This is a genomic window from Arthrobacter sp. MYb224, assembly GCF_002975455.1.
In the GTDB taxonomy this organism is placed as follows: domain Bacteria; phylum Actinomycetota; class Actinomycetes; order Actinomycetales; family Micrococcaceae; genus Glutamicibacter.
Window position 1 is genome coordinate 228959 of the sequence record NZ_PCPU01000006.1, and the last position, 57269, is coordinate 286227.

At 63.6% G+C, this 57269-nt stretch carries 50 protein-coding genes and 1 riboswitch (1 of these 51 cut by a window edge); of the genes, 23 read left to right on the plus strand and 27 right to left on the minus strand.

The features are described 5' to 3' along the window. The 3 genes from CQ017_RS13200 to CQ017_RS13210 all read left to right on the plus strand — a co-directional run. A protein-coding gene (locus CQ017_RS13200) for a carbohydrate ABC transporter permease (RefSeq protein ID WP_096282944.1) crosses the window boundary here: on the plus strand, nucleotides 1–398 show its final stretch. The gene continues 577 nt to the left of window position 1, outside the view; 398 of the gene's 975 nt are visible here — the last part of the coding sequence; the start codon falls outside the window, past its left edge; the stop codon is at nucleotides 396–398. A gap of 72 nt (nucleotides 399–470) precedes the next feature. Then, the gene (locus CQ017_RS13205; RefSeq protein WP_105554077.1) at nucleotides 471–1826 is read left to right on the plus strand and encodes a Gfo/Idh/MocA family protein; all 1356 of its coding nucleotides are present in this window, start codon (nucleotides 471–473) and stop codon (nucleotides 1824–1826) included. Nucleotides 1827–1834: 8 nt separating this feature from the next. Then, nucleotides 1835–2743 (plus strand): NAD(P)-dependent oxidoreductase, encoded by a 909-nt coding sequence (locus tag CQ017_RS13210; protein ID WP_096282946.1) that lies wholly within the window; start codon nucleotides 1835–1837, stop codon nucleotides 2741–2743. Between the two features lie 36 nt (nucleotides 2744–2779). On the opposite strand, the gene CQ017_RS13215 is transcribed toward CQ017_RS13210, so the two are convergent. From CQ017_RS13215 to CQ017_RS13235, 5 genes are read right to left on the minus strand one after another with little or no spacing between them, the layout of a single operon-like run. Next, entirely contained in the window at nucleotides 2780–3874 is a 1095-nt protein-coding gene (locus CQ017_RS13215; protein WP_105554078.1) for a Xaa-Pro peptidase family protein, read from the minus strand. A 28-nt stretch (nucleotides 3875–3902) separates the two neighbouring features. Beyond that, nucleotides 3903–6008: a DUF6807 family protein gene (locus CQ017_RS13220; protein ID WP_105554079.1), complete on the minus strand. Its 2106-nt coding sequence runs from the start codon at nucleotides 6006–6008 to the stop codon at nucleotides 3903–3905. A gap of 47 nt (nucleotides 6009–6055) precedes the next feature. After that, entirely contained in the window at nucleotides 6056–6964 is a 909-nt protein-coding gene (locus CQ017_RS13225) for a sugar phosphate isomerase/epimerase (RefSeq protein ID WP_105554080.1), read from the minus strand. Further along, nucleotides 6961–8217: a dihydrodipicolinate synthase family protein gene (locus CQ017_RS13230; protein WP_374954786.1), complete on the minus strand. Its 1257-nt coding sequence runs from the start codon at nucleotides 8215–8217 to the stop codon at nucleotides 6961–6963. The genes CQ017_RS13225 and CQ017_RS13230 overlap by 4 nt, the downstream gene beginning before the upstream one ends. Next, the gene (locus CQ017_RS13235; protein ID WP_105554081.1) at nucleotides 8214–9380 is read right to left on the minus strand and encodes a Gfo/Idh/MocA family protein; all 1167 of its coding nucleotides are present in this window, start codon (nucleotides 9378–9380) and stop codon (nucleotides 8214–8216) included. The genes CQ017_RS13230 and CQ017_RS13235 overlap by 4 nt, the downstream gene beginning before the upstream one ends. Before the next feature lie 164 nt (nucleotides 9381–9544). Here CQ017_RS13235 and CQ017_RS13240 point away from each other — a divergent pair, with 164 nt between their 5' ends. Next, the gene (locus tag CQ017_RS13240) at nucleotides 9545–10534 is read left to right on the plus strand and encodes a LacI family DNA-binding transcriptional regulator (protein ID WP_219843941.1); all 990 of its coding nucleotides are present in this window, start codon (nucleotides 9545–9547) and stop codon (nucleotides 10532–10534) included. Between the two features lie 185 nt (nucleotides 10535–10719). Next, complete coding sequence (locus CQ017_RS13245; protein ID WP_258133635.1) at nucleotides 10720–12036, plus strand: ABC transporter substrate-binding protein; 1317 nt, start codon at nucleotides 10720–10722, stop codon at nucleotides 12034–12036. Nucleotides 12037–12099: 63 nt separating this feature from the next. On the opposite strand, the gene CQ017_RS13250 is transcribed toward CQ017_RS13245, so the two are convergent. Continuing rightward, nucleotides 12100–13077 carry a hypothetical protein gene (locus tag CQ017_RS13250; protein ID WP_105554083.1) on the minus strand — a complete coding sequence of 326 codons (978 nt, stop codon included), beginning with the start codon at nucleotides 13075–13077 and terminating at the stop codon, nucleotides 12100–12102. 91 nt (nucleotides 13078–13168) lie between these two features. On the opposite strand from CQ017_RS13250, the gene CQ017_RS13255 reads away from it, so the two are divergent. After that, nucleotides 13169–16348: an HAD-IA family hydrolase gene (locus CQ017_RS13255; protein ID WP_105554084.1), complete on the plus strand. Its 3180-nt coding sequence runs from the start codon at nucleotides 13169–13171 to the stop codon at nucleotides 16346–16348. A gap of 71 nt (nucleotides 16349–16419) precedes the next feature. Here the strand turns inward: CQ017_RS13255 and CQ017_RS13260 are convergent, their stop codons facing one another. The 7 genes from CQ017_RS13260 to CQ017_RS13290 all read right to left on the minus strand — a co-directional run bounded on the left by CQ017_RS13260 (nucleotide 16420) and on the right by CQ017_RS13290 (nucleotide 24269). Next, nucleotides 16420–17826, minus strand: coding sequence for a sugar porter family MFS transporter (locus CQ017_RS13260; protein WP_105554085.1), 1407 nt, complete (start codon nucleotides 17824–17826; stop codon nucleotides 16420–16422). Between the two features lie 267 nt (nucleotides 17827–18093). Beyond that, a complete protein-coding gene (locus CQ017_RS13265) occupies nucleotides 18094–19365 on the minus strand; it encodes a uracil-xanthine permease family protein (RefSeq protein ID WP_105554086.1) in 1272 nt (423 codons plus the stop codon). Nucleotides 19366–19394: 29 nt separating this feature from the next. After that, complete coding sequence (gene thiD, locus CQ017_RS13270) at nucleotides 19395–20831, minus strand: bifunctional hydroxymethylpyrimidine kinase/phosphomethylpyrimidine kinase (RefSeq protein WP_105554087.1); 1437 nt, start codon at nucleotides 20829–20831, stop codon at nucleotides 19395–19397. Beyond that, complete coding sequence (gene thiE, locus CQ017_RS13275) at nucleotides 20828–21469, minus strand: thiamine phosphate synthase (protein ID WP_105554088.1); 642 nt, start codon at nucleotides 21467–21469, stop codon at nucleotides 20828–20830. Before thiE ends, thiD begins: the two co-directional genes overlap by 4 nt. Then, nucleotides 21462–22256 (minus strand): hydroxyethylthiazole kinase, encoded by a 795-nt coding sequence (gene thiM, locus CQ017_RS13280; protein WP_105554089.1) that lies wholly within the window; start codon nucleotides 22254–22256, stop codon nucleotides 21462–21464. Before thiM ends, thiE begins: the two co-directional genes overlap by 8 nt. After that, nucleotides 22246–22340: riboswitch (TPP riboswitch) on the minus strand. It overlaps the preceding gene by 11 nt. Before the next feature lie 34 nt (nucleotides 22341–22374). Further along, nucleotides 22375–22743, minus strand: a complete 369-nt coding sequence (locus tag CQ017_RS13285; protein WP_105554090.1) for a GntR family transcriptional regulator — start codon at nucleotides 22741–22743, stop codon at nucleotides 22375–22377. Then, complete coding sequence (locus CQ017_RS13290; protein ID WP_105554091.1) at nucleotides 22740–24269, minus strand: hypothetical protein; 1530 nt, start codon at nucleotides 24267–24269, stop codon at nucleotides 22740–22742. Before CQ017_RS13290 ends, CQ017_RS13285 begins: the two co-directional genes overlap by 4 nt. A gap of 87 nt (nucleotides 24270–24356) precedes the next feature. Between CQ017_RS13290 and CQ017_RS13295 the strand changes: the two genes are divergently transcribed. Both CQ017_RS13295 and CQ017_RS13300 read left to right on the plus strand, forming a co-directional pair. Continuing rightward, nucleotides 24357–25790 carry an aldehyde dehydrogenase family protein gene (locus tag CQ017_RS13295; protein ID WP_105554092.1) on the plus strand — a complete coding sequence of 478 codons (1434 nt, stop codon included), beginning with the start codon at nucleotides 24357–24359 and terminating at the stop codon, nucleotides 25788–25790. A 76-nt stretch (nucleotides 25791–25866) separates the two neighbouring features. Next, a complete protein-coding gene (locus tag CQ017_RS13300) occupies nucleotides 25867–27309 on the plus strand; it encodes an amino acid permease (RefSeq protein WP_105554093.1) in 1443 nt (480 codons plus the stop codon). On the opposite strand, the gene pgm is transcribed toward CQ017_RS13300, so the two are convergent. Next, on the minus strand, nucleotides 27306–28904 hold the full coding sequence (pgm, locus tag CQ017_RS13305; protein ID WP_105554133.1) for a phosphoglucomutase (alpha-D-glucose-1,6-bisphosphate-dependent): 1599 nt from the start codon (nucleotides 28902–28904) through the stop codon (nucleotides 27306–27308). The two genes, CQ017_RS13300 and pgm, sit on opposite strands and share 4 nt — an antisense overlap. A 55-nt stretch (nucleotides 28905–28959) precedes the next feature. Between pgm and CQ017_RS13310 the strand changes: the two genes are divergently transcribed. The 3 genes from CQ017_RS13310 to CQ017_RS13320 all read left to right on the plus strand — a co-directional run bounded on the left by CQ017_RS13310 (nucleotide 28960) and on the right by CQ017_RS13320 (nucleotide 30314). After that, nucleotides 28960–29283 (plus strand): DUF4190 domain-containing protein, encoded by a 324-nt coding sequence (locus CQ017_RS13310; RefSeq protein WP_105554094.1) that lies wholly within the window; start codon nucleotides 28960–28962, stop codon nucleotides 29281–29283. A 73-nt stretch (nucleotides 29284–29356) separates the two neighbouring features. After that, nucleotides 29357–30106 (plus strand): hypothetical protein, encoded by a 750-nt coding sequence (locus CQ017_RS13315; RefSeq protein ID WP_096282963.1) that lies wholly within the window; start codon nucleotides 29357–29359, stop codon nucleotides 30104–30106. Then, entirely contained in the window at nucleotides 30093–30314 is a 222-nt protein-coding gene (locus tag CQ017_RS13320; RefSeq protein ID WP_096282964.1) for a helix-turn-helix transcriptional regulator, read from the plus strand. The genes CQ017_RS13315 and CQ017_RS13320 overlap by 14 nt, the downstream gene beginning before the upstream one ends. Before the next feature lie 51 nt (nucleotides 30315–30365). Here CQ017_RS13320 and CQ017_RS13325 read toward each other — a convergent pair whose 3' ends face one another. Then, nucleotides 30366–31823 (minus strand): peptide MFS transporter, encoded by a 1458-nt coding sequence (locus tag CQ017_RS13325; protein WP_096282965.1) that lies wholly within the window; start codon nucleotides 31821–31823, stop codon nucleotides 30366–30368. Between the two features lie 94 nt (nucleotides 31824–31917). Then, nucleotides 31918–33264, minus strand: coding sequence for an amidase (locus CQ017_RS13330; protein ID WP_096282966.1), 1347 nt, complete (start codon nucleotides 33262–33264; stop codon nucleotides 31918–31920). A 67-nt stretch (nucleotides 33265–33331) separates the two neighbouring features. On the opposite strand from CQ017_RS13330, the gene CQ017_RS13335 reads away from it, so the two are divergent. Further along, nucleotides 33332–33658: a rhodanese-like domain-containing protein gene (locus CQ017_RS13335; protein ID WP_096282967.1), complete on the plus strand. Its 327-nt coding sequence runs from the start codon at nucleotides 33332–33334 to the stop codon at nucleotides 33656–33658. Then, nucleotides 33655–34578: a prephenate dehydratase gene (pheA, locus tag CQ017_RS13340; RefSeq protein WP_105554095.1), complete on the plus strand. Its 924-nt coding sequence runs from the start codon at nucleotides 33655–33657 to the stop codon at nucleotides 34576–34578. Before CQ017_RS13335 ends, pheA begins: the two co-directional genes overlap by 4 nt. Here the strand turns inward: pheA and CQ017_RS13345 are convergent. Beyond that, a complete protein-coding gene (locus CQ017_RS13345) occupies nucleotides 34575–35606 on the minus strand; it encodes a diacylglycerol kinase family protein (RefSeq protein ID WP_258133638.1) in 1032 nt (343 codons plus the stop codon). The genes pheA and CQ017_RS13345 overlap by 4 nt on opposite strands. 53 nt (nucleotides 35607–35659) lie before the next feature. Here CQ017_RS13345 and serS point away from each other — a divergent pair, with 53 nt between their 5' ends. Both serS and CQ017_RS13355 read left to right on the plus strand, forming a co-directional pair. Beyond that, entirely contained in the window at nucleotides 35660–36937 is a 1278-nt protein-coding gene (gene serS, locus CQ017_RS13350) for a serine--tRNA ligase (protein WP_105554097.1), read from the plus strand. Between the two features lie 111 nt (nucleotides 36938–37048). Then, nucleotides 37049–37879 (plus strand): HAD family hydrolase, encoded by an 831-nt coding sequence (locus CQ017_RS13355; RefSeq protein ID WP_105554098.1) that lies wholly within the window; start codon nucleotides 37049–37051, stop codon nucleotides 37877–37879. A 31-nt stretch (nucleotides 37880–37910) separates the two neighbouring features. Here CQ017_RS13355 and CQ017_RS13360 read toward each other — a convergent pair whose 3' ends face one another. Together CQ017_RS13360 and CQ017_RS13365 are read right to left on the minus strand one after the other, a co-directional pair. Beyond that, nucleotides 37911–39362 carry an HNH endonuclease gene (locus CQ017_RS13360; RefSeq protein ID WP_105554099.1) on the minus strand — a complete coding sequence of 484 codons (1452 nt, stop codon included), beginning with the start codon at nucleotides 39360–39362 and terminating at the stop codon, nucleotides 37911–37913. A gap of 49 nt (nucleotides 39363–39411) precedes the next feature. Further along, nucleotides 39412–40014: a hypothetical protein gene (locus tag CQ017_RS13365; protein ID WP_096282973.1), complete on the minus strand. Its 603-nt coding sequence runs from the start codon at nucleotides 40012–40014 to the stop codon at nucleotides 39412–39414. 247 nt (nucleotides 40015–40261) lie between these two features. Between CQ017_RS13365 and CQ017_RS13370 the strand changes: the two genes are divergently transcribed. After that, nucleotides 40262–41479 carry an amidohydrolase gene (locus tag CQ017_RS13370; RefSeq protein ID WP_105554100.1) on the plus strand — a complete coding sequence of 406 codons (1218 nt, stop codon included), beginning with the start codon at nucleotides 40262–40264 and terminating at the stop codon, nucleotides 41477–41479. On the opposite strand, the gene CQ017_RS13375 is transcribed toward CQ017_RS13370, so the two are convergent. From CQ017_RS13375 to CQ017_RS13390, 5 genes are all read right to left on the minus strand, one after another. Then, complete coding sequence (locus tag CQ017_RS13375) at nucleotides 41453–42097, minus strand: YitT family protein (protein WP_105554101.1); 645 nt, start codon at nucleotides 42095–42097, stop codon at nucleotides 41453–41455. The genes CQ017_RS13370 and CQ017_RS13375 overlap by 27 nt on opposite strands. Nucleotides 42098–42123: 26 nt before the next feature. Next, nucleotides 42124–42714: a pyroglutamyl-peptidase I gene (locus CQ017_RS13380; protein ID WP_181148306.1), complete on the minus strand. Its 591-nt coding sequence runs from the start codon at nucleotides 42712–42714 to the stop codon at nucleotides 42124–42126. A gap of 10 nt (nucleotides 42715–42724) precedes the next feature. Beyond that, nucleotides 42725–42880 carry a hypothetical protein gene (locus tag CQ017_RS18160; RefSeq protein WP_181148305.1) on the minus strand — a complete coding sequence of 52 codons (156 nt, stop codon included), beginning with the start codon at nucleotides 42878–42880 and terminating at the stop codon, nucleotides 42725–42727. 61 nt (nucleotides 42881–42941) lie between these two features. Further along, a complete protein-coding gene (locus tag CQ017_RS13385; RefSeq protein WP_105554103.1) occupies nucleotides 42942–44138 on the minus strand; it encodes a heparan-alpha-glucosaminide N-acetyltransferase domain-containing protein in 1197 nt (398 codons plus the stop codon). 35 nt (nucleotides 44139–44173) lie between these two features. Next, nucleotides 44174–48145 (minus strand): Pls/PosA family non-ribosomal peptide synthetase, encoded by a 3972-nt coding sequence (locus tag CQ017_RS13390; RefSeq protein ID WP_105554104.1) that lies wholly within the window; start codon nucleotides 48143–48145, stop codon nucleotides 44174–44176. Nucleotides 48146–48154: 9 nt separating this feature from the next. Between CQ017_RS13390 and CQ017_RS13395 the strand changes: the two genes are divergently transcribed. From CQ017_RS13395 to rmuC, 3 genes are all read left to right on the plus strand, one after another. Further along, nucleotides 48155–48418 (plus strand): hypothetical protein, encoded by a 264-nt coding sequence (locus tag CQ017_RS13395; RefSeq protein ID WP_105554105.1) that lies wholly within the window; start codon nucleotides 48155–48157, stop codon nucleotides 48416–48418. A gap of 108 nt (nucleotides 48419–48526) precedes the next feature. Continuing rightward, the gene (locus tag CQ017_RS13400) at nucleotides 48527–49258 is read left to right on the plus strand and encodes a hypothetical protein (RefSeq protein WP_146112485.1); all 732 of its coding nucleotides are present in this window, start codon (nucleotides 48527–48529) and stop codon (nucleotides 49256–49258) included. Between the two features lie 48 nt (nucleotides 49259–49306). After that, nucleotides 49307–50536: a DNA recombination protein RmuC gene (gene rmuC, locus CQ017_RS13405; protein ID WP_105554107.1), complete on the plus strand. Its 1230-nt coding sequence runs from the start codon at nucleotides 49307–49309 to the stop codon at nucleotides 50534–50536. On the opposite strand, the gene CQ017_RS13410 is transcribed toward rmuC, so the two are convergent. Together CQ017_RS13410 and CQ017_RS13415 are read right to left on the minus strand one after the other, a co-directional pair. Continuing rightward, nucleotides 50533–51027, minus strand: a complete 495-nt coding sequence (locus CQ017_RS13410; protein WP_105554108.1) for a GNAT family N-acetyltransferase — start codon at nucleotides 51025–51027, stop codon at nucleotides 50533–50535. The genes rmuC and CQ017_RS13410 overlap by 4 nt on opposite strands. 98 nt (nucleotides 51028–51125) lie before the next feature. After that, nucleotides 51126–51809 (minus strand): YitT family protein, encoded by a 684-nt coding sequence (locus tag CQ017_RS13415; RefSeq protein ID WP_105554109.1) that lies wholly within the window; start codon nucleotides 51807–51809, stop codon nucleotides 51126–51128. A gap of 60 nt (nucleotides 51810–51869) precedes the next feature. Here CQ017_RS13415 and CQ017_RS13420 point away from each other — a divergent pair, with 60 nt between their 5' ends. Further along, a complete protein-coding gene (locus CQ017_RS13420; RefSeq protein ID WP_105554110.1) occupies nucleotides 51870–53282 on the plus strand; it encodes a PLP-dependent aminotransferase family protein in 1413 nt (470 codons plus the stop codon). 122 nt (nucleotides 53283–53404) lie between these two features. On the opposite strand, the gene CQ017_RS13425 is transcribed toward CQ017_RS13420, so the two are convergent. After that, entirely contained in the window at nucleotides 53405–53884 is a 480-nt protein-coding gene (locus tag CQ017_RS13425; RefSeq protein WP_096282979.1) for an inorganic diphosphatase, read from the minus strand. A 98-nt stretch (nucleotides 53885–53982) separates the two neighbouring features. On the opposite strand from CQ017_RS13425, the gene CQ017_RS13430 reads away from it, so the two are divergent. From CQ017_RS13430 to tilS, 3 genes are read left to right on the plus strand one after another with little or no spacing between them, the layout of a single operon-like run. Further along, entirely contained in the window at nucleotides 53983–55344 is a 1362-nt protein-coding gene (locus CQ017_RS13430; protein WP_105554111.1) for a D-alanyl-D-alanine carboxypeptidase/D-alanyl-D-alanine-endopeptidase, read from the plus strand. Between the two features lie 9 nt (nucleotides 55345–55353). After that, nucleotides 55354–56277 carry a zinc-dependent metalloprotease gene (locus tag CQ017_RS13435; protein WP_105554112.1) on the plus strand — a complete coding sequence of 308 codons (924 nt, stop codon included), beginning with the start codon at nucleotides 55354–55356 and terminating at the stop codon, nucleotides 56275–56277. Then, entirely contained in the window at nucleotides 56274–57230 is a 957-nt protein-coding gene (gene tilS, locus CQ017_RS13440; protein WP_105554113.1) for a tRNA lysidine(34) synthetase TilS, read from the plus strand. Before CQ017_RS13435 ends, tilS begins: the two co-directional genes overlap by 4 nt. Nucleotides 57231–57269 lie beyond the last annotated feature (39 nt).

Below are 57269 nucleotides of genomic sequence, written 5' to 3' on the forward strand. Positions count from 1 at the left end.
AACTACTAGCCACGGACGCATTTTTCATCTTCTTGATGATTCAGTTCATCCGTGGCATTCCCAAGGACATGGATGAAGCCGCGCGCATCGATGGCGCGGGCCACCCACGCATCTTCTTGCAGGTCATCTTGCCATTGATGGTGCCGGCACTGGCTACCACCGCGATCTTCACCTTCATCTGGACCTGGAGCGACTTCTTCACCTCGCTGATCTACCTGACAAATCCAAGTAACTACACGGTTCAGGTGGCGTTGAATGCCTTCATCGACTCGACCGGCGAATCGAACTGGGGAGCGTTGTTCGCAATGTCGATCATTACTCTCGTGCCCGTTTTCTTGGCCTTCCTCTTCGGCCAGAAGTTCCTGATCAAGGGCATCGCCACTACCGGCATCAAATAACCACAAGGGGTGGGCTCGGCTGAAACGTTCGAGCCCATCCGCTGGTCAACGATTTCTTAAGGACCCACCCAGATGACTGCACCTACCCGTACCCGGTACGTACTAATCGGCACCGGAAACCGTTGCGAAATGTACCTCACCGCGATCCTGGGCGAGCACAGCGACGTCGCCGAGCTCGTGGCACTATCCGATCCAAACCCCGGGCGGATCGAGTACTACCAAGACGTTGTGGAACAGACGTTCGGGCAGCGCCTGGATGCCTTTGATCCGGCGCAACTGGCCGACTATGTTGCCGAGCACGAGATTAACCGGGTGATCATCACCAGTCCGGACTACACCCACGCAGACCTCGTTTGCGCCGCGCTCCGTGCCGGTGCTGATGTGATTGTTGAAAAGCCGCTGACCATCGACGCTGCAAGCACCACGCGTATCGCGGCGGCGGTTGCGGAAACCGGCCGAGAAGTCATCGTCACCTTCAACTACCGCTACTCACCGCGCAATACCGCGTTGAAGAAGGCCATCGATGACGGATTAATCGGCGAGGTAACCTCCATCGACTTCAGTTGGGTGCTCGACACCGTGCATGGTGCGGACTATTTCCGCCGCTGGCACCGGATCAAGGAGAACTCCGGCGGTCTGCTGGTGCATAAATCAAGTCACCATTTCGACCTTGTGAACTGGTGGCTGTCCGATACCCCGCAACGGGTCTTTGCGGCCGGAGGGTTGAAATTCTACGGCCCGGATAATGCCGCACGGCGCGGGCAGCAGGCCAGTGAACGTGGAACCCACGAACACAGCGAGGCAGATCCCTTCGACCTGGATCTACGCAGCGACCGTCGCCTGGAGAAGCTGTACTTGGATAGCGAACATCATGACGGATACCGCCGCGACCAAGGAGTATTCGCAGGCGAGATCGGGATTGAGGATAATCTGGCGTTGACGGTGGAGTACGAAGGCGGCCCGGTGCTGTCCTACTCTCTGAATGCGCACAGCCCCTGGGAGGGGTACCGGGTGGCAGTCAACGGCACCGCAGGACGCCTGGAATTGGATGTGGTCGAGCGAGCAGCGGTGCTTCCTGCCGCAGGGGGAAATCCCGTGGATCCGTCCTTCTCGGACGACGGACAGAATACCGCGGTGCGCTCCAAGGGGGAGAAGCTTGTCCTCCAGCGCCACTGGGGGCCGGCCGAGGAACTGGAAATCATCAACGGGGAAGGTTCGCACGGCGGCGGGGATGCACTGCTGCTGGAGGAACTCTTCCGCGGCACCACAGTCGACAGGTATTCACGGCAGGCCGGATTCCTCGATGGAGCGCGAGCTATCGCCGTGGGAATCTGCGGCAACCAATCCCTGGAATCTGGTCAAGCGGTAGCCGTAGAACAAGCCGGACTTGGTGTAAATTTAGCCCTCGTGGAACGGGTTCAGGTGTAATCGGAAAAATGAGCGAGAAAGTTATTATCACTGGCGGATCAGGCCGTCTAGGTCGTGCTGTCGTAGCCGGATTTGCCCACGCGGGGCACCATGTTGTGTCCTTGGACCGAACCCTTCCCGAGGATCCTCTGGACGGTGTCGACTACCGAAGCGTGGACCTCTTGGATGCCGCAGCCACTTGTGCATTGTTCAAGGAAGCCACCCCGCAGGCGGTAGTCTCCCTAGCGGCCATGGCGGTGCCCTTTATGGCGCCGGAGGAAGTGCTGCTGCGCACCAACGCAACGATCGCTCACAACGTCACCTCAGCCGCCGTGGAATCCGGGGCAACCCGCGTGGTCCTGGCTTCCAGCCCATCGATCATGGGCTACGGATCCCCGGGCGGCTGGAAGCCTGGCAAGCTGCCGCTGGACGAGACCGAAACCCCGCGCCCGTGGCACGCGTACGGCCTTTCCAAATACGTTGCCGAACAGATCGGGGCAATGTTCGCCGCAAAGATGGGCCCAGCAAGCACGGTCAAGTTCGCCTCCTTCCGGCCTTGCTATGTCATTGCCGAAGAGGAATGGGCTGGTGCCATAACGCAGCAGGGGCACACCGTGGCCGAACGCTTGGCCGATCCTAAACTTTCGGCTCCGGCGTTGTTCAACTACGTGGACGCCCGGGATGTCACGGATTTTCTGCTCTTGCTGCTGGAACGCTTTGACCGAGTGGAGAATGGTTCGGTCTTCTTTGTGGGGGCCAAAGACGCCATGGCTACCTCCCCATTGTCGGAGCTCATCCCGGAAATCTATCCAGAGCTGGCGGAGCTGGCGGCCAACCTGACCGGGGATTCTCCGGCTTTCAGTATCGAGAAGGCTCGAAGCGTCATCGGCTGGGAGCCAAAGCGCAGCTGGAGAACCGAATTGAAACAACTGGTCTAACCGGTCCTGCGGGAGCCCACCTCTCGCTCTGCGGTTTCAGCGCGCCAACACTGCGGGGCGATCCAAATTGCCTACCCGAATCACCGGCCACCGGGGATCGACGCTGAGTACTTCCACGGTTGGCTTACCGCCATGCTCGATGAGCAGGACGGTATCCTCAACTTTAAAGGTCATGGCGTCCTGTACCGCACTGGGATTCCACGCGAAAGCCTGATTCGGGCGGATGAGGTCGGTAGCATCTGGGGTCAGGCGAGGATCTCTGCCGTTGTAACCGGCAATCCCACCTTGATGATGGTTCTGCCATTCTTGGGGATCGAACCCATGCAGAGGATACGCGGCCTGAACGACGGGGAGCATCGATCTTAGTTCGGTGCCCGGTTGCAAGGATCTGAAAATCTCGTGCTCCACCTGAAGAATCGCGTGCTCTGCTTCCAGCTCTCCGGGCAACGGGTCGCCAAAACGGACCCACCGGGTGACATTGGCGATCAATCCACCGCGGCGAACGCAGAGTACCGCCATGGCTTTGCGCCCAAGCAGGGCCTTTGTGGGCAGGGGGTGGCGGAATGCCGAGCGAGAATCCCCGCAGACCAATGCCACGAGCACTTCGCCGCCGAGGCTGATTGCTGCGGCACTGAGCCTGGCAGCAATATCCCGTTCGGAGTCTTCGGGGCTCGCCTCACCGAGCACTTGCGTGAAAATCCCGGCGACAGCCACACAGAGACCTCGGTACCTGCTGACCTCGGCGTCGCTTAGAACGGTACGCAAGCCTCGCAGCTGCACCTCCACTCGGGCCTCGGACAAGACCTCCAGTCCACGCACCTCTGGGCACCATGCCGCATAGTCGTCGAGGGACTCGTGCCAGTCCAGAATGTGCAACCGGGCCTCGGGGACTTTGCGCAGTTCTTCGGCAAGCAAGCGGTCCGCTTCGCTCAGCGGCGTGGCGATCTCACAACCTTCGCGGTGCACCAACACACGCAGTGCCGGAGGACCCGCCAGCGAAACATGGGTTCGAGCGCCGGCTAGGTACCACGACAGGGTCCCCGCGGTGGACAGCAAGATAGCGTCCGCGCCCAGCTCGTCGAGCAGATCCACCAGCTGGGCATGCTTGAGGTTATATTCATTGAGGGGCATACTTCTCCTGCCGAGATGGAATAGGAAGTTATTCTTGATTGAACATTTCGGCCAGCTGGGCACTTTGCTGCTTGGAGAGTGCTCCGTCAACGACCAGAATCCGAACCTTGCGGCTGGCCAAGGCGCTTGGCTCCAGAATCACCGGGCTATCCCACGCCAGCGATGCGCCGATGCCGGGATATCCCGAGTACCGAACAAACCATGGGTCATGCGCTGTGGAACAGAAGATGAGCGTTGCGGCCCCATGGCCCAGGTCGCGGGAATCCAATCTCACCGAATCGGCGGAAAAAACTGCGCTAAATGCCAGCCAATCACTGGTGGAGCCATGCACGGCCGATTCACCGGAGGCATTTGCCGTATAGATTTCGCCCCGATGCACGGCCGGCAGGCGCCAGAAGAATCCGCCATAGCCGCCCTGGTCCCGCCCGTTGGAACCAGGAGACCCCAGCGATACCTGCTGGTCGCGCGCCTGCAGGGCAAACTCAAAGTCCAATGACCAGCCTCGGATTTGCAACCGTTCAAAAGCCTCCGCTCGAACGGTACGGTGTTCATCAAGGAGCACTTGTCCATGGTGGTCAACCCATTCAAGATGCGAAGTGACAGCGGAATTGGATTCGTTGAATTCCTCGCAGACGGCGCGAATGTGCCCATGGTCAGCTTTCCAGAGATAACGCCCAGCTGAGCGCGTGTAGGTACGTCCGCCCCAGAAATTGGTTCCATTTACATCCTGCAGCGCGACTCCCAGACCGAGATGCCAGGTGTGGTCCAGGGGTTGCTGGTCACTGACGGTGACACCGTCGAGCGTGCGCAGCTGATCAAGGAATGGGCGTGGTGAGTTTGTCGGGGCAATGTCCGTTCCGGTGCGTAGCCGCGCAACCTCCACGGGATCGCCACTGATCGGATGGGCGATCTGGAGAGTTCCGCTAGTGGGTGCCGGCTTGGCCCACGGGGCTCCTAGGGAAGAGAACGCAGTTTGCGCGGCCACCGCGCGGTCAATGAACCTTTCGATGTCTGGAACCACCGGATGATATTCTCCATCTTCGCCTACGCCATAAACCTCGCTGCGGCAGATCGCTTGCGGATCGGGTGAGGTCCGCACCTGTTCGAGGACTTTCATGAACGCTCCGGCATTTTCCAAGGGGCACAGCAGTTTTGGCGCTGCGCCGCTTCGCACATCCACAAGATTTTCGAGCAGGTTAACTCGACCGAAGCTGCGGATATATTCTTCACCGCCGAGATCCGGGTTGGGGCGAACCACCAGCTCGTCTCGTGTGTAGTACAGGGTTGCTTGACCTTCGGTCCCGTAGACGGTGACCCACGGGTCGCGTTGCTCGGCCGCGCACACGGTTAACGCGGCAGTCACCGGGATCCCCTTCACCGTGCGCAGGCAGAGCACCGAGGTGTCATCGGCTTCGATATCATGGGCGTGGTAAAGCTCGGTGGAAAGTGCGGCGACATCCTCGGCTCGGCGTGCCCCGGCAATGTGCAGGGCACTCATCACCGCGTGGGCCAGCGGATTGGTGATGACCCCGTCGGCAATGTGGATGCCATCCAGGACTCGGTGGCCGGCCCAAGGCGCCCGATCATAATACCCCTGAGTGCGCAGCCAGGTACCGGAGGCACCGACGGCGCGCAACTCGCCGATGGGTGAATCACGCGCATCATCAACAAAAAACTCCTCGAGAGCCGCTAAAGCCAAGGAGCCAACTGCCTGAAAACCGACCTGCACCCGGCCTCCGGCCTCCCGGGCAGCAGAAAGCAGTTCCTGGTATTGCGCGAAGGTAGCCGTAGGAGGCTTCTCCAGGTACAGATCGGCGCCGGTCATAAGTGCCTTGAGCGCCAGTTCGTGGTGGGTGTTGATTGGCGTCGAAACAATGATGATATCCGGGCTGATATCGGAGTCGATCAACGCATCAAGGGAGGCGAATATGGGGGTGTCTTCACCGCGGATGTCCGGCCCCGGATCGTCGGGGCCGGCACCGGCCACAAAATTGGCTTTACCCAGCGCAACGAGGCGGTGGATGTTCAGCAGGTGCTGGCGTCCGAACCCGTTCAGCCCTACTAGCGCGATCCCCGGTACTCTGTGATCCGGCGCATCCGTTGTCGTGGCACCTTGCTGCGATAAGTCGGTCATACCCGTCCTTGGTTAACGTCGTTGACTAAGTGAAATAAGGATACGAGCTAGTTGGCGGTGCTCGCCTCCAGCACCCCTGAAGCTTCATTGAGGTGCGGGAGCACTAGCTGCTCGTAACGCTCTTTCATGGTGCGAATGGTCAGCTCCGCGGCTTGATTATTAACTTCTTCGTTGAAGATCTCCACCTCAACGGGACCGCGGTATCCGGCTTGGGCGACCCAGCGGGAAATGGAAGCGAACTCAATGTATCCATCGCCCATCATGCCCCGTGACTGCAGGGCATCGCGGGCGATCGGGAGGTTGAAGTCGCAGATCTGGTAGCTTGCCAGTCGACCCTCGTGACCGGCCCGCTGAATTTGAGCTTGAAGCTGGGGATCCCAGAATACGTGGAAGGTATCCACCACGACACCCACGGCCGAAGTCGGGTAGGGAGTGGCCAAGTCCAGGGCCTGGCCCAAGGTGGAGAGCACCGCGCGGTCGGCCACGTACATGGGGTGCAGGGCCTCGAGAACCAGCCGCACGCCATGTTCGGCGGCGTAGGGAACCAATTCCCCCAGGGCCTTGGCGACGCGGTCGCGGGCCGCAACAATGTTTTTGTCGGCCCCGTCCCCCTGGCCACCGAGGATATGCGCGGCGGCGGGAAGCCCGCCCACAACCATGATCAGCTCGTTGGCGCCGATGATGGCAGCCTCGCGGATCGCTTCGCGGTTCGATTCCAACGCTTCGCTTCGCCCCGCAGCCGAATTGCTGGTCAGGAAACCGCCGCGGCACAGCGTGCTTGCCTTCAACCCGGCGCCGGCGATGATCTTCGCCGCCGGTCCTGCCCCGCCCACGTCGCTAATGAGGTGGCGCCAGGGACCAATATGGCTCAGGCCCGCCTCGGCCGCTGCCTGCACTGCTTCGCGCAGATTCAGCCGAGGTGTAGTGCCGGTGTTCAGTGCCAGTTCGAAGCTCATGCGACTCCAGTCAGAGTTGGGACGGGGGAGAACACGCCATTAATTTCCAATAGCTGTTTCAGGCGTTCAGCGGCTAGCTCGGGATTCAGCAACAGACCGGCCTGATCGGCCAGGACAAACGTGCGCACCAGATGCAGAATTGAGCGGCCGGCATGCAGTCCGCCGACCATTTGGAAACCGGCTTGGTGCCCGTTGAGCCAGGAAAGGAAGGCGATTCCGGTCTTGTAGTAGAACGTCGGTGCGGAGAAAATATGCAGTCCCAGATCCCGAGTGGAATCCAGGATGGTGCGTGCCCGCTGTCCATCTCCCGCGTCGAAGGCCTGAAGCGCGGTCGAGGCCGCCGGATAGATTGCAGCGAAGATGCCTAGCAGGGCATCGGAGTGCCTGGTGCCGTCGCCTTGGATAAGTTCCGGGTAGTTGAAGTCGTCACCGGTGTAGAGCCGGACACCCTGTGGCAGCCGTGCGCGCAAATACTTTTCATGCTCGGCATCCAAAAGTGAAACCTTGACGCCATCGATCTTGGCCGCATGGTTCTCCACCAGGCTGGCGAAGGTGGCGGTTGCCGTCTCGATATCGGTGTCCCCCCAGTAGCCAGCCAGCGCGGGATCAAACATTTCCCCGAGCCAATGCAGAATCACCGGTTTGGTGGCGGCTTCCAGCAGGGTGCCGTAGACGTTCAGGTAGTCTTCGGACGATTCGGCGGCGCGGACCAGCGCCCGCGAACACATCAAAATGACCTTCGCCCCGGACTCTTCGACGAGTCCCAGCATCTCCAAATAGGAGTCTGTGACCCGGGCCAAGTCGCCGGCCTGCACGCTGAGCGGATCCAGCTGGTCGGTGCCGACTCCGCAGGCCAGCAGGTCTCGCACGCTACGCCCGGTCAGCGCCGGATAGCTATTGCTGGCAACTACCCTTGCCGCTTCGGCGGCGGAACGTTGAATGAGTTCCCTGGTCGCCGCGTAGTCCAGGCCCATGCCACGTTGAGCGGTGTCCATGGCATCGGCGACGCCTAAACCGTAGGACCACAGTTCGTGGCGGTAATCCAAGGTTGCTTCCCAGTCCAAGGCGGCCGGTGCCCCCGGGGTGTTATCGGCGGTCATCAGCGGAATTACGTGGGCCGCAGCGTAGACCTTGCGTGTGCTGATCGGTGCGGTGGGGCGGCGAAAATCTCCGGGGCCGGAGAGCGTGTAGCTGTAGGGTTCCCCGTGCTCGTTGGGCAGGATGATTGTCGGTTGTGCTTGTTGCTGGCTCACAGGGTGATCTCCGGGATGTCGATGGTGCGCCGTTCGGCGCTGGACTGCAGGCCCAGCTCGGCAAGCTGCACGCCACGAGCGGCCGACAGCAAGCCGTAGCGGTGTTCGCGCCCGGCCACGACATCGGCCAGGAATTCTTCCCACTGCAATTTGAACCCGTTGTCCAGATCCGCGTTGGCCGGCACTTCCAGCCACTGATCGCGGAAGGATTCGGTGACCGGAAGGTCCGGGTTCCAGACCGGCTTGGGTGTGTTGGCTCGCTGTTGGGCGACGCATTTGTTCAGACCTGCCACCGCGGATCCGTGAGTTCCGTCGATCTGGAACTCAACGAGCTCGTCGCGATAGACACGCACTGCCCAGGAGGAGTTGATCTGGGCAACAACTTGATCTCCGGCAGGAGTTTCAAGTTCAAAGATTCCGTAGGCTGCGTCGTCCGCGGTTGCCTCGTAGGGCGCACCCTTTTCATCCCACCGGGTGGGGATGTGAGTTGCGGTTTTGGAGGTAACTGATTTGACCTTGCCGATGATGCCTTCGAGGACGTAGTTCCAGTGGCAGTACATGTCGGTGGTCATCGATCCGCCATCGGCCAGCCGGTAGTTCCATGACGGACGTTGGGCTTCCTGGATTTCGCCTTCGAAGACCCAGTAACCGAATTCTCCGCGCAGGGACAGGATCCGGCCAAAGAAGCCCTCGTCGACAAGCCGGCGCAGTTTGACCAAGCCTGGCAGGTACAACTTGTCGTGCACTACGCCGGCGGTAATGCCCTTGCTCTTGGCTTGGCGCGCCAGGTCTACCGCTTCGGTAAGGGTTTCGGCGGTCGGTTTTTCGGTGAAGATGTGCTTACCGGCTGTGATGGCCTTGGACAGGGTGTCGTAGCGCAGCGACGTCATCGAGGCGTCAAAGACGATGTCGACGGAGTCGTCGTTGATTAGCGAGTCGAGGTCGGTGGAGTAGTGCTCAACGTTGTGGAGCTGGGCCAGTTCCTTGAGTTTCGCCTCGTTGCGGCCAACGAGAATTGGCTCGACGGTCACCTTGGAACCGTCGGGCAAGGTAATTCCTCCCTGATCACGGATCGGCAGGATGGAGCGGAGCAGGTGCTGCCGATAGCCCATGCGGCCGGTGATGCCACTCATGGCGATGCGAAGTACTCGTGGTTCTGTCATGGGGGTGCTCCTCGTGCAAGGGATTGTTAAGAAAGGAATTGGGAATGCGCTTTCCACGATAGTGTTGCCCAATTAGTGTGTCAACCATCTCCGTTCAGGGAGATAAGCTTGTTCAAAATTGCAATGGGTGATAAGGATTTCATGTGGCTATTCGACTAACTGACGTGGCTAATGAAGCCGGAGTTTCATTGGCAACCGCATCGCGCGTACTGAACGGGTCGGCGCGCAAGCCTGCCGAGGAAATCTCCCTCCGAGTTCGTGCGGCGGCAGAGAAATTGGGATATTTCCCCAACGCTCAGGCGCAAGCGCTTGCCCGATCCTCGACTAAGCTGGTGGGCCTCGTGGTGCACGACATTGCCGACCCGTATTTCTCGTCCATTGCCCGCGGGGTGCAGCGCGGGCTGGACGCCAGTGGCATCCAACTGCTGCTGACTAGTACTGGCGCGGAACATGACCGGGAAATAGCTGCCGTTCGCGCCTTCATGTCGCACCGGACCGACGCTATTATCATTTCTGGAACCCGGCGCTTGAGCGGCGATCAGGAGCTCATGGAATTGCTGGAAAGCTACCAGGGCAACGGTGGCCAAGTGGCGATGATTGGGCAAACCTTTCCCGCAACGGGCGGAATTCAGGTCGATAACGCCGGGACCGCTAGCGACCTGGCCGGGGAACTACTCAAAGCCGGTCATCGCCGTTTTGTCGTTTTGGCCGGCAACCCGAACTTGGTGACCGCGAAACATCGTGCCGACGGGTTTGTGTCCAAGCTTGAGCGCTCCGGCGTGCCGGTTGAGGAAGTGCTCCACGGAGCTTTCTCGCGCGAGGGGGGTTATTTGGTCATGAGCGACTACTTGCGAGGGTATCAATCCACCGAAAACACCGGTCCGGTCTGCGTCTTCTGCGTATCTGACGTCATGGCGCTGGGGGCGATTCGCGCAATTCGCGAGCACGGCTTGCGGATTCCCGACGATATTGCGATTGCCGGCTTCGACGACATCCCAACGCTGATTGATGTCACCCCGTCGGTGTCTACCGCCCGCCTTCCGCTCGAAGAAATGGGCCGCATGGCCGGCGAGATGGTTCTCGCGCATAGTGATTCGAAGCTGCTGGTTGTTTCGGGAACCCCGGTTTTGCGGGAAAGCACCGAGAGCCGTTGATCCGTCGATACCTTTTTGGAATCATTCGATTCAAAGGTGTCATCGACATATTCCCACTTCGATCTTGACTCGTGAGCTGAATCACATCTAGATTACTTGGGAAGCGCTTTCCATTCGCGTCGGCGCACAGGTGTCTCGACACTGAGTAAACCCTCGCGAGTTCTCGCCCATCCAAGGAGGAGTCCATGAACAATCAACAACGGTCCGAAGGCATGCGTCGCATTGCCGGTCAGCGACTAACCAAGTCCCTTGCCATAGCCGCAGTCGCAGCGCTGGCATTGACGGGGTGCGGCGGAGGCGGGAACGCGGCTGACAGCGCCGATGGAAAGGTGAGTTTGCGATTCGCCTGGTGGGGTTCGGACTCAAGGGCGCAGGCTACCAACGAGATCATCGAGGCCTTCGAGGCAGAGAATCCAAATATCGACGTTCAGGGCGAGTATTCGGACTGGAGCGGATATTGGGACAAGCTCGCTACCCAAGTCGCCTCGAATGATGCCCCGGATATTATCCAGATGGACGACAAGTACCTTCGCGAATACGCCGACCGTGGCGCGCTTCTCGATCTTGACGGTGTTGACGTCTCCAACTTTGAAGAGGTTTCCGTTTCCAACGGCACCACCGAAGATGGATTGGTTGGCATTACGACGGGAATTAACTCGTTTACATTGACCGCAAACCCCAAGGTTTTGAAGGAAGCTGGGCTGGATATCCCGGACGACAAGACTTGGACATGGGACGATTATCGCGAAATCACCAAAACCGTTAGCGAAAAAGCCGAAGGGAAATACGGTTCCGAGGCGCCGAATGAACCCGCTGGATTGCAGTCCTGGCTGAGGCAATCGGATAAGCACTTAACCACTGAATCCGGAGAGCTTGGATTGACCGTTGAGGATCTGGCCGGCTATTTCCAGCACCACCAGGACTTGCTGGATAACGGATCCTATCCAGTGGCCTCGGTTCTAGCCGAGAATCAGAATGCCGGGCCTGATCGTTCCATGACCGGTACCGGCACTTCGGCCTTTGGCATGTGGTGGAGCAACCAGCTCGGTTCACTTTCCGCAGCGGCAGGCGTTGATCTGGTGCCCCTGCGCCTGCCTAGCTCCACGGGCGAAGCCGAAGACAACGGGCTTTGGTACAAGTCATCGATGATGATGTCCGGGTACAGCAAGTCCAAGCATCCCGAAGAGGTCAAGAAGTTCATTGACTTCATGGTGAATTCCGAAGAAGCTGGCGAGCTGAACAAAATGGACCGCGGGCTGCCGGCCAACACTGAGATTCGCGACTTGGTAGTGTCCGACCTTGAGCCAATCGAGGCCGCTTCAGCGGAGTTCGTCACCGGAATTGAAACTGAGCTGGCAGGGTCTGAACCAATTCCACCCATGGGATTCAGCAAGATCCAAGACATTTTGTACCGCTACGAGATGGAAATCTTCTTCAAGCGGCAGTCGCCGCAAGATGCGGCAACCAACGCGTTGAACGAGATGCGCTCTGCCGTTGAATAGCAAACACACGGTTTGATCTGAATATAAGACTGGCGGGGAATGTTTAATTCCCCGCCAGGCTTTTTAGTTTATAAACAGTGTGTCCAAGACAGATGCGGCGTTTTCCTGCAGATGCTCATCGTCCGCGTCAAGCAGCAGCCGCAACCAAGTCTCATGCTGGGATAGCGGAGCCACTAGGCATGCGGGGGCGACTAAGTCATAGAGCTCGTCGGCGCTGCCGTATGCGGCGAACTCACCTAGGTAGGCGCCCAGGGCACGCATAACACGCTCGTCGTCGGTCCGGCATTTCCACGACTGGGTCATTGCCGCCAGTGGGGCCGCCAGCGAAGAAAACGGATGAGCCCAGTGGGCCGTCGCAAAGTTCGTGATCCGCGCATGCTGGCCCTTTTCCGAGGGCACCACCGTCTGCGCCAAATCGAAGGCGCCATGTTCCAGGCTCAGCGGGATGGGACCGCGATGCAAGGCTTCGCAGGCGTCGGAAAGGGTCTTTAGTTGGCCATGCAAAGCGTCGGCCTGTTGCGGGTCCAAATGCAACGGATGGTTTGCCTCGAGAGAAACATGCATGGTCAATGCCTGCTCAAACTGTTCTGGGAGGAACTGCGGATCCACCACCGGCATGCCAACGTCGAAGAAGGCCTCTTCGTTGCCCATCAAAGCCACCTGGAAGGAGCCGAGCGAGGCAAGCGCCAGCTGCCAGTTCTCGGCGCTGTCGCCCAAATCCGCCAGGGTGTGACCAAAATCGGGGGAGAGCATATAGCCGGCCATGCGGTCGATTGCCAGCGGCATCACCACACGTTCGGGCTGCAGTCCGCCGGCGGTAATCGTCACCGCTGCCTCAGCTGCCAATCCCGGCGCATTCGCCTTAAACACCAGATCGGCTGCGTCGGTCCCAACCAGCGCCGAAACCTGGTCCAAGGAGGCCGGCCAAAAATCCGGTCCCGCGACACGCTCGATGCCGTAGGCCGCGCAGGCCTCATCGATCCAATAGGCGGCAGACTCACGCCATTGGTCGCTATTCCATTCATCTATCCACTGAGCCACAATCCCAATCGTAGTATGTCGATGCAAGCGGGATCACTTGCTACCGTTGGGTCTACGGCCAACAATTGCTCCTCGACGAAGGATTTCGATCGTGAACGCTACACGCCCGACGTACCGCCACCGTGATTTCAAGGCCGTCCTTTTTGATTTGGATGGTGTTCTCACACCTACCGCGCTATTGCACCGTGCGGCTTGGAAAGAATTATTTACCGGATTCTTCGCCCAAGAACACCCGGGCGTGCCGCCCTATACAGATCCGGACTATTTCGAGCTACTCGACGGCAGGCCACGCTATGAGGGCGTCGGCGCCGTACTCGAGTCCCGGGGAATAGCGCTGCCCTGGGGAGACCCGAAGGACCCTGCGGGATACACCTCGGTGTGCGCGCTGGGAAATCTGAAGAATTCGGTTTTCACCACGGTGCTGGAGCGTGATGGGATTGCGCCCTATTCCGGGTCCAGCAACTACCTGCAACAGGTCCTGGAGGCAGGGCTGGATGTAGCCGTGGTCTCCTCATCACGCAATGCCCGCTCGGTACTGGAAGCCGCGGGGCTGGAAAGGTTCTTCACCACCATCATGGGCGGGCACGAGGCAGCGGCACGCGAGCTGCCTGGCAAGCCATCGCCCGCCACGTTCTTGGCGACCGCCAAGGACCTCGGTTGGCGCCCCGAAGAGTGCGTGGTCATCGAGGATGCCACCAGCGGCGTGCAAGCCGCCCAGGAAGGCGGCTTCATGGTCGTCGGGGTGGCACGTGAAGACAATGAGCAGCAGCTATTGGATGCCGGTGCGCTCTTTGTGGTCCAGGACCTCAGCGAGTTGGTTTCAGCCTCCGCGGTTAAGGCCTGGAACTTTGACCCCTGGTCCATCACTCGGGAAGCCGAACGCGATGAGACGGGCGCCCAAGACACGGTCTTCGCCCTGGGCAACGGCTTCCTTGGCGCTCGTTCGGCCCAGGTGGGCCTGGGCGAGCAAGTCGCCGGGACTTTCCTCAACGGGCTGCACGAAACCTGGCAGATCCGCCACGCAGAAAGCGCGTTCGGGCTTGCCGAAACCGGGCAGACGATGATCAGCGCCCCAGATTTCCGGACCCTGCGTGTGTTCATCAACGACGAGGCGCTGGAGGTGGGGCGAACCGAAATGCTCCGCGATGACTTGCGCTTGGACTTCCGCGAGGGGACATTGATTTCACAGACCCTGTGGCGCACCGCAGAAGGCCATCGGGTGGCGGTCACGGCACGGACCATGATTTCCTTCAGCGACCGGCATCTGGCGCTCCAAGATCTGCATGTGCGCCTGCTCGACGGACCGGCGCATGTGCTGGTCCAGTCCTCGGTGATCGGCTATCGCTCCGAACCGGAGGTGTCTTCTCCGGCCGATCTCGACGCGGGCCAGGACCCGCGCAAGTCCGACGAGTCCTCGGATAATCCTTTGCACCCGGCCGGCCAGATAGCGGAAGGAACCCGTCTTGGGCTTTCCTACACCGTGGCGGGATCCAATATGTCCGTGTCGGCAGTCGTGGAACACCTGGTGAATACCACCGGTGGTGCCAGCGCCCAGATTCAAACGGAGCGTTCGGCGAAGCCCGATCGTGCCGACGAGGTTTCAAGCGCGAACCTCGAAGCGGGACAGGGGCTGCGCGTGGCCAAGTTCGCGGCCTACCACTCCTCGCGCCGGCACCCGGCCAAAGAAATGCTGCAGCGTTCGAGCCGCGCGCTGAATCATCTGGTGCCCCGGGGGATCGACGAGCACTTCCGGGAGCAGCGCGCATTTATGAAGGATTACTGGCAGCGCAGCGACGTCTTGGTGGACAGCGACGATCCGAGCCTGCAGCGCAAGATCCGCTGGAACCTCTTCCAGCTCGCCCAGGCCTCGGCCCGCGCCGACGGTTTGGGGATCAGCGCCAAGGGAGTCAGCGGCAACGGATATTCCGGACACTACTTCTGGGATACCGAAATCTATGTGATGCCGTTTTTGACCTACACGAACCAGCAGTGGGCCAGAAATACGCTCCGCGCGCGGATCTCGACGATCCCGGCGGCGACGCGCCGGGCACGCATCATGAACGAGGAGGGGCTGCTTTTCCCTTGGCGCACCATTAACGGCGAGGAAGCCAGCGCGTACTACCCGGCGGGTACCGCGCAATATCACATCAACGCCGACGTGGTGTATTCGCTCAACCGCTACCTCGATGCCGCCTGCGATGACGAGTTCCTCGAGGCGGGCGCCGCAGAAATTCTTGTCGGAACCGCCCGGATGTGGGCCTCTTTGGGCTTCTGGCGCGGTTCCGGGGATCAGCGGAGCTTCCACATCCACGGGGTAACCGGGCCGGATGAGTACACCGCGGTGGTCAACGACAATACCTACACCAATGTGATGGCGCGCTTCAACCTGCGTCGTTCGGCGCAGCTGATCCGCGAGCTGGCCGCCCGGCGCCCGCAGTTCTATGCCGAGCTGGCCGAGCGGATGGGGATAGATTCAGCGGAGATCTCCACCTGGCAGCTGGCGGCCGAACGAATCCATATCCCGTATTCGAAGGCCGTGGGAATCCACCCGCAGGACGAGCATTTCCTGAATCGCGAGGTCTGGGATCTCGAGGCCAGCGGCCCGGATAAACGTCCGCTGCTGCTGCATTACCACCCGTTGGTGATTTACCGCTTCCAGGTCATCAAGCAGGCCGATACGGTGCTGGCGCTATGGCTGCGTTCCAGCGATTTCACCGCCGAGCAGAAACTCGCCGATTTCAACTACTATGACCCATTGACCACCGGGGACTCGACCCTGTCGGCCACCGTGCAGTCGATCCTTGCGGCCGAGGTCGGCTACCGGGACCTGGCCTTCGACTACTTCGAACATGCGTTGAATGTCGACCTTGAAAACCTCCATGGAAATACCGCCGACGGGGTGCATGTGGCGTCCACCGGTGGGGTGTGGGCCGCGCTGGTCAACGGCTTCGCGGGGCTGCGCGACGATGACCAGCGGTTGCATTTCGACCCGCGGCTGCCCGAGCGCTTCAGATCCCTGCGATTCCAGCTGGCCTATAACGGTGCGGTGATCAAGGTGCTGCTCGACGCCAGCGGAATCGAATTCTCGCTCACCGGCCAGGGGCCGCAAAGTCTCTGGGTGCGCGGGGAGGAGATCGTGCTGCAGACCGGCCAGCGCCACCGGGTGGCCCTGCGCGATCAGGGGCCGCAGCTCTCCGGGCGTCCGAGCCTAGAACATGTGCTCTCGCTGCAACGAGAGGCCGGTGCCGAGGTGCCTAACAAGCCCTGGTAGCCAAGACACGTCGGGCGGGCACCCACTGGGTGCCCGCCCGACGTCCTTAGCGGCGGAAGGTTTCCTGCGTCCTAGAGGCTCATCTCCTCGAGCTGGCGTCCCTTGGTTTCGCGCACCATGAAGATCACGAAGATCAGCGAAAGCAGCGCGAAGAACGCGTAGATGCCGTAGGCCAGCGCCAGGCCTGCCTCGGCGAGGGTCGGGAAGGTGGTGGAGACGGCGAAGTTGGCGATCCACTGGGCGGAGGCGGCAACGCCGAGCGCCAGCGCGCGGATGGAGTTCGGGAAGATTTCGCCGAGCAGCACCCAGACGGCTGGACCCCAGGTCGCGCCGAAGCCAACCACAAACAGGTTCGCGGAGACCAGCGCCACGATGCCCCAACTGCCGGGCAGTGAAACTGCGCCGTCGATGGTGACCGACTGGGCGAAGGCGATGGCCATCATGCCCAATGACACGGTCATGATGGACGAGCCGATCAACAGCAGCAGCTTGCGGCCGAGCACGTCGATCAGCAGCACCGCAACGATCGTGGCCACCACGTTGGTGATCGAGGTGATCAGCGAGATGGTGAAGGAATCGGATTCGGCAAAGCCGACAGACTTCCACAGCGTCGTGGAGTAGTAGAAGATTACGTTGATGCCCACGAACTGCTGGAAGACCGAGAGCAGGATGCCCACCCACACCAGCGGGTGGAAGCCGAAGCGCCCGAGCAGGTCCTTGAACACCTGGCGGCGCTCGACGTGGACCGTGTTGCGGATTTCCTCGATCTTGGCTTCGGTTTCGGCCCCCGGGACCATGCCCATATCGCGGGTCAGTACGGTTGCCGCCTCGACGTAGCGGCCCCGCTCGACCAGATAGCGCGGGGATTCCGGCAGGCGCATAGCCAGCACGCCATAGAGGATCGCCGGGATGGCCAGCGAGAGGTACATCCAGCGCCAGGCCGAAAGGCCGAACCAGCCGATGGCGTCGGCCGAACCCATCACGAAGACCAGCAGCGCGCTGACCAGGAAGGCGACGAAGATACCGAGCACGATGGCCATCTGCTGCATGGAGCCCAGGCGTCCGCGGTGCTTGGCGGGGGATACCTCGGCGATGTAGGCCGGGGCGATCACCGAGGCGAAGCCGACGCCGATGCCGCCGACGATGCGCCAGATGATGAGGTCGAACGCGCCGAAGCACAATCCGCAGCCCAGCGCGGAGATCAGCAGCATCGCGGAGGCGATCACCATGGTGCGCACGCGGCCTATGCGTTCGGAGACCATTCCGGCGATCCAGGCGCCGAGCGCAGCGCCAAGCAGGGCGCAGGAAACGGTGAAACCGATGGTTAGCGCGTTGAGCCCGAACTCGTGCTCGACAGCGTCCACGGTGCCGTTAACGATTGATGAGTCATATCCAAAAACGAACCCACCCAGGGCAGCCCCGAGGGCGATCAGGATGAGTCGAGCGGATATCTTTCCGTCAGATGTAGTCGCAGTCACAAGGAGCCATGCTATCGGATTGGGCTGGGGCGCAAAACATTTCCAGCGGGTTTTATGCCCGCGCGGGCCGCCGGCTTATGCGACCTTGGCCATAATTTGGAAAGAATCCTTACAATAGGTGTTCGGGCGGTTCGGGGATCCGCGCAACCCAGCCCCGAAATCCCGCGCAAATCGGGTAAGGTGCCGAGGCCGGGCCTCTCCAGGAGGGCAAAAGAAAACCGGCATCGTGAGCTTCGTCACAATGCCGGCTGGTTCTTCGGTCTTGGCTTAGCGCTCAACCGGTTCAAGGGTGCTATTGCGCAGCTTGGCCACGGTATTCATCAGGTGGTAAACCACAAGGGTCGCAATGGTGCCCAGCGCGATGCCGCCCACCTGGAACTGGCCGAAGGTCAGATCGGTGGTGACCGCAATCGCGATAATCAGTCCGGTTCCGGCGGTCATCAGGTTCACCGGGTTCTGGAAATCCACCTTCGCCTCGATCCACAACCGGGCACCGATAATGCCGATCATTCCGTACAGCACGATCCCCAGCCCGCCGATCACCCCGGCCGGAATGGTATTGATCAAGGCCCCGAATTTCGGCAGGAAGGCCAGCGCTATCGCGGCAATCGCCGCGACCCAATAGGCCGCGGTGGAGTAGACGCGCGAGGCGGCCATCACGCCGATATTCTCCGCATAGGTGGTCGTCGCCGAGCCGCCGCCCATGCCGGCCACCAGGGTTCCGACGCCATCGGCCATCAGCGCCCGCCCATTGAATTCGGAGAGGTCCTTGCCGGTCATGATGCCCACGGTGCGCACATGGCCGATATTCTCCGCGATCAGCACGAATACCGCCGGCAGGAACATCAACGCCACGTTGAAGTCAAAGCTGGGGGCATGGAACTGGGGCAGCCCAATCCAGCCCGCCTGACCCACGGCGGCAAAGTCCACCTGGCCCTGGAGGAGCGCAATCGCGTAGCCGATCACCAGGCCCACCAGGATCGACAGGCGCCCGAGCAGCCCCTTGAACGCGACGGTGGACAGCACCACGGCGAGCACCGTGAGGAAGGTCGTCGCCGGGAAATCGCGCATCGGAGCCAGCGTGGCGCTGGCGAGGTTCAAGCCGATCAGCGCGACGATGGTGCCCATAACCACCGGCGGCATCAACGCGTGGATCCACCGGGTGCCGGTCTTTGCCACGATCGCGCCGACGATGAACAGCGCGGCACCGGTCATCGCGATGCCGCCCAGCGCCGCGGAGAAGTCGTCGCCGACCTTCGAGGCCATCACCGGGGCGATCAGCGCGAAGGAGGACCCCAGGTAGCTGGGCACCTTGTTCTTCGTGATCAGCAAGAAGATGATCGTCGCGACGCCGGTGAACAGCAGCGTGGTGGTCACCGGGAAACCGGTCAGCGTCGGGACCAGGATGCTGGCGCCGAACATCGCCAGAATATGCTGGGCTCCGATGGAAATGGTCTGCGGCCAATGCAGCCGCTCATCCGGGGCAACGACCTCACCTTCGGTGATGGTCTTCCCGTTGCCGTGAATGCTCCACTTCATGCGTTCCTCCAGAATTCCTGGCCCCGCGTTTAGGCCGTAGAGAAGTCTACGCCCTTCGCGTGCGCTTGGGCGAAGAAAGACAGCTCGTGCTCGGCCGAACGCCGGAATGCATCCCACATCCGCTCGCGCAGCGCCGGATCCGCGAGCCGCCAGGCGGCGGCGACCAGCTCGATGGCCGCCGCGGTGGCCTCGTCGAACTCCGCCGAACTGTAGGTGGCCAGCCAGCTCTCATACCGGTGCCCGGCATGATTCGCGGCGCTCAGCCGATTGCCGATGTCCTGATAGATCCAATAGCAGGGCAGGATCGCGGCGATCAGCTCCGGATAGCTGGATGCGCAGGAGCTGAGGTGGTTGACGTAGTTCAACGTGGTGGCGCTCGGCTCGGGGGCCAGGTCCAGTAGCTCGCTGCGGTGCAGCTTCAGCTCACCCTCCAGGATTCCTTCCGCGCCCTTGGCCCAGAAGCGTTGCGCCTCGAGCTGCGGGGCCAGCGCGCTGGCCCGCGCGAGCACCTGCGCATAGCGCTGCAGATACAGGGCGTCCTGGGCCAGGTAGTACTCGAAACGTTCGCGCTCCAGCGTGCCCGCGGAGAGCTCGAGGATGAACTGAAGCTCATCGATTCCACCGCGCAACTCGGCGATCCGCTCCCACCAATCGGCCATCGGATCCGCGCTGTGCCCCGCGAAGAGCCCGGCAAAGTGGTTCACCGGTCCGTGCCCGCTGCCCACCTGCAATTCATCGGCCGCGGCAATCGCCGCGAAGAGGTACTCCTTCGCCGCGCCCAGGGCGGTCGCCCAATCCCCGCCGCGGGCATAGTGCGTGGCCAGCGCGCTGGATAGCGTGCAACCGGTGCCGTGGGTGTTGGCGGTGGCGTGGCGTGGGCCGTCATAGCAGGCGATCACCCCGGCCGGGCCCACCAGCGCGTCGGGGCAGCGTTCGGTGGGCAGGTGGCCGCCCTTAGCGATCACCAGCACCTCGTATTTGGCCGCCAGGCGTTGGGCCTGTTCGAGCAGTTCCTCCCAGCCACGCACCGGTTGCTCGCCGAGCAGGGCCGCAAGCTCTGCGGTATTCGGGGTGAGCACATCCGCCCGGGAAAGCAGTGCGTCCAACGCCGAACCATCGGCCAGCAGCCGGTCCCCGCTGGTCGAGATCATCACCGGGTCCAGCACCACCGGAGCGTGCACCGTTTCCAGCCACCGGGACACCGCGGTGATGATCTGTGAATTGGCCAGCATGCCGATCTTGATCGCGTCGATGCGCACATCTGCGGACACCGATTCCAGCTGCTTGGCCACGAACCCCGCGTCGACGGCCTGCACCGCATCCACGCCGAGGGTATTCTGCGCGGTGAGCGCGGTAATCACGGCCATGCCGTAGCCGCCGTTGGCGCCGATGGCCTTCAGGTCTGCCTGGATTCCCGCACCTCCCGAGGGGTCGGAGCCGGCGATCGAAAGAATGTTGGGACTCATTTGGCGCCTTCCCAGAGATTGCGCAGTTCGGCGCTCGCCGCCTGTGGATCCTCCGCGGCGCAGATCGCGCGGACCACCGCCATGCCGGCGGCCCCGCCGCCGCGCAGCGCCGCGGCGTCCGCGGCGGTCAGCGAGCCGATGGCCACGCAGGGCAGCTCGGTGAGCCGATTGGCCCGCAGGAATCCATCGATGCCCAGCGGGGTGGGATGGTCCTTCTTCGTGGGCGTCGCGCGGATCGCCCCGACCCCCAGGTAATCGAGGTATTTCGCGTCGGCGTTGGCCCCGGCCAGCTGTTCATCGGTGGACGCGCTGAGCCCGATAATCCCCTCGCCGATGATTTCGCGGGCGTAGCGCACCGCAATATCCTTCTGCCCGATATGGATGCCGGTGACCGCGGCCCCCGCGGCGCGTGCGGCGAGGAATACGTCGATGCGGTCGTTGACCAACAGCTCGGCCTTGCCGGCGGTGAGTTCCGCCGCCGCGCAGGTCAGTTCGAAGAATTCGCGGGCCGTCTCGTTCTTGGCCCGCAGCTGCACCCACTGCACTCCCGCGGCCACCGCGCCTTCGATGACTTCCAGGGTGCTGCGCGGCTGGCAGCTTTCGGTGTTGGCTACCAGGTAGATTCCCAGATCACGCATTATTTGCCTCCTCAAGGCGCAGGTTGTGCAATTCGTCGGGGTCCAGCAGCGAGAGTTCGTCGAGGAAGGCCGCGGCGAAACTACCCGGGCCGCGGCCGATGGCCAGGGCCTTTTCGGCGGCCAGTCCGTACAGGCCGTGGGCTGCGATGGCCGCGTCGAACGGGTCTTCGCTCACCGCGAGCATCCCGGCGCAGATTGCACCCAGGGCGCAGCCGCCGCCGGTAATCCCGGTCAAGCCGATCCCGTTGCTGTGCACCAGCGTGGTGCGCTTGGCATCGATGATCGCATCGGCCGCTCCGGAGATCGCGACCACCGAACCATATTCGATGGCCAACTCGCGTCCAGCCTCGATGGCCGCGTGCACGGTGTCCTGCGCGTCCACTCCGCGCCCGGTCGAGCTGCGCCCGGCCAGCGCCAGAATCTCCGAGGCATTGCCGCGGATCAGGGTGGGGCGCTGGGCCACGATTTTTCGCGCGAAGTCAGTGCGTACCGGCAATGCGCCCACGGCCACCGGGTCCAGCACCCAGGGGGTGCCGGCCTGGTTCGCCCCATGGACCGCTTCGTCCATGGCGCGCAGCTGTTCGGTGCTCGGAGTGCCCAGGTTCACCAGGACCGCGGAGGCCACCGCGGCAAATGGCCCGGCTTCGCCGGGCAGGTTGGTCATCGCCGGAGCCGCCCCGGAGGCCAGCAGTGCATTCGCGGTGAAGTTGGCGACCACGGTATTGGTCAGGCAAAACACCAAAGGGGATTGTTGCCGATAATTCCGGGCAACGGAAGTCAGGGTCATGCGACATCCCTCCGCTAGTTTGAACTAGTTCAGGTTCGACGGGTCTCATCTCAGTCGGTGAATCCGACACCCCGTGTCACTGGCTAGAGCGTACTCACCAAAGCCGCGGAAGAACAAATTATTGCCGTGCGCGGCGTTGCACCAGCGCCCTGACGGTGGCCTCGTCGATTCCCTGAGCTCGGGCTAATTCCCATACCCGATCCACCGCTTGAACCAGATCACCGGAGGATTTCTCCATATCCGCTCCGGCGTTCACCAGCGTTCCGGCACGCCGTCGGGAGGAAACCAGGCCGGTGGCCTCGAGTTCCTTATAGGCGCGGGCCACCGTCCCGGAAGCGACCCCCAAATCGGTGGCCAGTGCCCGCACCGTAGGCAGCTTGCTTCCCGCCGGCAGCTCGCCCAAGGAAATCAGCGAAGAGATTTGTGTGCGGATCTGTTCATAGGGCGGAACCGCCGCGTCCAGGTCCACGAAAATATGGTGGCTCATACGCGCTGCGGCACCCTAGCTTCTGGGCGGGCCAAAATGATCACTGCCGGGCAGCAGAAGACGATGATCCCCACGGCCGAAACGTAGGGACCTGCCTCGTAACCCCAGGCCAGCATGGTGACGGCCGCCGCGGTGACTACGCGGAGGGCGCGTAGTTCGTGGACTTGGCGGTACCAAATTTCTTGCTCCACGGTGACATCCCAAGGCAAGGCCGCACGCCGAACCCACCAGATGTGGCAGGCGGTAGCGGCAAGCAACGCGAGGAGCGCACCCAGCGCGAAGACCGGTTTGACCGGAACTAGACCCCAAAAATATTCGAATGGTGGATTGATCAGCAGGTATGTGGCGCCGATGAGCAAGAGCCCGGCGAGCACATAGACATAGCGCGGCAGGTCTGCGCTGTGCCGAGCCAGTGAATGGGTTCCCTTGGACTTCAGGTGCAGGTAGCCCAGGAACCCGGCATTGAGCACCAAGAACAAGAGGGCTACCACCAGGAGCGACACAATTGCCTGCGGGGCGTTCTCACCGGGGCGCGCATTGTCCGCGTACTCGGTCTGCACAAGCGAGGAGGAGCAGGCCAGTGCGATGAGTGTGAGTGCGGTGGTGAGGAATCCAATGGCAAGCAAATTTTCGCGCATCCGCAAAAAGGAGGAGGCTGGCTTTGGGCTAGTGGTTCTGGCAAAATTTTCCGGTGGCTTCCACAATGCCATGGCGATGAAGGTGATGAGCATGGCCACGTTAGCGGTGTTTTGCCAGGGTTGATATATGGTGCGATCCAGCGACATAAGCCACGAGGCCTTGTAATGCAGCGCCGAGGCTCCAACGGAGGCAAAGGCCAGGGTCGAGGTGCGCAGCAGCCGGTTGAGCCAGACTTCGCGCAATACCTGGTTATCGTGGGGGCTGAGCGAACCAAGCGGTTTGCGCAGCAAAATGAAGAGCATCGCGATGAGCAGGGCCAGCGCCAGGGAGGCCAGGTTGATGGCAAACAGGGCCAGCATCTGGTCCGCCGCACGCAGCCCGTCGGTCGCGGACTGCGAAACCCAGGTGCTTCCGTAGGCGTCCGAGGAGGCAACCGCATATTGCGGGGGGACCCCGGTGACGTCGCGGATCATCCACAGGGTAAGACCGGCGCCGAGGAGTACCAGCGCGGCCACGGCACTCAAGGCCTTAGGCAACGGCGTCATCACCGAGCGAGGTTCCAGGGAGGCCGCGCGCACATTCGCCACCGACGACGGCCAGGAGTAGAGGCCGATCAGATAGATCGACAGCAGCCAGAGTGCCGGACCGGTGGCGGCGAGCAGGTCGCTGGCCCACAGGGATTCGCCGGCGTCGGCGTTGGCCGCTTGCTGGTTGCTCACCCCGCCGGAACTGCTTACGAAGAAGGCAATCAACGCGCACCAGAAGGAGTGGGATCTCGCCCGCAGCAGTGCGGGCCTGTTGTCTTGACGGGCAACCGTGCGCAGCCACGCGTAGATCAGGGCTGCGCCGATCGCCATGCTGAACGCGGCGGTGGAGAGCTGATCCATAATTACCTCCGTAAGTTGAAAAACTAATGTATCAAACACCTGATACAAATGGAATATCCCGGGGAATCAATGAAGTAGCATCGAGCCATGGGTCTCTTTACCTCAAATCCGCTTCCAGATCCCGTCGGCGACGCCGCACCGCCGGTAGACGAGCACCCCTCGCGCATCACCGAGGTCCTCGGGCACCTGCGCCGCTCCGCCGACACCCGCATTACGCACCCGCGGCGCTTTCGCGCCCAGCAGCTGCGTGCCCTGGAAAAGATGTTGGCCGAACGCACGGGAGAATTCCTCGACGCGCTCGCCGAGGACCTTGGCAAGAGCGCCACCGAGGCGAAATTCAGCGAAATCGACGTGGTCCGTTCCGAAATCGACCATGCCCAACGGCATCTCTCGGAGTGGATGGATTCAACCGCCGTCAAGGTTCCCCTCGCGCTGCAGCCGGCCATGGCCAAGGTCGAACCCCGGCCGCTGGGGGTCGTGCTGATCATCGGGCCGTGGAACTATCCCTTGCAGTTGATGCTGGCTCCACTGGTCGCCGCGATCGCCGCCGGAAACGCCGCGGTGCTCAAGCCTTCGGAGCTCGCACCGGCCACCTCGGGGGTGCTGGCGAAACTGCTCCCGATGTACCTGGACGCCCGGGTCTACGCGGTCCTCGAGGGCGGCGTCGACACCGCCACCGAGCTGCTCGCCGCACGCTGGGACCACATCTTCTTCACCGGTGGACAGCAGGTCGCGCGGGTGGTCGCCGAAGCGGCCGCCAAGCAGCTGACGCCCACCACCCTGGAACTCGGCGGCAAAAGCCCGGCGGTGGTAGACAACAACTCGTTGCCCACCGCCAAGCGCCTGGCCTATGCGAAGTTCATGAATACCGGACAGACCTGCGTGGCCCCGGACTATGTGCTCTCTTTCGGGGACACCGACGCGCTAATTTCACGGCTTGGCCAGGCAATTGCCGGCTTCTACGGCAAAGACCCGATCAACCACCCGGATTATGGCCGAATCGTCAGCCGGAAGCATTTCGACCGGCTGGTGGGCATGCTCGATTCGGGTGAGGTGGTCCATGGCGGCGACTACGACGCGGACACCTTGCGCATCGCCCCGACCATCATGCGCCATGTCGACCTCGGCTCGAGGCTGATGCAGGAAGAAATCTTCGGTCCGATCCTTCCGGTCATCGAGGTGGCCTCCTTCGACGAGGCGCTTGAATTCATCGCCTCGCGCCCCTCCCCGTTGGCCGCCTACCTGATGAGCGAGTCCCCGCGGCTGCAGTCGATCTTCTCGGATCGAGTGCGCGCCGGCGCGATTGTGCACAATGCGCCCATGGCCCAGGCGGTAGTCCCGTCCCTGCCCTTCGGCGGGGTGGGGGCCAGCGGAATGGGGTCCTATCACGGCAAGTATGGCTTCGATCGGCTTTCACAAATCCGCTCAGAACTCAGCAAAACGACGGTCATTGACACCTTGAGCGCAATATATCCTCCATATACATGGGCTAAGCGAAAGATTATTGATCGCTTACTGTAGCGCGGTTCATAGCTGCTGAAGCTTTCCAAGTGGAATGATTGTTAAGGCCCAAAAACCTTACTTCAGGAGCATTTGCATGACCGAGCCCGCACCGTCCACCGATGGTTTGAAGCGTGGCCTCAAAGCGCGCCATATGCAGATGATCGCCATCGGCGGGTCGATTGGCACCGGACTCTTTGTCGCCTCCGGCGGCACGATCGCCCAGGCAGGCCCGGGCGGTTCGCTGCTCGCCTACGCGCTGATCGGCCTGATGGTCTTGCTCCTGATGCAGTCCTTGGGCGAAATGAGCGCACGTTTGCCGGTGGCAGGATCCTTCCAGACCTATGCTTCGGTCTTCGTCAACCGCCACTTCGGCTTCGCCATCGGCTGGAACTACTGGTTCAACTGGGCCATTACCGTAGCCGCGGAACTGGTTGCCGCGGGCATCGTGATGTCCTACTGGTTGCCGGACGTCCCCGGTTGGATCTGGGCCGGGATCTTCCTGCTCTTGCTCACCGCCCTGAACGCGCTGTCCACCAAGGCCTTCGGCGAAAGCGAATATTGGCTGGCGATGATCAAGGTCATCACGGTGATCGTGTTCCTCATCTGCGGCGTAGCCATGGTGCTGGGCATTATGGGCGGCAACTCCCCGGGCTTCAGCAACTGGTCAACCGGAGACGCGCCGTTCGTCGGCGGGTGGCTCTCGGTGGTCTCGGTGTTCATGATCGCCGGCTTCTCCTTCCAGGGCACCGAGCTGGTGGGTGTGGCCGCCGGCGAAGCGGAGAATCCGCAGCGCGATATCCCCAAGGCGATCAAGGCGATCTTCTGGCGCATCATGCTCTTCTACGTGGGCGCAATCTTCATCATCGGCACCCTGCTGCCATATACCGACCCAACCCTGCTCGCCAGCGGTGAGTCGGATATCGCCAATTCGCCATTCACCATGGTCTTCGAGCGCGCCGGCATCGCCTTCGCCGCGGCACTGATGAATGCGGTGATCCTCTCCGCGATCCTTTCGGCGGGCAACTCCGGACTGTATGCCTCTGCGCGCATGCTTTATTCGATGGCCCGCGACGGCAAGGCGCCGAAGATCTTCGGTCGCCTCAACCGCCGCGGAGTGCCCGTGCCGGCCATGCTTTTAACCGCTTCGGTGGGCCTCTTCGGCTTCCTCACCGCCCTCATCGGGCAAGGCTCGGCCTACACCTGGCTGCTGAACGTCTCGGGCCTGTCCGGATTTATCGCCTGGGTGGGCATCGCGGTCAGCCACTACAAGTTCCGCAAGGCATACATCGCCAGCGGGCAGGACCTGGCCAAGCTTCCCTACCGGGCGCCGCTTTTCCCGCTGGGCCCGATCCTCGCCTTCGTGATCTTGATCGTGGTGATCGCCGGGCAGAACTACGAGGCGGTGATCCAGGGCCGGGTGCTGGAGGTGCTCTCCAGCTATATCGGGCTGCCGCTCTTCCTGCTGCTCTGGGCGGGCCACTGGTGGAAGACGCGCAAGCAGCCGGAGGTCAAAATCGACCCCTGGAACCTGCGCTAGGCGGCCAGTGCGGCATTAACTATGAGCTGGGCCTCGCGCAATACCTGCGCGAGGTGCTCGGCCGAGCGGGTGGATTCGGCGTAGATCTTGTAGATGTCCTCGGTCCCCGAGGGGCGTGCGGCAAACCACGCGTGTTCGCTGGAGACCTTCAGCCCGCCAATGGCGAATCCCGAGGCCTCGGTGAGCTTCGCGGTGATCGGATCCGCGGCGAGCTCGGTCGCGGTGACCGCCTGCGGGTCCAGCTTGCCCAGCACGACCTTCTGCGCCCGGGTTGCCGGGGCATCGAAGCGGTCATAGAAACTCTGCCCGTGCGTGGCGACCAGCTCCGCATGCCGCTGGCTCGGGCTCTTGCCGGTCACCGCGCGGATTTCACTGGCAAGCAGCGCGAGCATCAGCCCGTCCTTGTCGGTGCTGAACGCCCGTCCGTTGAAGTCCAGGAAGCTCGCTCCGGCCGATTCTTCACCGCAGAAGGCCACCTTGCCGGAGGCCAGCGGTTCGACGAAGTATTTGAAGCCCACCGGCACCTCGCGTAGTTCGCGCCCATGCGCCGCGACCACCTTGTCGATCAGCACCGAAGAGACCAGCGTCTTGCCGATCTGCGCGTCGGCGGGCCACTGCGGGCGGTGCGTGAGCAGATAGTCGATGGCCACGGCCAGAAAATGGTTCGGGTTCATCAAGCCGCCATCCGGGGTGACGATTCCGTGCCGGTCGGCGTCCGCATCGTTGCCCGTGGCGATATCGTATTTATCCCGGTTCGCGACCAGCGAGGCCATCGCATGCGGCGAGGAGCAGTCCATGCGGATCTTGCCATCCTTATCCAGCGTCATGAAGCCAAAGCGCGGATCCACCTCTTCGTTCACCACGCTCAGGTTCAGCCCGTAGCGCCGTGAGATCTCACCCCAGTAGTGCACCGAGGCGCCGCCGAGCGGATCCGCGCCGATCGAGATCCCCGAGGCGGCGATCGCCTCGAAGTCGATCACCTGGGCCAAATCCGCAATGTACAGCTCACGGAAGTCGAAGTCCTCCGGGTTCGCGACCCCGCGCAGGATCTCCCCGCTGCCCATCAGTTCATTGGCCCGAGCCGCGATCGGTCCGGTGATTTCGGATTCCGCCGGCCCGCCGTGCGGCGGGTTGTACTTGATGCCGCCCTCGGCCGGTGGATTATGCGAAGGGGTGATGATCAGTCCGTCGGCAAGCTCGCCGGCCGCGGCATTGTGGACCAGGATCGCGTGGCTGACCGCCGGGGTGGGGGTCAGGCCGGCATCGGCGAGAACCCGCACGCCATTGCCCGCCAAGACCTCCAGAGCGGTGTAATAGGCGGGTTCGGAGAGCGCGTGGCTGTCCTTGCCCACATACATCGGCCCGGTGATTCCCACGGACTTGCGGTAATCCACGACCGCCTGGGTGATGGCCGCGATGTGGAGCTCGTTGAACGTTCCGTTCAGCGAGCTTCCCCGGTGCCCGGAGGTGCCGAAGATGACCGCCTGGTCCGGGTTCTCCGGCGAGGGGAGGATCGAGGCGTACGCGTCGAGTACCGCGTCCAGGTCGATGAGATCTGCCTCGCGCGCAGGCGCTCCGGCTCGTTCGTGTGCCATGTGGTCCCTCTTGTCTTCGTGCATTTTGGCCGGGTTCATAGAATAATCGAAATCGATGACTTACTATCCGAATAATCCGTATCAGCAACCGCGAGAGCCCGCAGGGCTTTCGACGGCTTCGCTCGTGCTGGGCATCCTCTCGATGCTCGGCTTCTGCATAATCATCCTAGTTCCCTTGGCCGGGGTAATCACCGGCCATCTGGCCCAGCGCCGTGAACCGTCAAGCCGCGGGCTGAGTTTGGCCGGCTTGATTACCTCGTGGGTCGGCCTGGTGATCGCGGTATTGCTTTATGCGTTCATCATCTGGTTGGTTGTTTTCTCCGTCGGGGTGATCGAGAACTACGAAGTCGACTATTCGGGCCTGAGCGAGTTCGCCTAGGCCGCTGGCATTCATCAAGCTTCCGAGTTAGCATAACGATATTCGTTGTTAACGACTATCGATAGGATCGGCCATGTCGGGCTTAGCCTTCGGACTCGCAGCAGTCCTCGCCATTGGGGCTCTCGCCCTGCTGCTCATCGCGGTTTTCGGCTCGAAGCGTGGGCCCTCGATTGTTGCTTTCACCCGCATCGTAGCGATCATCGGACTTGTCGGAGTCGGGGTAACCACGATCGCGTCAGCTGCCGTCTTGATCTTCGGCGGCCCGGTTGAAGTCTTGGTTCCGGTGGTGCCATATTGGCCGGAATACCCAAACGTCACGGACGTGACTCCGGAACACGGCGAAGCTGTCGCCGCGGAAATCAACGAAGTGCTGGTGACCGCGAGCAACCTGAGCCTGGGTGTCCGCCTGCTGCTCGCCTCCGGGGCCATCTTCGAGGGGCTGGCCGGCTGCGCGGTGATTCTCGCGGTGATCCTGTTATGCAACCGGCTTCGCGCCGGGGTGGCGTTTACCCCGCGGTTGCGCCGCGCCGGCTGGCTAGTAGCGGCGATCCTTGCCCTGGGTAATACCCTCGGGCAATTCTTGAATGGCTTTGGCAGTAGCCTTGCCGGTGAAGAAACCCTGCGGATCGACGGATTCACCAGCGCGGCTCAAGAATTTACCGCCGCCACCCCCTGGCCCGAACCGACCTTCGCGATCTACTTCGAATTCGGTGCGCTGTTCTTGGCTCTGGGCATTCTGGTGGTCGCCGAGCTCGTCACCGTTGGCCTGACGCTGACTACGCAGAACCAGCGTCTCCAAGCAGATACAGATGGGCTGGTGTAGGCCCATGGGCAGCGTGCATTGCAGGCTTGGTGACTTGCTCGCGGAGCGTGGGATGACCCTCGCACGGCTCAGTGAGCTCGTCGATGTCTCGGTGGTGAATCTATCGATTCTCAAGAATGACCGAGCGAAGGCGATCCGCTACTCCACTCTCGTCGCGATCTGCCAAGCGCTCGACTGCGAGATCGGCGAACTGCTGGTCTTGGCTTAAAACGAAGGCAGGCCCCCGCATGGATGCGGAGGCCTGCCAAAAATTCGGAGCTTAGAGCACCGAGCCCATGAGCTTCTTCAGCGCCGGGGTGGCCGCGATCATTGCCACGCCCAGCACGATGGCGGTGCCGCCCATCGCGAGGAAGTACGGGATTTCGTTGCCCGCAACATAGTAGCCTGCCAGCACGCCCGAAAGCGTGGTGCCCAGGGATACCGAGAGGAAGAACAGCGCGATCATCTGCGTCCCGAACGCCGCCGGAGCCAGCTTGGTGGCAACCGCCTGCCCGATCGGGGAGAGCAGCAGCTCGGCAATGGTGCACAGCAACAGGATGCCGACCATCGCAAGCAGCGGAGTCATCTCCAGGGATTCGAGCGGGATGAAGCACAAGAACGCGGCACCCACGACGACCAGAGCCAGGCCGAATTTCACCGAAGTGCGCGGCTGGCGCTTGCCCAGCTTGGTCCACATGGCGGCGAACACGCTGGCTAGCAAGATGATGAATACCGGGTTGATCGACTGCACCCAGCTCGCCGGCATCTCCCAGCCGCCCAGGGTGCGATCCAAGCGGCTATCGGAGTAGGCCGCGATGAAGGTGAACTGCTGCTGGAACAGCGCCCAGAAGGCCGCCGAGCCGATGTAGAACGGGATGAACGCCCAGACGTGCTTGCGTTCGACGGCGCTGACCTTCTTGCTGCGCAGGATCAATACGAAGTACACCACGCTGGCGGCGATCACCACGTAGGCGATGGTGCTTGCAAGGTTTGCCGGGGTGACGATCTTCAGCGCGAAGACGAGCACGATCACCGCCAAGATCCCCGCGAAGATGCCCGCGTAGCGCTTGCGCTCGTTGGCCGGCAGCGGGTTGGCCACCTGCCCCGCGGTGTCCGGGAGGTTCTTGCGCCCCTTGGTGTAGATGATCAGTCCGAGGGCCATGCCGACGGCCGCGGCGCCAAAACCGTAATGGAAGCCGAGCTTCTGGTGCAGCAGGCCGGTCAGCAGCGGGCCGAGCAGACCGCCGATGTTCACGCCCATGTAGAACAGCGAGAAGCCCGCGTCGATGCGCGAGTCTTCCTTGGAGTACAGCGAACCGACCAAGGCCACCGCGTTGGCCTTCAATCCGCCGGAGCCGACGGCCACCAGGATCAGGCCCAAGGTCAGTCCAAGGTAGCCCGGCAGCAGCGCCAGGGCGACGTGGCCGGCCATAATGCCGATCGCCGAGAAGAACAGCACCCGTTCGGAGCCGAAGAGGCGGTCCGAGAGCCAGGCGCCAAGAATTGTGGACAGGTAGACGGCGCCGCCGTAGGCGCCGACGAGCGACAGCGCCAAGCTTTGATCCATGCCCAGGCCACCATCGGTGACCGAGTAGTACATGTAGTAGGCCAGCAGAGCCTGCATGCCGTAGAAGGAGAAGCGCTCCCACATTTCGACACTAAAGAGGTTTGCGAGCGCACGCGGATGGCCAAAGAAAGTTTTATTGGTACCCGGGGTGCTCGAAGTAACAGTAGACATGCGTAACATTTTTCGCTTTTCCTTGGGCAAGTGCCCACTTTTGCGATCTATTTCACATGTTACCCATACTGCTGGTAACGGTAAATTTCCCGGCTCACTTGCCCAATTGTTTGGCCAACGCCAAAAGCAGTCCCTCATCGGCGCGCGGCGAGATCAGCTGGACGCTCATCGGCATTCCGGAGCTCGAATTCGTGATCGGAACCGTGATTGCGGCGACCGAGGAGACGTTCACCATCGAGGTATAGGGGGTGTACTGGCACTGCAGCATATAGTCGGTATCCGCATCCTTGCGGGTGAAATAGCCAATCTCCGGCGGAGTCGAAGCCATCGCCGGGGTGAGGATCACGTCATGGGCGGACCATTGTCGCACAAAATCCGCAGCGATCTGCTTCAGCCGGGATGCCGCCTGCAGGCTCACCTCGAGGCTGCGCGCGGTGGAGCGCCGGCGGAAGTCTCTGGCCAACTCGCCGAGCAGGCTCTCATCGTCGACCGGAATATTGCGCAATCCATTGGTCCACACCCGGGCGAAGGTTTCCGGGTAGTCGCCCGCGTAGTGAAGATCCGCCGGTTCCACCCGGTGCCTGGCCTCCAGCAGCCGCTTGGCGCGTTCGAAGGCCTCGCGCGCGGGCGCCTGCAGGGTGATCGGGTAGGCGCTTTCGAAGGGGGAGAGGGTGCTGTAGCCGATGCGCAACCCCTTGAGCCTTTCGGGGTAGCTGCCGCGCAGTAGCGGCAGAAAGTGGTCGCTGCCGCGCATCGCATCGAGCAGCATCGCCGCATCCAAGGCATCGTGGGCCAACGGGCCGGAAACCGTCATCTTCGGTGCGCCGAACGCGTCCAGGTAGCCGTCGACCACGTCGCTGGGCACCCGGCCCAGCGAGGGCTTGAGCCCCACCAGGCCGCAGGCTGCGGCGGGGATCCGCACCGACCCGCCGCCATCGGAGCCCGGGCCTACGGGAATCATCCCGGCGGCGATCGCCGCGGCCTGGCCGCCGGAGGAACCCCCTGAGGTCAGCCGCGGATCCAGGGGATTGCGCGAGGGCGGAGCGACGAGATTTTCCGAGTAGCTGCTCAGTCCGAATTCCGGAACCTGCGTCTTGCCGGTGATCACCACGCCCTCGGAACGCAACCGCGCGACCAGCGGGTGATCCGCCGTCGCGAGCTGGTGCTCCATGGCGGCGGATCCGTAGGTGGTGGGCATGCCGGCCACCTCGTTCAGGTCCTTGAATGCCGAAGGCAGCCCGTGCAACCGGCCGATCTGCCCGCGCACCTGCTTCTCATCGGCCGCCGCCGCCGCATCCATCGCGTCGGGAGACACGTACACAAATGCGCCAAGCGAGTCGAGCTCATCGATGCGACGCAGATAGTGTTCGGTCACCTCGCGGCTGGAACGCTCTCCACTGGCCAGCTCATCACGCAATTTCAGGGCGGATCTCGTCTTCATATCTGCTTTCGAGGCGGGGAATGACTAGTCTTATAAGCAAACACCCAACCAGAGAGGAATGCCAACCATGAGCGACTTTGAGACTGTTCAGGTCACCGACGTACCTAAGGACGCGTTGATTCTCGACGTGCGCGAGGACTTCGAGTGGGAGGCCGGCCGCGCCGTTGGAGCCAAGCACATCGTGCTCGGCGAGCTGCCGACCCGCGTGGAAGAGCTGGACCCGGATGTTGACACCTACGTCATCTGCCGCACCGGTGGACGCTCGGCGCAGGCGGCGGCCTGGCTGACCGGCCTGGGCTACACGGCGTTCAACATCGCCGGTGGCTCGGACGCGTGGCTCGAAGCCAAGCTCCCGATGGAAGCGGATAACGGTCAGGAACCCACCGTTCGATGAAATACGCCTATTTAGGCCCTGCCGGAACTTTCACCGAGGCGGCACTTTTGCAGGTTCCCGGGGCGCTCGATTCCGAGCGCATTCCGGCCAGCAGCGTTAATAGCGCATTGGCGATGGTCCGCGAGGGCAGTGCCGACGCCGCGATGGTGCCGATCGAGAACTCGGTGGAGGGCGGCGTGTCGGCCACCCTGGACGCCATCGCCGCCGGAGAATCCCTGCAGATCGTCGCCGAAGTGCTGGTGCCGATCAGCTTCGTGCTGGCGGTCCGGGCGAATATCGGCGCGCTGGAGCAGATCCGCGAAATTTCCACGCACGGGCACGCTTGGGCGCAATGCCGGTTGTGGGCCGAAGCGAATATCCCGGCCGCGGTTTTCACCCCGGCTGCTTCCACGGCCGCCGGCGCGCTGGGACTGCTGGACCCGGAGCAGCACCACGACGCGGCGATCTGCTCACCGCTGGTTGCCGAGGCGCGCGGCCTGAAGGTGCTGGTGCGTGGCGTGGAAGACAACGCCGGGGCGGTCACCCGATTTATCCTGGTCACCTCGCCGGGGGCGATCCCGGCGCCGACGGGTGTGGATAAGTCGACGCTGATTCTGCCGCTTTCCGAGGACCGGCCAGGCGCGTTGATGGGAATTCTGGAGCAATTCACCGCGCGCGGGGTCAACCTCTCGCGCATCGAATCCCGCCCCACCGGCGCGGGCCTGGGGCGCTACTTCTTCTCCGTCGACGTCGAGGGGCACATCGCCGAAGAGCGCGTCTCCGCGGCCCTTGCCGGGTTGCACCGGCTCTGCCCGGAGCTGCGCTTCTTGGGGTCCTACCCGGCGGCGCAGGGCACCCGCCCGTTCATCGACACGCACAATTCAGACGGTGCGTTCAGCGATGCCCGGGACTGGGTGCTCAAGCTGAAGGCCCGCCTCTAGGGCGTGCGAATGCGCAGCGAGGACGGGTTGACCGAGACCTGCAGCTCGTTGACCTGGCCGGTTGGATCCCCGTCGATCTGCGTGTTCATCGGTTCCACGCAGCGCAATGAGATGTCGGTGCTCTGGTAGAAGCTCATCACCGGGATCTTGTTGCGCGAGCGGAATGCGGTCTTCAACAGGATCCAGCCCCACCCGGCGGCCGAACGCGGCGAGAGCACCACCGCGTCGAGCACCCCGTCGTCGATCTTCGCATCCGGGACAAAGTCCACGCCCTGCAGCTTGCCGCAGTTGGCGAAGAGCACCGAGCGGACCTTACGGGTCTGCCAGGCGTCGTCGTTGGAGAGCTTGATCTCGACCTTTTTGCGCCGCCCGGGCAGCTGGCGCAGCCCGGCCTCCGAGTAGGCAAGCCAGCCGACCTTGGATTTCAGCTCCTCGTCGGTGTCGTCGAACAGGTCCGCGTCGGTACCCACCCCGGCGATCACCAAGAACGCGTGGTCCGCGCTGCTGCCATCCAGCAGTTTCAGCTTCATATGGCCCACGTCGATGCGTCGCACCATGCCGCGCACGGCGACCAGCGCCGCGGTGTGCAGGTCGTCGAGCGGCACCTCGACGTTTCGGGCCAGCAGGTTGCCGGCGCCCAGCGGCAGCAACCCGAGAGTCGTTTCGGTGCCTTCGAGTACTTCTGCGACGGCGCGAATCGTGCCGTCGCCACCGGCGGCAATAATTGTGTCGCATCCGGCATCGAGCGCATTTTGGGCGGCTTCTTGACCCGCGTTCTCCGGTGTCGTTTCGAAAACCAGCGGCTCTTCGAGGCCGGCCTCGGCACACACGTGGGCCACCGCATCACGCGCTTCGTCGGCACCTGACTTGGATGGATTGATGACCAGCCCAACCTTCTTCGACTCGGATTGCTCCTTCGCCGAAGGGTGCTGGCTCATCGGTTTCCCGTCCTGAGAAAGCTTACGCACGGAATACCCGGTTACGGCCGCGAGCACAGCTGCGGCACCGGCTACGGATAATAAGATCACGCGGTTTCTCTGCATAGTGCTCTCATCGTACTCAAGATTGCTACGCTTAAGATGTGATCGACCTGAAAATGCTCACCGATAATCCGGATAAGTACCGCGCCTCGCAACGCGCGCGCGGTGCCGACGAAGCGCTGATTGACCAGCTGATTGAGGCTGACTCGGCGCGTCGCGAAACCATAGCCACCTACGAACGCCTGCGCGCAGAGCAGAATGCGTTCTCCAAGAAGGTTGGCGCCGCCAAGGGCGAGGAACGTGCAGCACTGCTTGCGGAGGTCAAGGAGCTTGCGGTGGCCGTCAAGGCTGCCCAGGCTTCCTCCGACGAAGCGGCTGCTACCTGCACCTCCTTGCAGCGCTCCATCCCAAACCTGATCATCGACGGCATCCCAGCCGGCGGTGAAGACGACTTCGCCCTGGTGAAGACCGTCGGCACCCCGCGCGACTTCGCCGCCGAAGGCTTCGAACCGCTGGATCATCTGCAGATCGCCGAGAAGCTCGGAGCGATCGACATGGAACGCGGGGCGAAGGTCTCCGGATCACGCTTCTATTTCCTGAAGGGCATCGGCGCGCGGCTGGAAATCGCGATGATGAACATGGCGCTGGAGCTCGCGGTCGAACGCGAATTCATTCCAATGATCACCCCGACCCTAGTCCGCCCGGAAACCATGCAGGGTACCGGCTTCGACGTCGAACACGACGATGAGATCTACAAGCTGGAACGTGACGACCTGTATCTGGTCGGCACCTCAGAGGTCGCGCTGGCCGGCTACCACGCCAACGAGATCATGGACCTGTCCGAGGGTCCGATCCGCTACGCCGGCTGGTCCTCCTGCTACCGCCGCGAGGCCGGTTCCGCGGGCAAGGACACCCGTGGCATCATCCGCGTGCACCAGTTCAATAAGCTCGAAATGTTCATTTACACCACGGTTGACCAGGCCGAGGCCGAACACGAGCGTCTGCTGGCGATGGAGGAAGAAATGCTCAAGCGCATGGAGCTTCCATACCGTGTCATCGACACCGCCGCCGGGGATCTGGGGATGAGTGCGGCGCGTAAGTTTGACTGCGAGGCTTGGGTGCCATCGCAGGAGACCTTCCGCGAGCTGACCTCGACCTCGAACTGCACGACCTTCCAGTCCCGCCGGTTGAATATCCGCGAACGCGAGATCGTCGACGGCAAGCCTGGCAAGACCCGCGCGGTAGCCACCCTGAACGGCACACTCGCCACGACCCGTTGGATCGTTGCGATTATGGAAAACCACCAGAACGCGGATGGCACGGTCAACGTGCCTAAGGCGCTGCAACCCTACCTGGGTGGGCTTGAAGTCCTGAAGTAAGCTAATCGACCGGCCCCGCAAAGGCCGGTCGATTGTCTTTTAATCCGCAGTTCACCTGCCATTGTGCCGTGGATCATCGCAATATCCACGCAGCGGTGGTTCACTTGAATCATGACTATTTTGACTAAGACCGGCAACGACGACCGGCTGCAGAACGAAAAGTTGATGATTTGCCTGGATGTCGACGGGACGATCGTCAATCACCAAGGTTTGATGAGCGCCCGGGTGCGCGACGTTGCCCGCGCGGTGGTGTCCGCCGGGCATGAGGTCGTGATCTCCACCGGGCGTTCGCTCGGTGCGGCACTGCCTATTATGAGCGAGCTAGGCATCGACCACGGCTTTGTCGTGGCCAGCAACGGTGGCGTGCTCGCCCGCGTGCAGGGCGAGAAGGTAGAAGTACTGCACCGCGAGGTCTTTGACCCGTCGCTCGCACTGGCGGCGTTGATGCGTCAGCTGCCGAACGCGAAATATGCGGTGGAGAATGAACGCGGTGAATTCTTGTCCAGCGATGTTTTTACCGATGCGAGTTTTGGTGCCGAATCCAAGGTCGTTGACTTTGACGAATTGCTACGCAGCAGGGCTGTCCGCGTGGTGGTCTTCTCCACCGATGCGACGGCCGAAGACTTCGGCCAGGCCGTACACGGTCTGGGCCTTTCCGGCGTCACCTACTCGGTGGGTTGGACCGCATGGTTGGATATCGCCGCCGAGGGTGTCACCAAGGCCAGTGGGCTTGAGCGGTTGCGTACCGGCCTGAAGTTCGAATCGGCTCAATCAATCGCTGTGGGCGATGGTCGTAACGACATTGAGATGCTCCAGTGGGCCGGCTTCGGGGTCGCGATGGGCCAAGCCCCCGACGAGGTCAAAATCGTCGCAGACGAGGTAACCGCTTCGGTGGACGAAGATGGTTTGGCGATCGTTCTAGAACGGCTGTTGCAGCGCTAGCTGGGAGTAAGCACTGCCTACGGAGCGTGGGCTATGGTCCGGGACCGCTGGATTCCTGATTTATCAGCCGGAGCTTGACGCCTCGCACCCATTTTGAATCACGCAGTAACTGCGGAAATGGTTTGTGCAGGTATCCGGTCGCCGGCGGGGCCGTCGATAGATACATCATCGAGGAGCCCGGGTTCACTCGCATGGTGTGCGGTCCCTTGAGCGCTACGACTTCAAGCCAACCGGGTTTTTCTTTGGCCTTATTGCAGGTCGGGCAGCGCCCTGCCGCATTGTCGCTATCCGTAGGGCCGCCTAGGTGATGCTGAAGTACGTGGTCGGTCTCTTCGACCAGCCCATCGCAGAATGGGGTGCGGCAGTGCCTGTCTCGAATCCTCACGAAGCGGCGAAGCTTTTCGGGGAAGGCGCGGGCCTTGGAGTCCATTGCGATCAATTCCCCGTCCCCTGGGGCGGTGTAGAGTCGCGTCACGTCGGCCAGGGTCTCTAGGCGATCCAGATGCTCCTGAGCTTTGGCGGATTCCATTTCAGCGAAACTCTGCTCGTTGCCAATGGAATTTCCGGCGATTAGTTCCCGCGCGTATTGCGGCGGAACGTATCCGTAGCCTTCCATATAGGCCGGTTCGCGTTCGCCGAGGAGGAGGGTCTTATCGGTCATTATCAGCCCGACGTGCAGTTGCAACGGCAACTTCTCCGGCCGGCCGGCCAGCAAGTAGGTGCAGAGCAGGTCGGCTTTGATCTGCTCCCTGGTACGCAGATCGCCTTGTTTCTTCAGACGGAATGACTCTTGGCGCAGATGCATTTGCAGTGCTGTGCCGGCGACGACGGGCAAGGTGCCGCTGATGCGTACGCAGTTCTTTCCTTTGGAGAAGCGGACATGGCGTTTGGTGTCCGCTTGCTTCATTTTCCGGCACTGATCATCTGAGGCATGGGCCAAGGTGAAGCGTTGCACCGTGTCGGTGAGCTGTTTGGGGCCTTGGGACTCGAACATGTCCGGGTTGTCACGGAAGGTGGCGTCGAATTCGGTCCGGCGTTCGGCTTTGACCTCTTGCAGGGGCGTAAGAACCGCCAGGACTTGGGCTTCGGTGAGTTCGCCGCGAGAGAAGCACTCTGCGAGGTAGGGGGTATCTTCGGCCAAGATCCGGCAGTTGACCAGATAACTGCGGTATCCGTTGGGTGACTGCTTCCGGGCCAAGGCGATCGTACTGGCCGCTCCCCGGGTGAGATCGGCGGAGCAGGTTCCCTGGAACTCATGCTGGCGCACAACTTCCTTTTCGACTTGGTGCGAGAGGGCCGCCTGGTGATAGCGGTAGCTGGAGATGAGCTCTTCGAGTTCCTCAATGGCTTGGGCGCATTCCGCTTCGCTGCCGTGTTCTTCGATCCACGCCAGTTTGCTCTGCAGCCGACCCATCAGCGATTCGAAATCCTGATGCAGCGCCGGTGTTGGTGGGCGATGTCGTCGCACCATTGCTTCGGACATACTATAATTCTACCGCATTAGTTCGAAAATGTCTTCGAATATAGTGGTTTTAATGCTGATCGGCGAGCTCCAGCAGCCTTGCGATGCCACCACGGGCGTCGATCTCATCGTGGTAGCCGGAGCGCACGATCGCGGCGGAGACCGCCTGCGGGGTGATGTCCAGGACCTCGGCGATGGCCTTCTGCTGGCCGCGCACACCGGGGGTCAGCAGGTCGACCACCGCCCATTCGGCCTCGGTGCGGGTGCGCACCGAATGGCCGAGCAGGCGCAGCAGGCCTTCGAGCTCGAGGTCCAGGTCCGGATCGCCGCAGGAGACGCTGATCGGCACGCGTTCCCCGCGGTGCGTGGCGGCCTCCAGCGCACCCAGGGCGCGGCGCTGGGCGATGCCCTCAATGAGGTCGGCTTGGTCCGGGACCGGCTCATAGAGCGTGCCTATCCCTAGGCCGATGTGGCAGAAATTCAACCGGGCGCAACGCATGATCGCGTCGATAGCCGACTGTGCGTCATGCGGCACTCCAAGCAAGAGCTGGCCGCTGAGCGCCATGAACGGTGCATGGGCGTGCACGTGCTCTAGTTGGTCCCAGAGGAGTTCGGCGGCCGCCTGCACGTCGGTGACGGAGCGCGGCTTCGGGCTGAGCGCAAGGACAAACATGATTCAAGTATTGCCTGAGCCGGTGGTTTTGTCGTGCAACCGGCGAAAATGACGATCGCGAGGCGCTGGCCGCCGGCCACGTGGACCTTGTAGTGCTTGACCTCGACGGGACGAGCCGAATCGGAGTACATGGTTCAAGCATTGCTTGAGTTGGTGGTTTTGCAGTGCAACCGGGGAGCGCGACATATGCTTTCCGCAGGGTCGCCGCGGGGCATATATTGGGTCTTGTCTGCTGAAAGGGAGCCCCATGGACGCCGCACGCAAGGTATTGGCCGAACTCGACCCGGAACTGGAATGGATCCATGAGACCTATCGTGACCTGCATCGGCATCCGGAATTGAGCCTGGAGGAAACCCGCACCTCGGCGCTGGTGGTCCGCAAGCTGGAAGAGTTCGGCTACCGGGTGCATCGGGTGGGCGGCACCGGGGTGGTCGGCGTGCTGGACAACGGCCCCGGGCGCACCGTGCTGGCCCGCGCGGAGATGGATGCACTGCCGGTGCGCGAGGCCACCGGGCTGGACTACGCCTCGGAAAATGACGGGGTGATGCACGCCTGCGGGCACGATGTGCACGTCGCGGCCCTGCTGGGCGCCGCGAAGCTGCTGGCCGACCACCGCGAACAGTGGGCCGGCACGTACCTTGCGCTCTTCCAGCCGGCCGAGGAGACCGCGCAGGGCTCCGCGGCGATGCTCGCCGACGGGTTGGCGGACAAGATCCCCGCCCCCGATGTGGCCTTCGCCCAGCATGTGATGGCGCAGCCGGCCGGGACGCTGCAGACCATCGCCGGCCCGGTGCTTTCGGCCGGGGACTCGATCCGCATCACCGTGCACGGCCAGGGGGCACACGGTTCGATGCCGCAGCTGTCGGTTGACCCGGTGGTGCTGGCCGCGGCGATCGTGCTGCGCCTGCAGTCGGTGGTCTCCCGCGAGGTGCAGCCCGGCGAATTCGCGGTGCTGACCATCGGCTCGGTGCAGGTGGGCACGAAATCCAATATCATCGCGGACAAGGCAACGCTGCTGCTGAACCTGCGCAGCTACGACAACGCGGTGCGCGAAACGCTGATCGCCGCGGTGGAGCGGATCGTCCGCGGGGAGTGCGCGGCGGCCGGCTCCCCGGTGGAACCCGAGTTCGAGTACTACGACCAGTTCCCGCTGACCGCCAACGACGAGGCGGTCACCGCGCGGGTGAGCGCGGCCTTCGAAGCGTACTTCGGGACGGTGGGCAACGCCAGCCGGCAGAGCGCCTCGGAGGACTTCAGCCGGATCCCCGACGCGTTCGGCGTGCCCTACAGCTACTGGCTGCTCGGCGGAATGGACCCGCAGGCCTACGCGGAAGGCAAGGCGGCGGCGAACCATTCGCCGCATTTCGCCCCGCTGATCGAGCCGACCCTGGCCCGCGGCGTGGAAGCCATGGTCATCGCGGCGCTGGGCGAACTGGCCTCAGATCCGCGCGCCGGTGGCGCCTAGCTTGATGATGGTGAAGCGGAAGAAGAACTGCGTGGCGGGACCGATGAGCAGCGCATAGGCCACCGTGCCCAGGCCCACCGGGCCGCCGAGCAGCCAGCCGATGCCCAGCACCAGCAGCTCGATGCTGGTGCGCACCAGCCGGATGCTCAACCCGGTGCGCAGGTGCAGCCCGGTCATCAACCCGTCGCGCGGCCCGGCGCCGAAGTGGCTGCCGATGTACATCGCACCGCCCAGCCCGTTGAATGCGATCGCGCCGAGCAGCGTGAGGATCTGCCAGCCCAGCCCGGAGACCTGCGGAAGGATGAGCAGAAAGAGGTCCAGGGCCAGGCCGATGACAAAGACATTGGCCACGGTGCCGATCCCCGGCCACTGCTTCATCGGGATCCAGGTCAGCAGCATCAGAACGCCCACGATGATCACCACGGTGCCCAAGGACAGCGGTACGTGGTGGGTGATGCCCAGGTGGAAGACGTTCCACGGGTCCACGCCCAGATCGGCGCGCACCATCAGCGCCATCGCCAACGCGAAGAGCAGCAGCCCGCCGAACAGGTTCGCCAGGCGCAGCGGGACCCGGCCGGCGGCAAACTGCTGGCGCGGGGATAGGTTCGTCAAGCTCATAGGCTCAACGGTAGCCAGTGCCGGGCCTAGCCGCGAAAGCGGAGGCCCAACAAGTACTCGGTGAGCGACTCGACCAGCTCCGCCAGGCCCAGAGCGCTGCGCTGCCCGGCGGCGTCATCGGTCTCCGCGCCAACCAGCGCCCGCGCGTTGCCGGGGCGCCATGCGGGGACGTGGATAAATTGCGCCGGGATCCCCAAACCGTAGGCGTGGTAGGCGATATGGTTGCACAAGAACCTGCCGGCATCCTCGCTGACCCGAAGTTGACTAGGTGTTTCCAGCGTTGCTTCGCGGCGGTGTGCACCGTTGGGGGCAATGCGCTCGCCGGCCGGTTGGTGGCCGTCGTTATCGGCGATGCGCGCATTGTTCTCGTTGACCGCCCAGCGCTCCAGATTGATCTCGGTGCGTCCGCCTGCCTCGCCGAGCAGCACCAGCGCGTCGGGCTGGTGTGTGCGAAGTAACTCGCCCAGGGTCGGGAATGCGCGGGAGAAGGACACCGGCAGGAGTCCGGTCACGATCTGGTGTTCGCCGGCCGTGGCCGGCAGCCGGCGCACGATCTCGGCGCTGGCGTTGTGGGTGTCGGTTCCGAAGGGCTCAAAGCCGGTGACCAGGATGCGCATGGGTTGCCGTTCAGCTCTGCCCGGCATCCGCGTAGGAACACCAGCGTTCGCGGACCTCGTCGCTCAGTTCCTGCCAGGCCGGGGCATCGGGCATCATCAGCCCGTTCAGTGTCTTGAGCCGGCTTTCATACAGTGCCTGGCCGGCGAGCTCGCGTTCGGTATCCACGGCTCCGAGTATCGCCTACCCGCACGGTGCGGTGCAATCCTTGACACGTTGCGCGTCTTCGCTACGGAGCCACGCGCCGGCGTCGGCGCGCCCGGGAGCGAGCGTTTCGGGCCAGTGAACCGACCAGGTGCTCCAAGGGGCCCTGGGCGAGCCCCGAAACGTTCTTCCAAAGTACCGCGAACAGCAGTGCGCCGCCGATCTGCAGGGAGCAGGAGATCGCCGGATGCTGCGCGCCCAAGCCGGTGGCCAGCAACAGCAGGTGCAGCGTGTAGAGCGTGAGCGTCATCGAGCCGAGGATGCCCAGCGGGCGCAGCAGCCAGGCGACTCGTTGGCCGAGCATCAGGGCGACGGCGAAAACCAGCAGCGCGACGCCAAGGGTGTTGAGCGTTTCGAAGAGCATATTCGAGTGCGGGGCGAGCGCCACCTGCCACCAGGCGGAATCTAGCGGAACCCCTGAGGGCAGCCCGAAGCTCAGTGATTCATCGACCTCGGCGGCGCTCAGCCAACCTTCGGTCGACTTGATCAGCGCAGACCTGCCGCCCAAGGGGCCGAGCAGCAGCGCCGAGCTGGCCCAGGTTGCTAGCCAGAGGCCCAGCCCGGTCAGCAGCAGGCGCAGTTGCAGATCCTTGGAGCGTAAGTTCAGCGTGCCCAGTGCCATGCCGGCGCAGATATAGCTCATCCACGGCACCGCCGGGTAGGTTCCGGTGAACAGCAGTGCGCTGAGCGTCGCCCCGGGTTCGGTGAAGAGTGTGGTCAGCGACGGATCGATGCCATCCAGGTGGGGCAGCGAAGCGCCCAGCTGCCAAGTGAAAATGGTGCCTAGGGTAGCAAAGCCCAGGCACGCGAAGCCGAGGGTTGCCGCGCTGCGTGAGACCCACGGGATGGCCAGGGCAAACATCACCCCGTAATAGCCGAGGATGATGAACGCAGGCATATCGATGAGCGCCAGCAGCAGGCCCAAACAGAGCATGAATGCCGCGCGGGTAGCTAGCGCGGCCCGCGCCCCGGCCAGTTCGAGCGCCGATTGGCCCGCAGTTCTTGCGCCCAGGCTCAGGCCGACCCCGGCTAGCAGCGCGAACAGGGCCGCGGAGGTGCCCGCGGCGATCCGCCAGATCAGCGTGGGTTCGAAGGCTTCGCTGCTGGCTGGCAGCACGTGGATGGCGATCATGCCCAACAGGGCTAGGCCGCGGGCCGCATCGATCCCCGCGAGCCGCGACTGCGGCGCCGGGTTCGGGGCGCGCTCGATCTGCTGGTGCATGTGATAACTCTCCAAATTCGATGTGGGGAAGCGGTTCAGGACCAGCTGCGGATCGGGTTGCCGCGCCAACGCCCGTTGGCGGGAACCTGTTCCGAGCGCATCACCAGCGAGCAGGGGCCGATTGCCGCCGCATCGCCAATCCGGCTACCGGGCAGGATCACCCCGTTCGGTGCCAATGTTGCCTGCGCGCCGAGGTGCACCTCCTCCAGGCGCATAATGCGGTCATGGAAGAGATGGGTCTGCAGCACGGTGCCGCGGTTGATGCTTGCTCCGTCGCCGATGCTGATCAGGTCCTGCTCCGGCAGCCACCAGGTTTCGCACCAGACTCGGCGGCCAATGCGCGCGCCGAGCAGGCGAAACCATAAATTGAGCATCGGGGTGCCCAGGCTCATGCGCACCACTCCCGCCACGGCCAGCGACTCGCTGAATACGTCTGCCAGCTCGTTGCGCCAGATGAACGAGGTCCACAGCGGATGTTCCTCGGCCCGGAAACGGCCGACCAGCGCCCACTTGGCGATGAGTGCGGTCAATGCGGCGATGCTCGCCGAGCCCAGCAGCACCGGACCGGACAGCAGCAAGGTGAGTGCCAGCCCGGACCGGTCGAAGATCTCCGAGAGTATCCAGACGGTGCCCAGCGCCAGCCAGCTGGTGATGAGCATCGGCAAGATGCGGCAAAGCTCGACCAGGGCGCGGGCGGCCATCAGCCCTCGCGATGGATTGTAGGTCAGCGCGGATTCGGCGTTGTCTATCGGGCGGGGCAGTTCCATGGCCGGGCGGCCAAACCAGTTTGACGCGACCGGCATGTCCTGCGGAGCCGACGAGAGCACGGCGATCAGCGAATCGGCCGGCACCACGGTGTCCGGCCCGACGATGGCCGAGTTGCCCACAAAGGACTTCGCCCCGACCGTTGCCTGCCCCAGCTGCAGCCACTGGCCGCGAACTCGCCGATGGGAGGCCAACGAGTGATCGGCCATGAAGCAGCGGTCGCCCAGCGTGGTCAGGTGCGGGATGGTTTCCAGGGTGGAGATTTCGGTGTGCGCCCCGACCTTGGCGCCGAGCATCCGCAGCCACAGCGGGGTGATGATGCTTGCGTAGATCGGGTACAGGGACATCAGCGACTTGGCCAGCAGCAGGTTGCTCAGCCAGCAGGCCCAGGCGGTGAGGCCGTGGGCGCTGTGGAAGCCGGGAGTCAGCAAGCGGGCCAGCAGCCGGACGCTGAGCGCGGTGAGGCCGGCGAAGCTGAGCACCATCAGCACGATGAACACCGGTGCCCAAGCGGCCAGCTGCCAGAGCACTTCGCCCAGCGCGGAGCCGCCATCGATCAGCGAGAACAGGAGCAGCCCGCCGGGCAGCACCGAGAGCATCGGGAGCAGGGCCAGATAGCCCAGGCCCAGCGCGTAGAGCCCGCCGAGGCCGACGCGGAAGCCGTGGCGCGGTGCGCGGGGCTCGGCCTGCGGCCAGCTATCGCCTGCGACGCCTGCATATTCCAGCGGGGAGCCCGAGACGAGCTCATTGGGCCCAACCGTTCCGTCCACGCTGCTGCCGCCCTCGATCTCCGCCCCGTTGCCGATCCGCGCGCCGGGGTTAATAGTTGAACGGGTGCCGATGCGCACCCGCTGGCCGATGTCGATCTGCCCGATGCGCAGAGTGTCCCCGTCGAGCCAATGCCCGGCGAGGTCAACCTCGTATTCGATGGCCGTGTCCGAGCCGATGCGGGCCAGCCCGGTGACGGGAGGCATGGCGTCGAGGTGCACATTCTTGCCGATCTTATTGCCCAGGGCGCGGGCGTACCACGGTGCCAGCGGCGTGCCCATCAGCGCTTCGACTTTTGCGAAGGTCACGATGCGCTCCACCGCCCAAAGGCGCAGATGCACGCCGCCGCCGCGCCGGTATGCACCGGCGTGCACCCCGGCGAGCAGCAGGCGGGCCGAAACCACGACCAGCAGCACCCGGAAGGGCAAGGTGTAGAGCACCACCCAGGCCGCCAGGAGCGGGATCAGCGGCGGGTTGGGAACCCAGCTGGCATCCATGAAGTTGAACAGGATCCAGCACACCAATGCCATGCCGGTGACGTAGCGCAAACCGATGATCGAGTACAGGGCACCGATGACTGGTGCCTGCACCAACCCGATCCACCATCCGGTTGGCCGCTGTTCGCGGACCGTTGCCTCGGTGGTTCCCTGGGCATCCAGATGTGCCGCCAGCGCGCCGAGGGTGGGCCGGTTATAGATATCGGCGATGGACGCCTGCCGGTGGCGGGTGCGCAGCACGCCAACCAGTTGGGCCGCCGCCACGCTGGCGCCGCCTGCGGCGAAGAAGTCGCTGTCCGCATCCAAAGCCACCGGGCCGAGCAGCTCGGTCCAGATCTCGGCAACCCAGCCTTCGGTGCCGGTGAGCCGATGCCCAATCGGTTCTTCCGTGGCGCCATGGAGCGGCCAGGGCAACCCCTTGCGGTCCACCTTGCCGGAGGTTTTCAGCGGCAGCTCGGCGACCTGCCCCAGCGCGGGGACCAGCTGGGCGGGCAGGAATTCGGCGAGCCGGGATCGGCAGGCCGCCAGGTCGAGGGCGGCGCCGGCGTCGGGAACCAGATAGCCGGCCAGCACCTTATTTCCGCTCGGGGTGGACTGCACCGCCGCGGCCGCTTGGGCCACGCCGGGCAGCGCCGCCAACGCCTCGTCGATCTCGCCGAGTTCCACGCGGCGCCCGCCGAGCTTGACCTGCTCGTCGGCGCGGCCCACAAAAAGCAGCCCGTCGCGCTCGGCGCGGACCATATCCCCGCTACGGTAGGCCCGCTCCCAGCCCAGGGTCGGCATCGGGGCAAACTTCTGCGCGTCCTTCTGCGGGTCGAGGTAGCGTCCCAGGCCCACGCCGCCGATGATCAGCTCACCCTCCGAGCCCCAGGGCACCGGAAAGCCTTCGGCGTCAACCACGGCCAGGTCCCAGCCGCGCAGCGGCAAGCCGATGCTGACCGGACCACCGCCAGCCACGGGCGCTCCGCAGGCGATCACCGTGGCTTCGGTCGGCCCGTAGGTGTTCCAAACCTCGCGGGTCGGACCGGCCAGGCGCTCGACCAGCTCCGGCGGGAGCGCTTCGCCGCCGAAAATCAGCAGGCGGATATTCTCCAGGGTTTCCGCCGGCCACAGGGCTGCGAGCGTGGGAACGGTGGAGACCACGGTGACCTTGCGCTCGCCGAGCCAGTCGCCGAGGTCGGCGCCGGAGCGCACGATGTCCCGCGGCGCCGGAACCAGGCAGGCCCCGTGGCGCCAGGCGAGCCACATTTCCTCGCAGGAGGCGTCAAAGGCCACAGAAAGTCCGGCCAGCACCCGGTCCCCGCGGGTCAGCGGGGCATCCTGGAGGAACATCTCGGCCTCCGCATCGGCCCAGGCGGCCGCCGATCGGTGGGTGATGGCCACGCCCTTGGGCTTTCCGGTGGAACCGGAGGTGAAGATGATCCACGCGTCATCGACCGGGGTGGGAAACGGGCTATTGCCTTGCGTGCGCACTCCCGCGCGGTGGGTGATGGCCAGGTTCTCGCCGATGACCACGCAGACTCCGGCTTCCTCCCACACCGTGGTGGCGCGATCCTCGGGCTCGTCGGCGTCCACCGGGACGTAGGCCGCCCCGGCGAAGAGGGTGCCCAAAATGGCGACGTAGAGATTCTTGGAACCCGAAGGCACCCGCACCCCGACGCGGTCCCCGGCGCCGATGTCCATGGCCCACAGTCGTTTGGCTAATTCTTCGGTTTCAACACGCAACTGGGCGTAGCTCAGCGCACAGGTTCCGTCGTCGAGGGCCAGCGCCGAAGGGTAGACCTCCATGGTCGTGGTGATGATATCGACCAGGGTCCGCGCGGGAGCCGGTGCGGTGCTCGCAAAGAGTGCTGTTTCGCTGTCCGCCGGATTCTCGACTGCCGAGGAGTCAAATTTGTGTGCTGCCGGAATAACGTCCGACGAGGCGCCGGAGCGCGCGGAATAGTCCCAATCGATCAATTTTCCCCCAAGGATCATTGTTATGTTGTGAACCGGAATGGCTCCGGGCGATTGCTCCCCAGCAATCGCGCTTCGCCGGTGGTTAAACTCTGCGAAGCCAACTCGCGCCGCGTGGAACTCTTCCTGCCCATTCCCATGGTCAGGAGCCTCCACTGGCGTGAGCCACTAAATAAAATCATTGAAATTATTTGCCGCGTGCGTCAACTCGGCGCGCTCGCGGCGGGCTTCGGAGCGGCTGAGCATTCGAATAATTTCGATCAGCAGGCATTCACCCTAGGTCATCCGTACTAGTGAGATGAATATTTCCTTTTGGTGGCCAGCAGAGCTGAGAAGTTCCTCCAAATTCGACAGCGGCCGCTACGTGCACAGCATGGCCCCTGGTTCTGCGAAGATCATTGCATGAAGCTACAACAACGGTTGATGGGTGCCCTGCTGGTCGGCATGCTTGCGCTGGCAGCCGGGGCTCCTCACCGCGATTTGCCGGACCGGTCGCCGGCCCAAAGCGGGCCCTGCGCATCGATCCACCGGTTGAAGCCGGAACTTGAACTGAGCCAGCGCGTCACCTTCGTGCTGGCGCCGGCCTATGGACAAACCGAGGTAACCATCACCAATTGTCTGCTCGGCCGCGATGGTTACACGCAGCAGTGGAATGCCCGGGGCTTTGCCGGCAGCGCCGGTTTTGCCAGACCCGGTCCCGTGTATGTCAATTCGCTGCAGACACCAACCGGGTCCTATAGCGTCACCGAAGCGTTTGGTCGAAGCAATCCGGGAACGAGCCTTGGCTACCGTGAGCTCACCGAGGATTCCTATTGGAGTGGGCGCGAGGGGCGGCGCTTTAACAGCTATTTTGAGGGAGCGGGCGAGTTTCCCGACGAACCGCTCTGGCGATATATGCAGGCCGGGGACTACCAGCAGGCAGCCGTTGTCAACTACAACCGAGCGCCCGACGCTCGGCCGGTGCACGGGCGGAGCTTCGCGATATTCCTCCATGCGGGACTGCGCGAAACCTGGGGTTGCATCTCCACGGATCTGGCTACGGTGGAGAAATTTCTACGCGATACGCACCCGGGAGATCGAATCATCATGGGCGTGGAATCCGAATTATTCAAAGCTCTTGAAAGCCAGCGCTGAGGCCGGTTGCGGCCTATTATGTCCGATGGTGCTGATAGCTCTTGAGCTATGACTATTGTGCTGTTGGTGCTTGTGCTACTCAATATCCTGCTCGTTGTCGGCGCGCTCTTGCTGATCGTGCGGCGGACCGGTTCGAACGACCAGGCGCAGATTGCCGCGGCGGTGCGCGCAACCCATGGCGAGCTGCGCCAGGACCTGGGTGCGCAACGCGCCGAACTGCGCGATTCGCTGCACGAGGTGCGCCGGGACAGCGAGCAGCGGCTGGAAACGATCCGCGCCACCGTGGACGCGAAGATCACCGCGTTGAACGAATCGAACCAGCACATGCACCGCCAGCTGCACAGTGCGCTGCGCGAAGAACTAGAGCGCTTGCGCGTGGGCAACGAGTCGAAGCTCGAGAAGATGCGCGAGACGGTCGACGAGAAGCTGCAAGGGACCTTGGAGAAGCGGCTCGGTGAATCCTTTGAGCTTGTCAGCCAGCGCTTGGAGCAGGTGCAAAAGGGGCTGGGCGAAATGCAGAATCTGGCCGCGGACGTCGGCGGGCTCAAGCGCGTGCTGACGAATGTGAAGAGCCGCGGCACCTGGGGTGAGGTGCAGCTCTCGCGCCAATTGGAAGACCTGCTCACCACGGAGCAGTATGCGCAGAACGTGGTGATTCGGCCCGAGAGCCGCGACAGCGTCGAGTTCGCGGTGATCATGCCCGGGCGTGAGGAGAAGCCGGTGTATCTGCCGATCGACTCGAAGCTGCCGCAGGAAGACTACGAGCGGCTTTTGGACGCCCAGGAATCGGGCGACAAGCTGCAGCTCGATGCGGCGAGCAAGGCGCTGGATAGGGCCATCACCATCCAGGCGAAGAAGATCGCCGAGAAGTACATCGAACCGCCGCACAGCACTGACTTCGCGATCATGTACCTGCCCACCGAGGGGCTCTTCGCCGAGGTGGTGCGCCGCCCGGGACTTGCCAGCCGGCTGCAAACCGAACACCGGGTGCTGGTCACCGGCCCGACGACGCTGATGAGCCTGCTCAATTCGCTGCAGATGGGCTTCCGGACCCTGGCCATCGAAAAGCGCAGCAGCGAGGTCTGGCAGGTGCTGTCCGCGGCGAAGGCGGAGTTCCGCAAGTACGGGGACGTATGGGACAAGCTGGAGAAGCAGTTGAGCACCGCGCAGAACACGGTCAAGGAAGCCGGAACCCGAACCCGGGCGGTGGAACGCAGGTTGAAGGATGTCCAAAGCCTGCCCGAAGAGCCGGTTTTGGAGCAGGCGCTCGGGCGCTAGCGGTCCAGCCGCAGCTTGAATCCGAGATGCGAGGCGGTGAAGCCCAGCCGCTCGTAGAAGCGGTGCGCCTCTGCCCGCGAGGCATCCGAGGTGAGCTGGACCAGCCCGGCGGCGCAGGCCGGCGCCGCCGCGTCGATCACCCAGCGCAGCATCGCCGAGCCCAGGCCCGTCGAGCGGGAATCGGAGCGCACGCGGACCGCCTCCACGTTCAGCCTGACGGATCCGCCCCGGGAGATCCCGGGGATGGAAGTCAACTGCAGCATCGCGATCACCTCGCCGGCGCGTTCGCCGAGCACCAGATCGTTGCCCGGATCGGCCAGCAGCCGCTCCAGGGCCTGCGCATAGCCCGCGGAATCGGCCGTCGCTTCGCGCGCGGCGCCAAGCGCATCGTCGGCCAAGAGCTGGCGCATTGCCGGAAGGTCGGCCGGTTCGGCGCGGCGCAGCAGCACCTCGGAGTTCAGCGGCGTGGGCAGGTCGAGCGTGGCGAGCATGGGTAACCTTTCAAGAAATCAGGGGCCGAACCGCCGCGCCGATCCAGGGTAGGCGATTCACAATCCCAAGTATGCAGCGAAACTCCGGTCACCTCCCGCTAAGCGGCGGGCGTGGGCGCTTCCTCGGCGGGGTGCTCCGCGCGCAGCTCGACGATGCAGAAGCGCAGGAAGAGCTGGGTGACCGGTCCGATGGCCACCGCATACAAAACGGTTCCGAAGCCGACGATGCCGCCCAGCAGCCAGCCGATGGCCAGCACGCTGACTTCGACTCCGGTGCGCGCCAGGCGCAGGCTGACTCCGGTGCGCGCATGCAGCCCGGTCATCAGTCCGTCGCGCGGCCCCGGGCCAAGCTGGCTGCCGATATAGAGCCCGCCGCCGAACCCGTTCACCAGCAGGGAGCCGGCGAACAGGGCCAGCTGCGTGGGGAGGGAATCTGCCTGCGGAATCACGGCCAGTCCGATGTCGGCGGCCACTCCGATCCAGATGACGTTGGCGATGGTGCCCAGGCCGGGCATCTGGCGCAGCGGGATCCAGAGCAGCAGCACGAGGAAGCCGAAGAGGATCACCACTGTGCCCAGGCTGAGGCCGGTGTGCAGGGTCACGCCGTAATGGAGCACATCCCATGGGGCCAGGCCCAGTCCCGAACGGACAAAGCCCGCCATGGCCAGGCCAAAAAGGGTCAGGCCCACGAAGAGCTGGATGAGGCGCCGCGGAAGCCGCCCGGCGCGAAGCTGCGCCAGGGGTGTCAGGCGGGCCAATTTGGGGGAGCTGAAAGTTGCCATGAATCAATCATCTCGGCAAATGGCATTCAAAAAAAGTGCCAATTAGTGCACACTGGACCTATGACAGTGAACCAACGCCATCTGCCCGCCCGGCGATTGAGCGGGATGCTCGGACAGCGGGCGGGCGAGCAAGCGGCCTACAGCTGGCTCTCGGAGGGAATCCGGCAACTGGTGGTCAACGGCCGGGTGCTCCATGGAACCATGCTGCCCAGCGAGCGCGAGCTGGTGGCCGAGCTCGGAATGAGTCGCACCACAATCACGCGCGCCTATCAGGAGCTCCGCGAACGCGGCTTCGCCGAGGCCCGGCAGGGCTCGGGGACCAGGATCCGGATTCCCGGCGGGGAGATCGGGGGAGGCGCCGAGCCGTTGGCGGTGGGCGTGCAGGAAACGCTTCCGCCCGGTGGAATCGACCTCACCTGCGGGGCGCCTACTGCTCCGTTGGGCCTGGCCAGCTACTACCAACGCGCCCTCGATCAGCTGCCCGGCTACATCGGCGGGATGGGCTACTACCCGCTGGGCCTTCCGTTGCTGCGCGAGGTGATCGCCGAGGACTACGCCCGCCGCGGCCTGCCCACCGGCCCCGAGCAGATCATCGTGACCGCCGGCGCGCTGTCGGGGGTGGCCACCGCGGCCCGGGCGGTGCTGGCCCGTTCAGCCCGGGTGCTGGCCGAAAGCCCCAGCTACCCGAACTCCGTGAACTCCCTGCGGCAGCACGGAGCGCGCATGCTCGCGATGCCCATCGGACCCGAGGGCAGCGACGTGGCGGGCATCGAAGCCGCTCTGGCCCGCGGCGGGATCGGCGCCATGCTGTGCCTGCCGGACTTCCACAACCCGACCGGTACCCTGCTGGAGAATGAGGGACGCGAGCGCTGGGCCCGGGCGTTGGCCCGCCATGGCGTCCAGGGGATCATCGACGAGACGAACGCCGAGCTGTGGCTGGACGAGCGGCCGCCGGTATTTCCGATGGCGAAGTTCGGCGAGAACCTGATTACCGTGGGCAGCGCCAGCAAAACCTACTGGGGCGGCCTGCGGCTGGGCTGGATCAGGGCGCCGCGAGCGCTGGTGGGGGCCATCAACCAGGTCCGGGCCACCATCGACCTCGGCGCACCGGTGCTGGAGCAGCTGGTGCTGAGCATGCTCATCACCGAACGGGCGGGCCTAGACGAGCCGACGCGCGCCAGCCTGCGCGCCAGCCGTGACTGGCTCCACGGATCCTTGGGAGCCGAACTGCCCGAGTGGAAGATCCAGAAACCCGGCGGCGGAATGTCGCTGTGGTGCAATCTCCCGGCGCCCAGGTCCGCGGCCCTGGCGGCGCAGGCCCGGAAGGCGGGATTGCTGCTGAGTCCCGGGGCCACCTTCGCCGTTCAGGACCACGGCCTGGACCACTGGCTGCGCGTGCCCTACGCCCTCGATGGCGAAAGCCTGGCTCGGGCTGTGCCGCAGTTGGTCGAAGCCTGGAAGACGGTGGCCTGAGGTGCGTTGCGCGGCGCGGAAGCCCGGGCACTTGCCGGCTTAAGCGGAAATGGGGCCCGGCCACCGCTTGGAAGCGATGAATCGGACCCCATTGCCGCCGAAGCGGCAACACCGGTGGAGAACTAGGCCTTGAAGCGCTCGATGGAGCGAGCCAGTTCGGCCTCGGCGGCCGCGCGGCCCTCCCAGCCCTCGGCCTTGACCCACTTGCCCGGTTCCAGGTCCTTGTAGCGGGTGAAGAAGTGCTCGATTTCCTTGATCAGCCACTGATCGATGTCTTCGAGTTCCTTGATGTGGTCGAAGCGCTTGTCGGTCGGCACGCACAGCAGCTTCGCGTCGCCACCGCCATCGTCGGTCATGTTGAAAACGCCGATGGGGCGGGACTCGACGATGACGCCCGGGATCAAATCGACACCCGGGATGTAAACCATGGCGTCCAATGGATCGCCGTCTTCGCCCAGGGTGTCGTCGAAGTAGCCGTAGTGGGTCGGGTACTGCATGGAGGTGAAGAGCACTCGATCCAGGCGCAAGCGATGGGTCTCGTGGTCGATTTCGTACTTGACGCGTGATCCGGTTGGGATCTCGATGGTCACGTCGTGGCTCATAAAAAGCACACTCCTAAACTAGTCTTAGGGATATCCGCTAATAAGCGTATCGCCCCCGGGGGCATAAGTAGCTAAACCCGCGAGAGGAACATGCTCACATGAACACTGCCGTAAGACGCGTGCTGACGCTTGCGGTGGCGCTGTTGGCAGTGGTGGGCATGGCCGTGGCGATGTTCAGCGCGCCGCGCAGCTTCACCGGTGAACCGCAGGCGCACTACGTCCGTGCCAGCGCAACCGCTCCGGACGCCGCGCCGGTCACCGTCAAGGATCTGGATCCCGAAGCTCCCCTGCCCGATAGCGCGGTGCTCGCCGCGCAACTGGATGCGATCCTGGGCACCAAGGGGGATCAGACCTCCTTCAATGCCCAGGTGGTCGACGTGGCCAGCGGCAAGGTGCTCTACGACAAGAATGCGCAAACTCCCGGAACTCCGGCCTCAAGCCTGAAGGTGGCCACCGCGCTGGCCGCGCTGGATACCCTCGGCGGGGAGCACCAACTGTCCACCAGCGTGTGGCTAGACGGTAACACCCTGGTATTGCGCGGCGGCGGGGATGTGCTGCTGGGCGACGGCGAGTCCGACCCCGCGCACCCCAAGGGCTACGCGGGCCTGGCCACTCTCGCGGCGCAGACCGCGAAGGCGCTGGAGGATCGCGGCATCGGCGAGGTGGAGCTCTGGCTCGACGATTCGCTCTTCGGCGATGCGCAGACGAACCCGGCCTGGGATAAGTCGTTGTTCACCTCGAATAACATCGGCGCGGTATACCCGATCGCGCACTACGCCGGACGCGCCGCCGAAAGCACCCGCTCGGCCTATCAGTCAGACGCCGCCCAGCAGGTGCGCAAGGTTTTCGCCGCCGAGCTGGGCAAGCAGGTGAAGGTCAGCACGGGCGGACGCGGCGCCTACGAGGGCGGGGAACAGCTCACCGAGGTGCTCTCCGCCCCGCTGCGCGTGCAGATCAAGCACATGCTGCTGGTCTCGGACAACTACCTGACCGAAGCCATGGGCCGGCTGGTAGCGGTGCGCCAGGGCCTGGACCCGAAGCAGGCCGGATTGGCCGTGCAGCAGGTTGCACAAACATATGGCGCCACCGGCATATCCTTGGTGGATACCAGCGGGCTGGCCGCAGCCAACCAAATTTCACCGGCCGCTTTGACCACGCTGCTGCGCGCCGCGGCCACTAGCGGAAAACCCGAACTGCGCGAACTGGTCTACTCGCTGCCCGTCGCCGGATACAACGGCACCCTGATGAACCGGCTCGATGCGGCCGCTACCCTCGGGCTGGTGCGGGCGAAAACCGGCTCGCTGACCGGGGTGGCCACGCTGACCGGGATGACGCTGACCGAAGACGGGCGGCTGATCGCTTTCAGCATCTTTGCCGCACAGCCCAACGGGGCGCTGGCACCACATAAACCAACCATCGACCAGGCAGTCACCGCCCTGCGCGGCTGTGGGTGCCGGTAGGAGAATTACATGAGCCAGTTCATCGATTGGGATCTCGCCGTAAGCACCGCAAAAACGCTGATGCCCGCCGGGCCGGCGCTGAGCGGCAAACAGGCGGCGCGGATCGTGGAAGAACTGCGCATCGCCGGCGGGCAGGGGCTCACCGAGGCCGAACGGATCTCGCAGCTGACCTCCACCGCACCCTCCGAAACCCTCGTGGTGGACCGCGCCGGATGGGCCAAGGCGGTCAGCCAGAACTTCGCCGCAATGCTTCCCGAGCTGCCCAAAACCCCCACCGCCCTGCCGCTGATCGCCGGGGCGGAACTCGGTGCGGTGCTTTCGGTGCTCGGCCCCCGGGTGCTGGGGCAATTCGACCCGTTCGCCGGCCCCCGGCTGCTGCTCAACGCCCCGACGATCACCCAGATCCGCGGCGAGCTGAACCTGAACGCGCGGGACTTCTACCTGTGGATCGCCACCCACGAGCAGACCCACCGGCTGCAGTTCGAACATGCGCCATGGATCCCTGGGGTGATGAAGCAGACCCTGGCCGAGGTCTTCGAGCCGCTGGGCGGGAAGACCAACTCGATGAACGACATCGGGGCGCGGATCGAAACCATGCGCAGCGAGGTCGGCGAGCTGACCAGCATCATGTCGGTGCTCGAAGGCCACGCAATGGTCGTGATGAACGATGTCAGCTCGATCCGCACGATCAAGACCATCCGCAACCGCTTCACCGCCCGCGGCAAGAACCGTTCGCCCTGGGCCAGCTGGATCGGCAAGCTGCTGGGCATGGACGCCAAGGCCCGCCAGTACGAGCGCGGCGCGAAGTTCGTGCGCCACCTGGTGGACGAGATCGGCTATGCCGGCTTCAACGAGATCTTCACCGACCGGGAACTGTTCCCCAGCTCCGCGGAACTCGACAACCCCGCACGCTGGCTGGCCCGCACCCGATGAGCCGGCCGATCGACCTGGCCCGCAACGCGGTGGCGGCGCAGGCCGGAGAATTCGCGCTGCTCGGCGTTTCGGGCGGGGCCGATTCCCTGGCGCTGGCCGTTGCCGCCAGCCAGCTGCGCGAGCGGATCCGCTTCGCCGTGGTGATCGTGGACCATGGCCTGCAAGCGGGCAGCGCCGCGGTGGCGGCGCGCGCCGCCGCGCAATGCCAGGCGCTGGGCCTGGAGGAGGTGCTGCTCAAGACGGTGCACACCGCCGGGGACGAGGCCTCCGCCCGGGCCGCCCGATATGCGGCCTTCGAGCAGGCCATGGAGCAGACCGGGGCGCAACGCCTGCTGCTCGCGCACACCAAAGACGATCAGGCCGAACAGGTGCTGCTGGGGATCCTGCGCGGTTCGGGCACCAGGTCCTTGGCCGGAATACCCGTCTCGCGCGGCCCCTACGCCCGCCCGCTGCTGGAGCTGACCCGCCAAGACACCGAGCACATCTGCGCGCGGGCCGGCGTCGAGTACTGGGAAGACCCGAGCAATGCGGACACCGCCTACCGACGCAACCACATCCGCCACGAGGTGCTCCCGTTTTTGCGTGCGCAGCTCGGCGGGCACCTGACCGAGGCGCTGGCCCGCACCGCGGCGCTGGCGGCGGCGGACGCAGACGCGCTGGACTCCTGGGCCGGCCGAGCCTGGGCGCAGGCACGCAGCGCCGCCGGGGTGGACTTGCGGATTCTTGCCACTTTTCCCGAGGCCATCGCCTCCAGGGTGCTGCGTCTGGCCGCCGCCGACGCCGGGGCGCTGAATCTGGGCAGCGAGCGCACGGCGGCCCTGTGCGCGCTGGCCGGGGTGGGGGCGAGCAAGTCCCGTTCGGCCGGTCCGGTGCAGCTCGAAGGCAAGATCAGCGCGCTGCGGCGCTCCTCGGTGATAGTTTTCACGACCACAAGCTCAACAACACTAAACTAAATGTGGCACTCTAGTTGAGTACCCCACCTCTGAGAATCA

Bases quoted from the DNA above. Each gene is read 5' to 3' on its own strand.
- thiE (WP_105554088.1), bottom strand. From the start codon at position 21,469: ATGCGTGATCTGGGAATCTACCTGGTAGCCAACACCGAAAGCTGCCAG.
- CQ017_RS13400 (WP_146112485.1), top strand. From the start codon at position 48,527: ATGAAGCTACAACAACGGTTGATGGGTGCCCTGCTGGTCGGCATGCTT.
- CQ017_RS13370 (WP_105554100.1), top strand. From the start codon at position 40,262: ATGGACGCCGCACGCAAGGTATTGGCCGAACTCGACCCGGAACTGGAA.
- CQ017_RS13205 (WP_105554077.1), top strand. From the start codon at position 471: ATGACTGCACCTACCCGTACCCGGTACGTACTAATCGGCACCGGAAAC.
- CQ017_RS13360 (WP_105554099.1), bottom strand. From the start codon at position 39,362: ATGTCCGAAGCAATGGTGCGACGACATCGCCCACCAACACCGGCGCTG.
- CQ017_RS13430 (WP_105554111.1), top strand. From the start codon at position 53,983: ATGAACACTGCCGTAAGACGCGTGCTGACGCTTGCGGTGGCGCTGTTG.
- CQ017_RS13295 (WP_105554092.1), top strand. From the start codon at position 24,357: ATGGGTCTCTTTACCTCAAATCCGCTTCCAGATCCCGTCGGCGACGCC.
- CQ017_RS13310 (WP_105554094.1), top strand. From the start codon at position 28,960: ATGACTTACTATCCGAATAATCCGTATCAGCAACCGCGAGAGCCCGCA.
- CQ017_RS13265 (WP_105554086.1), bottom strand. From the start codon at position 19,365: ATGAAGTGGAGCATTCACGGCAACGGGAAGACCATCACCGAAGGTGAG.
- CQ017_RS13220 (WP_105554079.1), bottom strand. From the start codon at position 6,008: ATGACCGACTTATCGCAGCAAGGTGCCACGACAACGGATGCGCCGGAT.
- CQ017_RS13385 (WP_105554103.1), bottom strand. From the start codon at position 44,138: ATGCACCAGCAGATCGAGCGCGCCCCGAACCCGGCGCCGCAGTCGCGG.
- CQ017_RS13420 (WP_105554110.1), top strand. From the start codon at position 51,870: ATGACAGTGAACCAACGCCATCTGCCCGCCCGGCGATTGAGCGGGATG.
- CQ017_RS13210 (WP_096282946.1), top strand. From the start codon at position 1,835: ATGAGCGAGAAAGTTATTATCACTGGCGGATCAGGCCGTCTAGGTCGT.
- CQ017_RS13300 (WP_105554093.1), top strand. From the start codon at position 25,867: ATGACCGAGCCCGCACCGTCCACCGATGGTTTGAAGCGTGGCCTCAAA.
- CQ017_RS13235 (WP_105554081.1), bottom strand. From the start codon at position 9,380: ATGACAGAACCACGAGTACTTCGCATCGCCATGAGTGGCATCACCGGC.
- CQ017_RS13355 (WP_105554098.1), top strand. From the start codon at position 37,049: ATGACTATTTTGACTAAGACCGGCAACGACGACCGGCTGCAGAACGAA.
- CQ017_RS13215 (WP_105554078.1), bottom strand. From the start codon at position 3,874: ATGCCCCTCAATGAATATAACCTCAAGCATGCCCAGCTGGTGGATCTG.
- CQ017_RS13410 (WP_105554108.1), bottom strand. From the start codon at position 51,027: ATGCTCGCCACGCTCGACCTGCCCACGCCGCTGAACTCCGAGGTGCTG.
- CQ017_RS13425 (WP_096282979.1), bottom strand. From the start codon at position 53,884: ATGAGCCACGACGTGACCATCGAGATCCCAACCGGATCACGCGTCAAG.
- rmuC (WP_105554107.1), top strand. From the start codon at position 49,307: ATGACTATTGTGCTGTTGGTGCTTGTGCTACTCAATATCCTGCTCGTT.
- CQ017_RS13290 (WP_105554091.1), bottom strand. From the start codon at position 24,269: ATGGATCAGCTCTCCACCGCCGCGTTCAGCATGGCGATCGGCGCAGCC.
- thiD (WP_105554087.1), bottom strand. From the start codon at position 20,831: ATGAGTCCCAACATTCTTTCGATCGCCGGCTCCGACCCCTCGGGAGGT.
- CQ017_RS13330 (WP_096282966.1), bottom strand. From the start codon at position 33,264: ATGAAGACGAGATCCGCCCTGAAATTGCGTGATGAGCTGGCCAGTGGA.
- CQ017_RS13285 (WP_105554090.1), bottom strand. From the start codon at position 22,743: ATGAGCCACCATATTTTCGTGGACCTGGACGCGGCGGTTCCGCCCTAT.
- CQ017_RS13335 (WP_096282967.1), top strand. From the start codon at position 33,332: ATGAGCGACTTTGAGACTGTTCAGGTCACCGACGTACCTAAGGACGCG.
- CQ017_RS13415 (WP_105554109.1), bottom strand. From the start codon at position 51,809: ATGGCAACTTTCAGCTCCCCCAAATTGGCCCGCCTGACACCCCTGGCG.
- CQ017_RS13325 (WP_096282965.1), bottom strand. From the start codon at position 31,823: ATGTCTACTGTTACTTCGAGCACCCCGGGTACCAATAAAACTTTCTTT.
- pgm (WP_105554133.1), bottom strand. From the start codon at position 28,904: ATGGCACACGAACGAGCCGGAGCGCCTGCGCGCGAGGCAGATCTCATC.
- CQ017_RS13435 (WP_105554112.1), top strand. From the start codon at position 55,354: ATGAGCCAGTTCATCGATTGGGATCTCGCCGTAAGCACCGCAAAAACG.
- CQ017_RS13225 (WP_105554080.1), bottom strand. From the start codon at position 6,964: ATGAGCTTCGAACTGGCACTGAACACCGGCACTACACCTCGGCTGAAT.
- thiM (WP_105554089.1), bottom strand. From the start codon at position 22,256: ATGACCCTGACTTCCGTTGCCCGGAATTATCGGCAACAATCCCCTTTG.
- CQ017_RS13320 (WP_096282964.1), top strand. From the start codon at position 30,093: ATGGGCTGGTGTAGGCCCATGGGCAGCGTGCATTGCAGGCTTGGTGAC.
- tilS (WP_105554113.1), top strand. From the start codon at position 56,274: ATGAGCCGGCCGATCGACCTGGCCCGCAACGCGGTGGCGGCGCAGGCC.
- CQ017_RS13245 (WP_258133635.1), top strand. From the start codon at position 10,720: ATGAACAATCAACAACGGTCCGAAGGCATGCGTCGCATTGCCGGTCAG.
- CQ017_RS13315 (WP_096282963.1), top strand. From the start codon at position 29,357: ATGTCGGGCTTAGCCTTCGGACTCGCAGCAGTCCTCGCCATTGGGGCT.
- CQ017_RS13365 (WP_096282973.1), bottom strand. From the start codon at position 40,014: ATGTTTGTCCTTGCGCTCAGCCCGAAGCCGCGCTCCGTCACCGACGTG.
- CQ017_RS13380 (WP_181148306.1), bottom strand. From the start codon at position 42,714: ATGCGCATCCTGGTCACCGGCTTTGAGCCCTTCGGAACCGACACCCAC.
- CQ017_RS13390 (WP_105554104.1), bottom strand. From the start codon at position 48,145: ATGATCCTTGGGGGAAAATTGATCGATTGGGACTATTCCGCGCGCTCC.
- CQ017_RS13375 (WP_105554101.1), bottom strand. From the start codon at position 42,097: ATGAGCTTGACGAACCTATCCCCGCGCCAGCAGTTTGCCGCCGGCCGG.
- pheA (WP_105554095.1), top strand. From the start codon at position 33,655: ATGAAATACGCCTATTTAGGCCCTGCCGGAACTTTCACCGAGGCGGCA.